Here is a 57671-nt window from a genome sequence, read left to right as displayed (position 1 = left end):
TAATAATGAGGAAGAACCATGTCTGTCGTGATTTATCATAATCCACGTTGCTCAAAGAGCCGTCAAACTCTCGAATTGCTTGAAACAAACGGTGTACAACCTGAAGTTATCAAGTACCTAGACACGCCTTTAACTGTCGAGCAGCTAAAAGTGCTTTTCACTCAACTGGGTTTTGACAGTGTTCGCGACATGATGCGTACCAAAGAAGCGGACTACAAAGAAGCAAACTTGGATGATGCATCAGTAACTGATGAAGATCTTTTCTCAGCAATGGCAACAAATCCAAAACTGTTCGAGCGCCCTGTGGTTGTTGCGAACAACAAAGCAAAGATTGGTCGTCCACCTGAGCAAATATTAGAGATTCTGTAATCCGATATGAGCATTAACATTCTTGTTCTTTATTATAGTCGCCATGGCAACACACAAGCTTTAGCAAGACAGATTGCACGAGGGGTGGAGTCCATCCCTGAGTGTGAAGCTATGCTGAGAACAGTGAACGACGTGTATACCGTAGAAGAGCAGCCTGATTCGCGTCATCAACCAACCGACCCTATTGCAACATTACAAGAGTTACGCTCTTGTGATGGTTTAGCGCTAGGCAGTCCGGTTTGGTTTGGTAACATGGCCGGGCCGATGAAGCACTTTTGGGATAGCACGACGTCACTGTGGATCAATGGCGATCTCATCGATAAGCCAGCTTGTGTATTCACTTCTTCTTCATCACTGCATGGTGGTCAAGAGACGACACAACAAAGCATGATGTTGCCTCTGCTGCATCATGGCATGTTAGTCGTGGGCATCCCCTACTCAGAACCTGCGCTGCACACCACTCAAACCGGTGGTACGCCTTATGGTGCAAGCAGCACAGGCGAAAGTGCTTCATTAAGCAAAGAAGAAATTGAGTTGGCGCAGAACCTAGGTAAACGCCTCGCGCGCATTGCTATGAATCAGAAAGGAATCTCTCAATGATATACATGTCAGAGAAGGCGATGTCTCCCAAAACCAAGCTATTTCGCTACCTTGCTTTAGCGGGCAACTTGTTGCTTTTATTCTGGGTGGTAGCTTGGCAAATGACACTTTCACCGCACCCTCACCTCAGTAACGTAACACTGGCAATTGCTTGGGCAATACCGCTGTTACTGCCATTACCAGGCATTTTAGCCGGTAAGCCTTATACGCACGCTTGGGCGAATTTCGTCCTGATGCTCTATTTCCTACACGCATTAACTATTTTGTATGTAGATGATGGTGAACGCTTGTTAGCGGCTGTAGAACTGCTTCTGACGACTCTTGGTTTCGCGGGCAATATCTTATTTACTCGCTTTAGGGCTAAAGAGTTAGGCATCAAGTTGAAGCGCCTTTCGGAAGTAGAAAAGAAAGAAAAAGCGAAATTCGAGCAATAATATTGATACGTTGCTCTTGAACACAGACACTAGATAAACAAAAAGCCCTGCAGGATTGCTCTTGCAGGGCTTTTTAATGTGTCATTTTAATCAGTCATGTCAGCAGACAATTATGAGCGAACCCACTCGTAGACCAAGCTTGGCTTAGCATGTACAGGCGCAGTATCAGCTGTGTTAGATTCCTCTAGCGTTGCGTCAGGCGTGTTCGTTAGCTCAGTATCCTCAGATACCTCGTTGCCATTAATCACTTGTACGCCTGAGTCAGTTTCGTCACCAACGACTTCAGCAGCGTCTGTTGAATCATCGCCTACAGACATGGTGTTGTCTTGAGTTTCAAATTCAGGGCTCACTTCAGGCTCAATGTAAGATTCTTCAACCTTCGCAACTTGGCGAATACTTGCAACTTCTTGCTCAAACTCTTGTTGAGTCGACAATAAGTGAATTCGGAAAGTTACTTCGTTGTTCTGAATCTTCAGAATATCTAGGCTTGCCACCGAGTTGAGACGCTTAAGTGCGTTTTCCAACTGAAAGAAGTCTTGAGCATTATTCAGGCTAATAAACTGCGTTAAAATCGATTCTGATGACTCACTCGCTACCGTCACAGCACTTTTTCCTGCGTAGTAGTTACTGATTTGGTCGACTAACTTCTTAGAAGTCGTGGCACTGTTACCTGATAAAGAACCACTTACAGGCGATGTTGGTGCGCTCGTCAATTGACTTGGCTTTTGATCGTATAGAGTCCAACGTAGACCTGAAGATTGAGCCTTGATCACCAATACAGCATCAACAGGGTAACGCTGACTCGCTTTACTGATTGGCGTAACAAAGCTGCCCCACAAATCAGAAGTTGCAATACCCGTAATATCGTCAAAGTCACCCACAGGCAGCGTTAGAGGCAAACCGCGCTCTTTTGCGTTTGCTTGCAAGCCCGCTGCTAACTGCGAGTTAGAGTGTTCCCAGACGATATTCTTGTCGTAGTTGTCCTCTTCTACCAGCCAAACAAGGATGTTTGAACGCGTGTCAGGCCAGTACGGTAACTGTGCTTGAGTCAATAGCGAACGGATTTGAGCACCGTTAAAACGCATACGCAATGTTGATTGGTCATTGCTTTCACCAAAACTCATTTGAGACATGTACTGCGAACTCTTGCGCATCGCCTTTTGAATCGTCTCATTCGAAGCGACATCAGTTTGGCCGGTCGCACGTATCAATACCTGCTCCATACCTGTATTTCTTGCCACTTGTTCTGGCTGTTTGTCTTCAGCGTTAATCGCAACTTCAGCACTAAAAATATCTACTTGAGTTAAGGCATAACTCGGAGAGGCTAATAGTCCCATCAACAACAATGCTATGTAGCGCATACTGATCCTAATATTCAAATCTTGTGCCTAGATGATAAGCAACTATGGATTGAGGGGCAAGGTCGATAGCGCCCACTGTGTTTAATAACCACAAAATATCACCTGGCCATGATAAATCGCTCACTTATAAACTGAATTTCTAGGGCTTAGATGGATATAAAACATCATTAAGATAAATAAATTTGATCTATTTGGTGTGGCAATCGATTGCTAAGTGATAGAATCCCGCGAATTTTATTTTTCGCTTTTCATATAACGACCATTTTAAGGACATAACATGAAAAATGCTCTGCAAGGTGCGCAAATGCTGTTTGTAGCATTTGGTGCGCTTGTACTCGTGCCGCTACTAACAGGACTTGACCCCAACGTTGCACTCTTTGGCGCAGGTATTGGTACCCTTTTATTCCAACTTATTACACGCCGTTCAGTGCCAATCTTCTTAGCATCTTCTTTTGCATTCATCGCGCCTATCATGTTTGGTATTCAAACTTGGGGTGTCGGTGCAACCATGGGCGGCCTAATGGCGGCAGGTGTTGTGTATGTACTAATGGGCGCGTTAATTAAAGTTCGTGGCGTTGGCTTTATCCATAAACTGCTCCCACCAGTCGTTGTTGGCCCAGTAATTATGGTTATTGGTTTAGGTCTTGCACCTGTTGCAGTTAACATGGCGCTAGGTAAGACAGGCGACGGCGCGGTTCAACTTGTTGATGCAGACGCTGCACTGTGGATCTCTTCGATTTCACTGTTAGTGACGATTGTCATCAGTGTGTTCTCAAAAGGCTTCCTTAAGCTGCTGCCAATCTTCGGTGGTATTGTTGCGGGTTACATCACTAGCTTGGTATACGGCGCGGTAGACTTCACACCAGTAGCGCAAGCGTCTTGGTTAGCACTACCAAACTTCACAGCGCCAGAGTTCAACATCAACGCTATCTTCTTTATGGTGTTTGTCGCGATTGCACCTGCTGTTGAGCACGTAGGCGACATGCTTGCTATTTCTAATGTAACAGGCAAAGACTACCTTAAGAAACCAGGTTTACACCGCACTATTACTGGCGACGGCGTGGCAACCATTGCCGCTTCAATGCTGGGCGCGCCACCAAACACTACGTACAGTGAAGTAACAGGTGCAGTTATGCTGACCAAAGCATTCAACCCAGTGATCATGACTTGGGCTGCTGTAACAGCCATCGTTCTTGCATTGGTCGGTAAGCTAGGTGCACTACTTCAAACGATTCCGGTTCCTGTAATGGGCGGCATCATGATTCTACTGTTTGGCTCTATCGCAACCGTAGGTTTGAATACTCTAATTCAAAACAAAGTTGACCTACACAAATCACGCAACCTTGTGATTGTCGGCATTACTTTAGTCTTTGGTATTGGCGGCATGGCCTTTGGTATCGGTGATTTCAGCCTACAGGGCGTAAGCTTGTGCGGTATCGTGGCGATTCTACTTAACCTAGTGCTTCCAGAAGAGTTAGGTGACAACACTGTGGTAGACAAAGCTCAAATCGATTAATGAATCGGTAAGGCTATATTCAAAAGAATCACAAACCAACAAGATCAAAAAAGGGAGAGCATTGAATGCTCTCCCTTTTTACTAATACGGCTAATTCAGCGAGTTAAGAAACGGTTTAGAGTCACTTAAGCTGAAACCGAATTACTTAGTACCGAAGATCTTATCACCAGCATCGCCAAGACCAGGAACAATGTAGCCCTTGTCGTTTAGCTTCTCATCGATTGCAGCGGTGTAAAGCTCAACGTCTGGGTGCGCTTTTTCTAGAGCAGCGATACCTTCAGGAGCAGCAACAAGCACAAGAATCTTAAAGTGCTTACAACCTTTCTCTTTCATTAGGTCGATAGTCGCGATCATAGAACCACCTGTCGCAAGCATTGGGTCTACCACTAGAGCAATACGCTCGTCGATGTTAGATGCAAGCTTGTTGAAGTATGGTACTGGCTCAAGTGTTTCTTCGTCACGGTAAATACCAACAACGCTGATACGTGCACTTGGGATGTGCTCAAGAACGCCGTCCATCATGCCTAGACCAGCACGTAGGATTGGCACTACCGTTACTTTTTTACCTTTAATTTGGTCAACTTCTACTGGACCGTTCCAACCGTTAATCGTCACACGCTCAGTTTCAAAGTCTGATGTCGCTTCGTATGTTAGAAGGCTACCCACTTCTGTCGCTAGCTCACGAAAACGCTTAGTGCTAATCTCACCTTCACGCATCAGGCCAATTTTATGTTTTACTAGCGGGTGTTTCACTTCAACAACTTTCATTTCCAACTCCGGCAATATTTAAACAAACCTGTAGATTATACACGAACTCTAAGGTTATTTCAGAATCTTTATTCTAATAAAAAAAACCGCGCAAACGTTTGCTCTTGGTAATCAAGCCCTGTTAGAATAGCGCCGTTTTCACATCCAACTTAAGTTCGAGGACTATCCCGTGAGTGGTAATACTTCTTCTCTAAGCTACAAAGACGCTGGTGTTGATATCGACGCAGGTAATGCACTAGTAGACCGTATTAAAGGTGCTGTTAAACGCACTCGTCGCCCTGAAGTAATGGGCGGTATTGGTGGCTTTGGCGCCCTATGTGAACTTCCAACGAAATACAAAGAGCCGGTACTTGTTTCAGGTACTGATGGTGTTGGTACTAAACTTCGCCTTGCTTTGGATCTGAAAAAACACGACACCATTGGTATCGACCTAGTGGCAATGTGTGTGAACGACCTAATCGTTCAAGGTGGTGAGCCGCTATTCTTCCTAGACTACTACGCAACAGGTAAGCTAGATGTAGATACAGCAGCAGACGTTGTTTCTGGTATCGCTGAAGGTTGTGTTCAAGCTGGTTGTGCACTAATCGGTGGTGAAACGGCTGAAATGCCAGGCATGTACGAAGGCGACGACTACGACGTAGCTGGTTTCTGTGTTGGTGTTGTAGAAAAAGCTGACATCATTGACGGCACTAAAGTAGCAGCAGGCGACGCACTTATCGCTGTTGGTTCAAGTGGTCCACACTCAAACGGTTACTCTTTAATTCGTAAAGTTCTAGAAGTTTCTGGTGCTGATAAGAGTGAAGAACTAGAAGGTCGCACTATCGGTGAGCACCTACTAGAACCTACTAAGATTTACATCAAATCGGCACTTAAGATGATTGCTGAGCATGACATTCATGCTATCTCGCACATCACAGGTGGTGGTTTCTGGGAAAATATCCCACGCGTACTTCCTGAAGGCACTAAAGCAGTCATTGATGGCAAGAGCTGGGAATGGCCAGCTATCTTCAACTGGCTACAAGAGAAAGGTAACGTGGAAACATTTGAAATGTACCGCACTTTCAACTGTGGTGTAGGCCTAGTTGTTGCTCTACCTAAAGATCAAGCAGACGCTGCTGTTGAACTACTGAAAGCAGAAGGCGAAAACGCTTGGGTTATCGGTGAGATCGCAAACGCTGAAGCTGGCGAAGAGCAAGTAGAAATCAAATAAGTGATACGCTCACTTACTTAGTTAATCAATGAGGACCTAATGGTCCTCATTTTGCTATTTAGCCCGCAGAAAACCTTAGTTTATGTAGGTACATTGTAAACAGTCCAGTTAACCAATCGCATGACCCACTCTATGAAGAACAGCCATTCTATGAATAACAGTCACTCTAAGAAAAACATCGTCGTTTTAGTCTCAGGAAGCGGAAGTAACTTGCAGGCAATTTTGGATGCCTGTGAGAGCCACACGATTGATGCCTCTGTTAAGGCCGTTTTCTCAAACAAAGCAGAGGCTTTTGGTCTAGAGAGAGCAAAGTCAGCAGGTGTTGACGCTCATTCGGTGAATCCAAAAGAATTTAATTCGCGTGAAGAATTTGATCATGAATTGATGGTTCAGATCGATGCTTACCAACCCGACCTGATTGTACTCGCTGGCTATATGCGCATTCTGAGTTCAGAGTTTGTTCGTCATTACGCGGGTAAAATGATCAATATCCACCCTTCTCTATTACCTAAGTATCCGGGGCTGCACACCCACCAGCGTGCTATTGATGCTCAGGACAAAGAGCATGGCACCAGCGTCCACTTTGTTACCGAAGAGCTCGATGGTGGTCCTGTAATCTTACAAGCTAAGGTGCCAGTATTTGAAGGGGATGATGCCGACATGCTAGCGAGCCGAGTACTCACCCAAGAACACTGCATTTATCCTCTGGTCTGCAAGTGGTTCGCGGAAGATCGTTTATCAATGGCAAACGGACAAGCTATCTTAGACAGCAAGGCATTGGGCAAACACGGTTACGCAGAAGAGTGATTCGTTAAAACTAAACCAAATAAAAAGGCCGCTTACTGATTCATTAGTTCAGTAAGCGGCCTTTCTTTTATGCGTTTCAAATTAATACTATTCGGAATACTTAGCTCAATGGCTCAGTTGGTGCTTGGCTTGCAACCTTTTTAGGTGCGTAAGCAACATCTTCCAACGCTTTATGGTTATTACCAATCAGCTCACCAAAATGAAACAGTGCGTATTCGCCTGGCTTCATTCTAAACCACTCTTCATTGCATGTTAGAGGCTGCGTTGCGACGACCGTAACCACATCATTTGGCGTGGTCTCTTCTTGAAAGTTTATCTCAACATCTTCATCAATCAGGCTCGCATTACCAAAAGGTGCACGTCTTGTTATCCAGTACAAGTGATTCGTACAATAGGTCATCACATACTCACCATCACTGAGTAGCATGTTAAAGACACCTTTCTCACGCAACTGGTCACAACATTCCGCGACAAAGCGAAACATACCTTCCATGTCTTGTGGTGGTTCAGGGAAACGATCTTCTAGCTGTTTCACTAACCAACAAAAAGAAAGTTCACTGTCCGTCTCGCCAACAGGTCTGAAACGACCACTAACCAGATCATCGTAATCCGTTAATTGGCCATTATGAGCGAAGGTCCAGTATCGTCCCCATAGCTCACGGGTAAATGGGTGAGTATTTTCTAGATTAACGCCACCACGATTGGCTTGACGGATATGACTGACAACAGCTTGGCTTTTAATTGGGTAGTTTTGAACTAACTCAGCAATCTTTGATTCACAGCTAGGGTTAGGATCTTTGAACGTTCGAAAGCCCTTCCCTTCATAAAAGGTGATTCCCCAACCATCACGATGTGGTCCGGTATTACCTCCACGCTGCATCAGGCCGGTGAAACTAAAACAAATATCAGTTGGCACATTCGCGCTCATACCGAGCAATTCACACATGGTTTAATCTACTCCCTTTTAAAACCAATGGAGCCACAAACCTGGGCTCCAAATGTCTGTAAAACTATTATTCCATTTCTTTTTCAACAAGCTGAATCACAATATGAATGATCTTAATGTGAATCTCTTGGATACGGTCTGCGTAACCAAAATGTGGCACTCGGATTTCGATATCAGCGCAACCCGCCATTTTACCGCCATCTTTACCCGTCAATGCAATCGTCTTCATGCCTTTAGCTTGAGCAGCTTCAATCGCTTTCAAAATGTTGGCAGAGTTACCTGAAGTCGACAGACCGAACAACACATCACCTTTACGACCTACCGCTTCTACATAACGAGAAAATACGTGGTCGTAGCCAAAATCATTACTCACGCAAGACAGGTGGCTTGGATCTGAAATCGCAATACCAGCGTAACCTGGACGGTTTTCACGGTATCGGCCAGTAAGCTCTTCTGCGAAGTGCATTGCATCACAGTGTGAACCACCGTTACCACAAGAAAGCACTTTGCCCTCTTGCTTGAATGAGTCAGCAATCAGTTTTGCCGCCGCTTCAATTTGAGCGATGTTATGGTCATCACTCAGGAACTTATTCAGAACGTCAGCAGCTTCGTTCAATTCACTTTTGATTAGGTCATGGTACATAAGGCTTATCTCTTATATTTTTTTACGCAACTTAAAGTACGTGAAATGAGAGCTGAGGGTTTTCCCCTCTTTTACCTGAGTTTACCCACAAACATGAAATAGTGTCGACACTTAAGCCCAAAGATTGCCACCTTAATTAGAGTCTCGCTGCCGATCCGTCCAAATATTCGCCACCAACCTCTCACAATTAGAACTTTAACTCTATTGAGATCACTTTTTATTCACTTTGGAGTTTTACAAATATTTAATATTTTGTTTACACTTGACTGGTTAGACCTCTTACCTAAAACTTAATAACAATAAGTGATCTCTGAAAAGGAAATCGATCATGAACATATTGCTCTCCCTACTCGGCATGACAGCCATCTTAGGCGTCTGTCTTTACCATAGAGTTAGTCTGGTACGTGCATTAGTTGTATTAACTGGCGCAATGGTAGCATTAACACTGTTCGGCGGCGTGGCAGTCACTGGTTGGCTTTGTTACTTGTTAGCCGTTGCGATCTTTGCTGTGCCAGCCATTCGTCAAACTCTCATCAGCCAAAAAGCGCTTTCTGTATTTAAGAAAGTACTACCGGCAATGTCTCAAACAGAAAAAGAAGCACTGGAAGCCGGCACCGTTTGGTGGGAAGCAGAGTTGTTCAAAGGCAAGCCTGAATGGAAAAAGCTACAAAACATCGCTGATCCAAAACTGTCTGGCGCAGAACAAGCGTTCCTAGACGGCCCGGTAAACACGGTGTGTGAAATGGTCAATGATTACCAAGTCACCCATGAGCTTGCAGATTTGCCACCAGAAGTATGGCAATACCTGAAAGACCATAAATTCTTCGCCATGATCATCAAGAAAAAATACGGCGGTTTAGAATTCTCGGCTTACGCTCAGTCTTTGGTTCTTCAGAAGCTAACCGGCGTTTCTAGCGTATTGTCATCAACGGTTGGCGTACCTAACTCATTAGGCCCTGGTGAGTTATTACAACACTACGGTACAGAAGAACAAAGAAATCATTACCTGCCGCGCCTAGCGGAAGGTAAAGAGATCCCTTGTTTTGCCCTGACGAGCCCAGAAGCTGGCTCTGATGCAGGTTCAATCCCAGATTACGGTGTGGTATGTAAAGGCGAATGGCAAGGTGAAGAAGTATTGGGCATGCGCCTAACTTGGAACAAGCGTTACATCACCCTAGCACCTGTCGCGACGGTATTAGGCTTGGCCTTTAAACTGCGTGACCCTGATGGTCTGCTTGGTGACCAAAAAGATCTAGGCATCACTTGTGCGCTTATCCCAACGGATTTAAAAGGCGTAGAAATTGGCAATCGCCACTTCCCGCTGAATGTGCCGTTCCAGAACGGTCCGACGCAAGGCGACGATATCTTTGTGCCTATCGACTTCATCATTGGTGGCCAGAAAATGGCAGGTCAAGGCTGGCGTATGCTGGTTGAGTGTCTGTCGGTTGGTCGTGGTATCACACTGCCTTCAAACTCAACGGGTGGTATTAAGTCTGCTGCATTAGCAACGGGCGCTTATGCTCGTATTCGTCGTCAATTCAAACAACCGATTGGCCGCATGGAAGGGGTTGAAGAGCCACTTGCACGCCTAGCGGGTAACGCTTATGTGATGGATGCGGCAAGTAATCTAACCGTTGCAGGTATCGATCTTGGCGAAAAACCTTCGGTTATCTCAGCAATCGTTAAGTACCACTGTACACACCGTGGTCAGCGCAGCATCATCGATGCTATGGATATTGTTGGCGGTAAAGGTATTTGCTTAGGTCCATCGAACTTCCTAGCTCGTGGCTACCAAGGTTCGCCTATCGCGATTACGGTTGAAGGCGCAAACATCCTGACTCGTTCAATGATCATCTATGGTCAAGGTGCGATTCGCTGTCACCCTTACGTACTTAACGAAATGGAAGCGGCTTATTCTGAAAGCAGTGATGCTCTAGATAAGTTTGATTCGGCATTAGCAGGACACGTTAGCTTTACTATGAGTAACCTAGTCCGCAGCTTGTGGTTTGGTTTAACCGATGGCCGTGGTTCAGATGCGCCAACACCTTCAAATAAAACCGATAAACAGACACAACGTTACTACCAACAGCTAAACCGCTACAGTGCAAACCTAGCGCTACTGTCTGATATCTCAATGGCAGTTCTAGGTGGCTCACTGAAGCGTAGAGAACGTTTATCAGCAAGATTGGGGGACATCCTGAGTCAACTTTACCTCGGCTCAGCAACGCTGAAACGCTTTGAAAGCGAAGGCAGCCACGCTGAAGATCTACCGTTAGTACATTGGGGTATGCAAGATAGCTTACGCCAAACTGAAGTGGCGATTGATGAGTTCTTAGCGAACTTCCCTAACCCTGTGATTGGTCGTCTGCTTCGTGTTGTGCTAATGCCATTTGGCCGTATCCGTCGTGCACCAAACGACAAGCTGGATAGCAAAGTCGCGCACATTCTACAAACACCAAGTGAAACACGCTCTCGTATCGGTCGTGGCCAATACCTAGAAGCAACGGAATACAACCCAGTAGGTAAGATTGAAAAAGCGCTAGAAGTGATTCTTCAAGCTGAACCTCTGTTCGATAAGGTTTGTAAAGAAACTCATCAAAAACGTGCTTTCTTACGACTCGACCTTGTCGCGCAGTTGGGACTTGAAAAAGGTATCTTAACGCAAGACGAAGCAAATCTTCTGATTAGCGCTGAGGAACACAGACTGTACACGATTAACGTTGATGACTTCTCACCAGAGGAGCTTGCAGCAAAGTCTCAGTACCCAGACCAATCGATTGATAACGTCGCTTAAGGTCAAAAATAGAAACAAAAACGGGACTCCTATGAGTCCCGTTTTTTTGTTCATGACATCGTTGTCAAAAATTCTAATGCTTTATCTCTGGCGGCTTATTCTCTCCAGACAACCTAATCATCTAAGCGAGTTACTTAGGCGCTTTAAGCTGCATCTCAGGTAACGCTTTTTTCTTCGCCTTGACCTTACGAACCACAAACCAAATCAATAAGCCCAATAGAATAGCGACCACATTACCCACCGCAATAATGATCATACTGCGCTGTCTGTCATCTTCACGTTTTTGAAGGATCATCAACTCTGTTGCGATACGCTTCTGTTCAGCAAGTGCTTCTTCTTGAAGGCGTCGTGACTCTGCTAAGTCGATATCTTCAACAACGCTGTACGACTGCTCAGTAATTGGAAAGATAAGCGGGCGCTGACTTGAAGCATCAGTGGCATAAACCATCCCTGACCAATTATAAATCCCTAAATCGCCATTATAAGGCAGCTCTAAAGCGACTTTCATTGCGTCGACTTCAGCTTGCCCCTGCTTGTAAATAACATATTCATCAGGAGCCTTGTGCTCAACATGAACCGCCAAAGAGCTCGGTGCGATCATCCCCTGTTCACCAGACACCACAATAGTATGAGGTAAACCCTCTTTTCGAGACTGAATAAAGGTGGTAGTGAGCGGTGTTGGGTAAACCAAGACTTCTTGCTCTTGCGCTCGCAGGAACACACCATTACCAGAGGTAATTCGCGCTCGGTATTTACCGGGCTCGATATCAATTGGTAAGGATACTGTGAATACGCCGTCTCCCGCTTTTTCATCAAGATCAACACCATCATCAGCAAACTCGCCCATCACAACCGGAACCGGGCGAGCTTCTCTCACTAAAGACTCTTCGTTTTCAACAAACTTAGTAAAGGTAACCTTAAGCTTCACGCGATCGAGAAAATCACGCAGCACAAGCGGCTTGCCATCAGAGGTGAGACGGGCGGTAAATTTAATGCGCTCAGTCTGATACAACTTGTCGGGAAACTCATTAGCATCCAAAACAAGATGAGACAGGAGCTTGATGTTGTTCTTAGGGGAAACTTTACCTATCGCTTGCCAAGGGCCAGGCATCGGATTGTCGATAGATATAATGTCCATGGACGACTCTTCGTACCAACGGACATTATCAGCATTGCGCCAAGAGTAGTATTTCTTGCCATCAGGACGAACCAAAACGACAGGTTTAGAGTTATCGGCTCGATAAATCACAAAGGTGACTTGTTCAATACTGGAATCAACTCGAAAACGGTTGTCCAATAAACTCATTACGGATTCTGTTGCCGCATGCAAGCTAAAGCTTAACAGCAATAAACAACCGGTAGCCAATACCCTTAACATACTCTCTCCCTACTGACGCCAGAGGCAGCTTCCGCTTTTCTCGACGAGATCTAAACGACTTTGATGCGCTTCTACTTCATCGGCCGTAGCTCGTAAAACCTTTAGGGATTTTCGACCACTTTCTACTCTTCGTATGCTTTCGGCTTCGCCTTCCTGTTGACCAGCGTTAAATTGCAGCGAAGTTTGGCCACCCGTCATCAATAAGTAGACGTCGGCTAGGATCTCCGCATCGAGTAATGCGCCGTGGAGAGTACGGTGCGAGTTATCAATACCATAACGGTCACATAAGATATCTAGGTTGTTTCTTTTACCTGGGAATATCTTCTTCGCCATCGCCAAGGTATCGGTAACTTTACAGTAGTCATCCGTTTTACCTATCGCTGGATTAAGCTTCTCAAACTCATAGTCCATAAAGCCGGTATCGAAGGGCGCGTTATGAGCCACCAGCTCTGCACCTTTTATAAAGTCGAGAAACTCTTTATGTATGTCTTGATATTCAGGCTTATCAATCAAGAACTCATCGGTAATACCGTGAACGCCAATCGCCTCTTCTTGAATCGCACGATCAGGTTTTATGTAGACGTGAAAATGACGCCCGGTCAACCTACGGTTGATGATCTCTACTGCACCAATTTCAACGATGCGGTGACCCATGTAATGAGGGCCACCTTCTGTATTCATACCGGTGGTTTCGGTATCGAGTACAACAATGCGCTTATTTTCGTTCGAACTGTTTTTTTCGTTCGTGCTTTGTTCTGGAGTGCTACTGGTATTCATAAGGATAACTGTGTCAGACTATGCCGATAATGTGCTTGAGGTAATAGTATCAAATCATGACGAAACAAGTTGAAATTTTCACTGATGGTTCTTGTTTAGGCAACCCTGGTCCTGGCGGCTATGGCATCGTACTTCGCTACAAAAAAGTCGAGAAGACGCTAGCAGAAGGTTTCACGCTAACAACCAATAACCGTATGGAAATGCTCGCCGCTGTCGTTGCTCTCCAAGCCCTCAAAGAGCCTTGTTCTGTGATTCTGACCACAGATAGCCAATACGTGCGTCAAGGCATCACACAGTGGATTCACAACTGGAAAAAGCGTGACTGGAAAACAGCCGACAAGAAACCGGTTAAAAATGCCGATCTGTGGCAAAGGCTTGATAAAGAAACCGCTCGCCATAGCGTTGATTGGCGCTGGGTAAAAGGACACGCAGGACACAGAGAAAACGAAATGTGTGATGATTTAGCAAGAAACGCAGCGGAAAATCCGACTAAAGAAGATACGGGCTATCAGCCAAGTTAATCGTCTTTTAGAATTAGACGTACATTTCAGAAAATGATTTATTGTTCCTGAAACTGATTGATAACGCCTTAAATTAATTGATAATTTCTTAACCGAACTAGTAGATAAAAAGCCGACAACTAGTCGGCTTTTTCTGTTTTTAGCGGATATGACGCTTTGGCGGAATCCATTGTACGACGCGTATTGGTTCTAAAACTGGCTCCAACAGGTGAGAAACGTCGCTTAAGGTGCCAATGTGGCTTGATAGGTTTAAGCGGGTAAGTACGTTTACGTGCAACAATAAAGTATTGGCTTCCGGCGAAGGATGCACATCCACCTAAGCTGTTCTCCAACCACGTCCACATCGCTTGATACTTACTCATCGGAAACAGCGCGTAGGTGTCACAATGAATCACTTCATAATTAAGTACCCCTAACCAGTCTTTTATTCGGTTAGGCGTGTACATGCGCCCACTCCAAGGCAAACTGTTCTTTCGCCAAGGCATCAAACTGGCAAGCCCAGTGACACTAATCGGGTTAAAGCCAGTGATAATGATATAGCCATCGTCCATCATGACTCGATCAACTTCTCTCAATAAGCGATGTGGGTCATTGCTATAATCTAACTGATGACTCAACACCACAACATCAAAGCTTTTCTCCAAAAAGGGCAAATTATAGCCATCCGCTATCACATTATGTAATGGGTTCTGGATATCTAGGTTTACTTGATGTTGAATGTTGCATGTGCAGCTAGAAATCTCACTACTGAGGCCGCCGAGCTTGAGCATATGGTAACCAAATAGCTTTGGGCACCACTCATCGAGTCGAGTTTGAATAGATTCTCTCAACCAGTCCCCATTGTGCAATTGCGCCCAAGTATAAGGACGTTCAAACTTCTTTCTGCTACGTGCTGGCTTCATCAATAATCTGTCTCACTTATTCTGTCGCACTAAAAGTGACTGGAGAACCAATAATGTTACATATCAAAAGCATACCTGCATTTAACGACAATTACATCTGGCTGATTGAAAATAGCGATCGCCGTTGTGCTGTCGTCGACCCCGGTGATGCGGCTCCAGTATTAGAGTACTTAGCACACCATGAGCTAACTTTAGATGCAATCTTGATTACGCACCACCACCACGATCACATTGGTGGCGTTCCAGAACTAGTTAGACAATTTCCCGGCGTTGATGTCGTGGGTCCAAGGAATGAACCAATCCCCACCTTAACTCACCCAGTCGATGATGGTGACCAATTAGAACTGTTTGACGAAGTATTCCTCGTCCTAGGGCTCAGTGGCCACACCGCGGGTCATATTGGTTATGTAGGTGATGCAAAACTGTTTTGTGGTGATGTGCTGTTCTCTGCGGGTTGCGGCCGAATCATGGAAGGCACACCACAACAGATGTTCGATGCACTGAATAAGATCACGGCGCTACCTCAAGAAACCGAAGTTTATTGTGCGCATGAATACACTGCCGCAAACATCGCTTTCGCATTAGCGGTTGAACCTGACAACCAACATTTGCAGCAATATCGCGACCAAGTGAACCGACTTCGCGCGCAAAATAAGTCGACCATCCCCACAAATTTGAGACAAGAGAAGTTTGTGAACCCCTTCTTGCGCTATACCGAGCCAAGTGTAGTGAAATCAGTGTCTAATCGCACCGAGCAGACCGACCCTTTATCGGTATTCACCGCTTTACGTGCGTGGAAGAACGAATTTTAACAAATACAGACTTGTCACTCATAGGGGGTGGCAAGTATTATCATCGGCCGTTAATTAAAAAGGCTGTAACATGCGAGTTAAGTACAGCTGGGCTTTGGTATTACTACTTTCTGGTTGCCAATTAACTCAGTCAGAGAATCCAGACCAAGCTTCCGAGCAAACCAACACATCTCCTACTAAAGAAGTTTCTCAAGCGAACGTTTCATCAGAAGCCACAGCCAAAGAAGATCAAAAAGTTGAAGCACCTGTCGTAACTCCACAAACACAACAAGATGTTTGGAAACGCATTGCGATGCAACTTGAAATGGAAGTACCAGACCAAAAGAAGGTCGACTACTACCGAACTTGGTACCTCAAGCACCCGAGTCATCTAAAAACCGTATCAAAGCGTGCTGAACCTTTCCTGTATCTGATCACCACTAAGATTGAAGAAAAAGGCTTACCACTAGAGCTGGCCCTATTGCCCGTTGTAGAAAGTTCTTTCGATGCGTTTGCCTATTCTCATGGCAGTGCTGCAGGTCTATGGCAATTCATTTCAGGCACAGGCAAAGACTACGGGCTTGAACAGAACTTTTGGTATGACGGCCGCCGTGATGTTGCCGCCTCTACCGACGCCGCATTGGATTTCTTATCAGACCTTAACCGACGTTTCGATGGCGACTGGAACCATGCGATTGCTGCCTATAACAGTGGCGGTGGTCGAGTAAACAGCGCAATCCGTAAGAACAAGAAGTTGGGTAAACCAATCGACTTCTTCTCTCTCGATTTACCAAAAGAGACCAGCAGCTATGTACCTAAACTGCTTGCTCTAGCTGATGTCATTGCCAATCAAGAAAAGTATGGCATCGATATCCCTGCGATCCCGAACAAGCCAGTGCTGACTCTGGTTAACCCTGAAGAACAGCTTGATCTAGCGATTGCTGCGAACTACGCAGGCATTCCAGTTAAAGAGCTGCAAGGCTACAACCCTGCTTACAACCAGTGGGCAACGGCACCAGAGAAACACCAACAGCTATTACTTCCTCTAGACTCAGTTGAAAAATTCAACAAAGAAGTCGCTGCCAATAAAGGCAAAGGCATGAAGTTGGTGCGTTACAAAGTTCAATCTGGTGACAGCATTAGCGTGCTAGCAAGCAAATACAACACCACCAGTAAAGTGATTCGCTCTGCAAACGGTTTGAGCAACAACAATATTCGTATTGGACAGCACCTGCTAATCCCAACATCAACTAAAGATGACAAGACATACGCACTAAGCGCTTCAAACCGCCTAGCAAGCACCCAGTCGAAGAGTCGTGGTCAATATAAGCTCAGCCATACAGTAAAAAGTGGTGACAGCCTATGGACGATTGCACGCGCAAATAAGGTATCTCACCAATCACTGGCTAAGTGGAACGGTATGGGACCACGCGACACGCTGAGAGTTGGTCAAGAACTGGTCATTTGGAAGAATGGTTCAGACGGCGCCGTCATCCGCACGATCTTCTATAACGTAAGATCTGGTGACACAGTCAGCGGTATTGCATCAAAGTTCAAAGTAAAAAGTACAGATGTTGTAAAATGGAACGCTTTGCAGAACAAGAAATACCTACAGCCAGGACAAAAACTCAAGCTGTATGTTGATGTAACTAAGGTAAGTGTATGAACCCGTCAAGTAACCCACTCGTCATGCTGTTGGATATATTCCGTTCACCAACAGCGTGTTTCTTAGCGCTTTATCAGCGAAGTGCTTGGGGATGGCAACCCTACGTCGTATTAATGCTCAGCCCATTTTTGTTTTGGGGTGCTTATTTTTCGAATGTCGATTTTGCATGGTTAAGTGCAGAGCTATCACAGCAATTGGCTCAAACTAACCCTGACCAATTGGCGTTACTTGACAGCAACACCCTACTCGCAAGTGAAATCATCAACGACGTATTTAGCCGAACGCTAACCATCGTTTTGTTGGCATTCTGGTTTAACCTAGCAACAAAGCCAAGCCAACATCAACATAGCTTTTGGCGATGGTTTGCAGCGGCATCCGTTATCATCTTCCCTGCAGTTTTAGGCGACATTGCGAGCTACGCAAGCCTGATACTCAAGCATGGGCATGTGATGAACTACGCCGCTGATTTGAATAGCTTAAACGGCTTAATCAAGTTACCGCTAACCAATGATTGGTCGCAGTTTGCTAGCTCATTACCACTGTTGTTGCCTTGGTACATTGTGTTGGGTTATGCCGCTGTATTGACGTGGACTGAGTTTGAGCGTGGTCAGGCACTGGTCATCTCTGGCTTACCATGGGTCGGCTACTACCTAATCTGGGCGCTCTACATTTTAATCTTTTAAGTTAAAGATATAAGGCTAGCGAAAACTCTCTAGCCTATTTAGCCTTAAAAGTCACTCGCATAGGGTTATGATCAGAAGCGTCCGTAATGGGCGCTTTTGCTTTTTCTACCTCTAGCCCTCGATAGAACACATGATCGAGCACCAGTCCTGTAATGAACTGAGTTCTGTTGTCTGGGTCAAAGGCTACTTCCGTCAAACCTACCTGTTCCAATGCACCTTTCAAGACAGCAAAGCGGGCTTCACTCCAACTATTAAAATCCCCAGCAAAAATAACAGGCCCACGATACTTTTGCAGATTGTCAGTTAAGCTCTTGAGCTGAGCTTTGTAATCTTCCGTACCAAACGTAAAGTTCACAGCATGGATGTTAATCACGGCCAGTTGTTCGCCGTTACTAAGTTGGTAACGCGACCAAAGCGCGGATTTTGGTAATTGAAGCCAAGGTTCTTCATGAGTATAAGCACAAGCTTCGATAGGCAAATGCGTCGCTAGGTTAAGTACACCAGCACTTTGCTCAAAGGCTTCAAACGCATTAACACGAGTGCTTCCCCACTGGCCACTCGTTACCCATTGGCGAAGTTCTTCTGTCATACTCGCTTCTTGCAACAAGACTAAATCGCTACCAGCCGACAGCTTATTTAATTCACTCTGCCAATTACTTCGGTTTTGCTTGTAGATATTCCACACCGTAATGTCTAAGCCATCAGACACATCAATTGCTCTCGGCTCAGAATTTTGATAGCAACTGTAGATATCATTGCTGGTATTTTGAGAAGAGGTGATCAGGTTGGGTTTATTCGGGATCACGAAGATTAAATGAAAACTAACGACAGCAAGCGTTATCAATAGCGTGATAACAATGATGGTTTTCTTAAACATGCAACACCCTACCAGAGATGAAAAAGGAGCGATAAACGCTCCTTTTAGGGTAATAGTTTTTTTATACGGCGTCTTCGTCTTCTTCACCAGTACGAATACGTACCACACGTTCAACGTCAGTAATGAAGATCTTACCGTCGCCAATTTTGCCTGTTTGCGCCGTTTCGATAATGGTATCAACACATTGGTCAGCCACTTCGTCGGTCACAACAATTTCCAATTTCACTTTAGGTAAAAAGTCGACCATGTACTCTGCGCCGCGGTATAGCTCAGTATGACCTTTCTGACGTCCAAAGCCTTTCACTTCAGATACTGTCATACCCGTAATACCCACTTCTGCAAGTGCTTCACGTACATCATCAAGTTTGAATGGCTTGATAATGGCTTCAATCTTTTTCATGTTCATCCCTTAAACTGTGCGAATGGCTCATTATCGGTTAGCTATAGTAAACATTCAATGAAAAAAGCCAGAGCTTTAAAGCTCTGGCTCGAAATTTATCATCTTGTTTAATCAGCGCTTTAAGAAGGTTTTACTTAAGGCTTGCGTAGTAAGCGGCTAGATTAGCAATATCTGCATCATTCAGCATTGAAGCTTGAGCCTGCATTACAGCGGCCAAACCGCCGGTACGCTGGCCGTTCTTATATGCGTTAATTGATGAAGCGATGTATTGCTCGTTTTGACCTTTAAGGTTTGGGTAACCTGGGATCACTGCGATACCGTCAGCACCATGACATGCTGCACAGATTGCTGCTTTAGCTTGACCCGCAGCAACATCACCCGCCAGAGCGTTACCACTCAATAGTCCAAATCCAAGAACTAATCCTAGTGTAATTTTCTTCATTGCATATTCCATTAATTATTTTTATTAAAGTGACGGTGAATTGTGACACAAACTTTTTCTACTTGCTCCAAAGCGCTTCACAATCTTGACCTTCGTAGTTTTTATCTACGAATAAGCCTAAAACAGCGATCACTCGATCGCCATCCATTAATATTGGCGTTCTGCGTCGTAACCAACTGGGTACTTGGTACTCTTGAAAGAGTTTTTTGAGCTTTCTGCTATGACCGCGTCCAACAGGATGCGCTGATAATCCTTCAGGGTTGAAGATCACTCGTAGCGCTCCGTTTAACCCCTTCAAGCTGAAGCTTTGCGAATTACGACCATTCGATACAGCACCACTCTGTGATGGCATGAATTGTAATCTCCCTAAACCATCGGGCAGTTGCAAGCTATCACCAAGCACAACATCGGCATGCCAACTCGACAAGTCCTTAGTCTCTTTCACTATGTAGAGCTGATGATTAAAACGCCTAACCTCAACCTCATTCAACACCAATTTAGGGTTGGCATCAACCTGAGCGCACGCCACTTCATTCCAGATAAGCTTGAGCTGCTTTTGACTCGGCATTGCTTGATTACAATGACTCAACCACATTCTTAACAGTCGTGCTCGTAACAAGTCTGAGTGTTGAGATAACGCCTCAATGCTTAAGCTCTGACTATCTCCCAAAGCTTGCTGAAAGTGTGACTCAAGTAACTCATCGAGCAATAACTCTTGCTCCGCACAAAGCTGAGCACTACGACTGACCGACTCACGAAAGCTCGGCCAACGCTCAGTCAGCACCGGAGTCACTTGATGACGAATAAAGTTTCGGTCAAAACGCACATCCTGATTACTCTCATCTTCTACCCAAGTTAAGCCCATGCCGTAAGCAGCTGCTTCAATCTCGGTTCGAGTTACCGATAGCATAGGGCGAACAATATGAGCATCAACAAACGGCATCACTTTCGCCATTGAAGAGAGGCCTTTAGGCCCACTGCCACGCTTCAACGCTAACAAGAAAGTCTCTACTTGATCATCGAGGTGTTGACCTGTAACAAGCACATCCCCATATCGAATATGTTGTTTGAAGGCGTGATACCTAGCATCTCTAGCGAGTTTTTCTATGCTTTCTCCACTGTTAACATCCAACGACACTCGCTCAATAGCTAATGGAATAGACAAACCATCACACCATGTTTGGCATTGTTCTACCCAGAGGTCTGCATTTGTACTTAAGCCATGGTGCACATGAACCGCATGGCACTCAATGTCGTGCGCTTGGGCATATTGAGCGGATAACTCCAACAACACTCGTGAATCGACACCACCACTGAAAGCGACGACCAACCTACTACGAGGCTTAAGCGCGCTTTGATCAAGTACAGATGTGAAAGTATCAATTAAGTGTGTCATGAGGCTACTAAACCAAGAGGTCGTGTGTGAAAGGATAATGTTTTAATAATAAAAAAGGGTTGGCACTGAGTCCAACCCTTTCATCAACTTGTTACGTTAAGCAGACCTTATTACTAAGGTAACTTATCAGCAGTAGCCGTAGCTCATTAGACGCTGGTAACGACGCTCAAGAAGCGTTTCGTTATCAAACTGCTCTAGCTCTTCTAGCTGTTTAACTAGCATGTCTTTCATGTTCTGAGCGGTTTGTGCAGGGTCGCGGTGCGCGCCACCTAGAGGCTCAGGAATGATTTCGTCGATAAGCTCAAGCTCTTTAAGACGAGGAGCAATCAGGCCCATCGCTTCAGCTGCTTGTGGGGCTTTATCTGAATCACGCCATAGGATTGAAGCACAACCTTCTGGAGAGATTACTGAATACGTAGAGTACTGAAGCATGTTCACGTAGTCACCAACACCAATCGCTAGTGCACCACCAGAACCGCCTTCACCCACAACGTTACAGATAACTGGAACAGAAAGACCAGCCATAACCTTTAGGTTTTTCGCGATAGCTTCAGATTGACCACGCTCTTCAGCACCAACACCTGGGTATGCGCCCGCTGTGTCGATGAAAGTAATAATAGGCATGTTGAAACGCTCAGCGGTTTCCATTAGACGTAGCGCTTTACGGTAACCTTCTGGCTTTGGCATACCAAAGTTACGGATCACTTTCTCTTTAGTCTCGCGACCTTTCTGGTGACCAATAACCATAACAGGACGGCCATTTAGACGAGCCATACCACCCACAATAGCTTTGTCGTCAGCGTAAGCGCGATCGCCCGCCATCTCTTCAAACTCTGTGAATGCATGCTCCAGGTAATCTTTTGTGTAAGGACGTTGAGGGTGACGAGCAAGTTGAGCAACCTGCCATGCACCTAAGTCACTAAAGATTTTCTGTTTAAGCTCTAAGCTTTTTTTCTCTAGTTGTTCGATTTCTTTGTCTAGATCTACCGCTGTGTCACCACCATGACGCGAAACGTCACGTAGCGCTTCGATTTTTGCTTCAAGTTCAGCGATAGGCTTTTCAAATTCTAGAAAGTTCAGGCTCATCTATGAATCCTTGTTGATTCAGCTCCGTATTCGCGAAGCTAAATTTTAGTTAAATTCGAGTTCTACTTGGCTATTTCCAAGCAGCTGTTTTAATTCGTCTAGTAATGTATCACTTGGCGTCACACGCCATTCTGTGCCCAATGTTAACCGCGCTCTAGCGTCGGCACGCTGGTAGTATACATTGACTGGGACCGTTCCGGCTCTATAAGGTTCTAAGATTTGACTAAAGCGTTCAAAAAATTGACCGTTAATTTGGGATTGGTCGATAGATATCGACACCCCACGAGCATATTTCTCACGGGCGCTTCCTAAGTCCATGACCTCGCGCGCGGACATTTTAAGCCCGCCATTGAAATCATCAAAGCTGACCTGTCCGGAAACGACCACAATTTTGTCTTTTTCGAGCAACTCTGCGTAACGATCGAGGGCATCCGAGAACAACATCACTTCCATTCGCCCAGATCGGTCATCAAGTGTCATCAAACCGATTCGTGTACCGCGCTTAGTGGTCATCACTCTCGCAGCAATCACCAAACCGGCAATCGTTAATGATTGGTCACGACGCGTTGGCGTGGCATCTTTCAAGCGACAGCTAGTGTATTTCGCTAACTCTTTGATGTAAGCGTTAACCGGGTGACCAGTTAGATACAAACCAAGCGTTTCGCGTTCGCCCTCAAGCCAAACCTTCTCAGGCCACTTAGGCACTTGGGTATACTTGTGTTCAACCTCTTCCGGAGCATCGGTCAACACGCCAAACATATCTGATTGTCCAAAGGACTCAGCGTGGTGATGTTGGCTTGCCGCTTTAACCGCATCCGGCAATGAAGCCATCATCGCTGCACGGTGAGGACCTAATCTATCTAAGGCACCGGATAGAATCAACTTTTCGATAACACGTTTGTTGACCTTCTTCAGATCAAGACGCGCACAGAAGTCGAATAAGTCTTTAAAGTAACCGCCCTTATTTCGTGCTTCGATGATCGCTTCAATAGGGCCTTCACCTACCCCTTTGATCGCGCCGATACCATAAACAATCGCGCCATCTTCATCCACGTTAAAGCGGTACAAGCCAGAGTTGATATCAGGTGGAAGCAGCTTGAGCTTCATACGGAAACACTCATCAACAAGGCCAATAACCTTCTCGGTGTTATCCATATCCGCCGTCATTACCGCAGCCATAAATTCCGCTGGGTAGTGCGTTTTCAACCACAGCGTTTGGTAAGAAACCAGTGCGTATGCCGCCGAGTGAGATTTGTTGAAGCCGTAGCCCGCAAATTTCTCTACCAAGTCAAAGATTTTCATGGCAAGTTCGCCATCAACACCGTTGGCTTCAGCACCCTCTTTAAAGGTACCACGCTGTTTCGCCATCTCTTCTGGCTTTTTCTTACCCATCGCACGACGCAACATATCCGCGCCGCCAAGCGTATAGCCTGCCAGAATCTGTGCGATCTGCATTACCTGTTCTTGATACAGGATGATGCCGTAGGTAGGTTCTAGTGTCTCTTTCAGTGATTCGTGTTGCCACGTTTCATCAGGGTAAGAAACCGCTTCACGGCCATGTTTACGGTCGATAAAGTTATCTACCATGCCGGATTGCAGAGGACCCGGACGGAACAGAGCTACCAATGCGATGATATCTTCAAAACAGTCGGGCTGTAGACGTTTGATCAGGTCTTTCATACCACGCGATTCCAGCTGGAATACCGCGGTGGTTTCAGAATTTTGTAATAGGTTAAACGACGCTTGGTCATCTAGAGGAATCGACTCGATACGAACCGGTTCTTTACCCTCTTTCTTCAAACGTGGATTCACTAGGCCTAACGCCCAGTCGATGATGGTCAAGGTACGCAGACCCAAGAAGTCGAACTTAACCAAGCCAGCAGTTTCAACGTCATTCTTATCGAATTGCGTTACTGGGAAGTTACCTTCAGCATCGGCATAAATTGGCGCAAAGTCAGTGATTGTGGTTGGTGAGATTACAACACCACCCGCGTGTTTACCGGCGTTTCGCGTACAACCTTCAAGGATGCGACATTTATCGATCAGTTCACGAACTTCTTCATCGCCATCGTAAAGCTCCGGTAATGCCGGTTCCGCAAGGAACGCTTTCTCAAGCGTCATACCCGGATCGGGCGGTACAAGCTTTGAAATTCGGTCGACGAAGCCAAATGGGTGACCCAGTACACGGCCTACGTCGCGAATTACCGCTTTCGCCGCCATGGTACCAAAAGTGATGATCTGAGATACCGCATCACGCCCGTACATCTCAGCAACGTGGTCGATAACTTGGTCACGCTTATCCATACAGAAGTCGATATCGAAATCGGGCATGGAGACACGTTCTGGGTTCAAGAAACGTTCGAAAAGGAGATCGTATTCAAGTGGATCGAGATCGGTGATATCCAAGGCGTAAGCTACTAGAGAGCCAGCACCAGAACCACGCCCTGGACCTACTGGCACATCGTTGTCTTTTGACCATTGGATGAACTCCATTACGATCAAGAAGTAGCCAGGGAAACCCATGTTATTGACAACTTCGAGCTCTATCTTAAGTCGCTCATCGTATTCAGGTCTGCGTTCAGCACGCACTTTTTCGTCAGGGAATAGGAACGCCAAACGTCGTTCAAGACCTTCTTCAGATTTCTTGATCAAGAAGTCTTCAATCGCCAAACCTTCCGTAGGGAAGTTAGGTAGGAAGTACTCACCTAGACGAACGGTCACGTTACAACGCTTGGCAATCTCAACACTGTTCTCTAGCGCTTCAGGGATATCTGAGAACAACTCACACATCTCTTCTTCACTGCGTAGATATTGCTGCGCGCTGTAGTTCTTAGGGCGACGAGGATCGACCATAGTGAAGCCGTCATGGATCGCCACACGGATTTCATGAGCATCAAACAGATCTTCAGTTAGAAAAACCACTTCGTTGGTTGCGACAACAGGCAAGTCTTCTTGCTCAGCCAGTTCCAACGCAAAGTGCAGGTAAGACTCTTCATCCGGTCGTCCGGTACGAATCAGTTCCAAGTAAAAACGATCGGCGAAGTACGTTTTGTAAAACTCGACGCTGCTTGCCACCAACTCACGGTTGCCTTTCAGTAACGCCTTACCAATCTCACCTTCTTTGGCACCCGATAGAATAATCAGGCCTTTGGCATTCTCAATCAACCACTCTTTATCGATAACAGGCTGATGCTGTACATGACCACGAAGGTAAGCTTTTGAGATAAGCAGCGTTAGGTTGTTATAACCTTTATTGTCCGTTGCAATGACGGTGAGCTTGGTTAGCTCGTCACCGAATTCCGGAGACTGCATCAAGAAGTCAGCACCAATAATTGGTTTAACCCCGCACCCATGAGCAGTACCGTAAAACTTCACCAAACCACACAGGTTGGTAAAGTCGGTAAGTGCTAGAGCAGGCATACCCATTTCAGCGACTTTTTTAACTAATGGCGGCACCTTAGAGAGGCCATCCACCATAGAAAAGTCACTGTGTACGCGTAGGTGAACAAATTTTGGATCTGACATTATTTTTCCTGAGTTCTAGACCGGAGCCTAGGATTACAACTGTGTGTATTCTATTTTTTTCTGACGCAAGTAAGCAACTTTATTCGATGCCCAGGTCTAGCTAACGTAAAGCTCTAGTCTAGATAGAGCTTAATCAATACGCTCTAATCTATGCCAAGGATACGTTTTACTGGCTTAAAGCTCTTACGGTAATGCTCGGTAACACCATGTTTTTCAATCGCTTCGAAATGCGCTTTGGTTGGGTAACCTTTGTGTTTCGCGAAACCAAACTCTGGATGCAACTTGTCGAGTTCTTCCATCTCTTGGTCACGAACCACTTTAGCGATAATAGACGCTGCACTTATCTCTGCTACTCGTAAATCGCCCTTTACAATAGCCAGACCGTCCATTGGCAGTTCAGGAACACGGTTACCATCGATCAGTGCCATGTCAGGCTGAACGCTCAACCCAGCGATAGCGCGCTGCATAGCGACCATAGTTGCCTGTAGAATATTCAGCTCATCAATTTCTTGTGGCGAACAGCGACCAACAGACCACGCCAAGGCTTTCTCCTTGATTTCAGGAAGCAGAGCAAGACGCTTTTTCTCAGACAGTTTTTTTGAATCGTTTAAGCCTTCGATTGGATTATTTGGATCTAGGATAACCGCAGCAGTCACCACATCGCCTACCAATGGCCCACGACCTACTTCATCCACACCAGCAAACAACTGGTAGCCTTGCGGATATTCAAATGGAGGAAGCTCTTTTTTCTCTTTTACTGCCATGACAATTCTCTTTGTAACTTATAAGTCAGTGCTTTCTGAAGCTGCACTTTATGATTCAACAAACTCTCGACCAATCAATTTCAGTACTGCGTTGGCGGCTTGCTTATCAGCATCTTTACGAATCCAGTGATGCATCTCGGTAAAACGTTCGATCAATGTACTGTTGTCGGCTGATAGCATTTTGTCGACAGATGGGAACAAGAAGTCTGGGTGGCATTCCTCAAGAATATGCTCTTTCACGATCTCTTCACCAGCCAAAATATTCGGCAGTGATACGAAATCAGTGATTGCTAGCTTCTTCACAATGTAGCCTGTCAGCTTATTTACTTTGTAGCCAACGACCATTGGACGCTTCAGTAACATACACTCAAGAGCCACTGTGCCGGAAGCCAGAAGCACAGAGTCAGCAGCGGTAATCACGTTGGTTGCCGTATCTTCGACTAACGTGAATTCAAGCTCAGGCGCTGTTGTTTGCCAGATTTCGGTAAACTGTTTTTTACGCTGTTCATTCACGAGCGCAACAACAAAATTGATGTCAGGGTATTTTTGCTTAATGCGCTGGCACGTTTCGATAAATGGTTGAGCGATCAACCCCATCTCACCACCTCGACTGCCCGGCAATACGGCTAACCACTGTTTGTCTTGGTCTAAGCCTAACAGCTCACGTGCATCTTGTTTGCTTGGTTCTAAAGGAATTGCGTCTGCCAGCGTGTGGCCAACAAATTCACAGGCAACGTTGTATTTATCGTAAAACGCTTTCTCGAATGGCAGGAAGGCCAAAACCAAGTCGGTTGCTTTGTCGATTTTAAAGATACGCTTGGGACGCCAAGCCCACACTGAAGGGCTCACGTAATGGACCGTTTTAATGCCTGCGTTCTTAAGATCAAGTTCAAGTCTTAGGTTGAAATCAGGAGCATCGATACCAACAAACACATCTGGTGGGTTTTGAGTGAAATACTTAACCAACTCTGCTTTTACTTTTAGCAGACGAGGTAAACGGCCAAGTACTTCAACTAAGCCCATGACAGCTAGCTCTTCCATCTCGAAAAGAGACTCACAACCAAGCGCCTTCATTTTGGGTCCGCCAATACCGACGAATTCAGCATTCGGGTACTGTGATTTGATTGCTGTGATAAAACCTTCACCAAGCGTGTCACCAGAGAGTTCTCCGACAACGATACCTACCCGCAGAGGCTCATTCGAAACAAAGTCCGTGCTGTTGGTTGCTGCTTCTTGCTGTGCCATAGTTTTCCAATTCCCTTCTTGCCTAAAACAAAAAAGATCGCCTAATGATTAGCGATCTTTTTGTTATACCAATCTGATTAAGTAATTATTGTCATACTTGCGCGGATTGGTACACAACCACATCCAGTATTAACGAATAATACCGCGCTCAGAATTCTCTAGCATTTCTAGCATAGGAGCCACCGAAGTAAACTCTTTCGCCATTTCAACTAAAGCCGCTTTCGCTTCTTCAAGTGTTTTACCTGAACGGTATAACTCTTTGTACGCTTTCTGTAGTGCACGAATTTCTGGTTTTTCAAAACCGTTACGCTTCAAGCCCACTAGGTTCAGACCGAATGGAGCAGCATGGTTACCCTGTGCAAGTACGTACGGAAGTACATCTTGAACAACAGCAGAACAGCCGCCAATGTATGCGTAAGCACCAATTGAGCAGAATGGGTGAATCGCAGACAGTGCCATAACACCAGCGTAGTCGCCAACCGTCACGTGTCCGCCAAGAATAGCGTTGTTACCAATGTGAGTATGGTTACCAACAATAACATCGTGCGCTACGTGAGCATTAACACAAAGTAGGTTGTCATCACCAATTACAGTGGTTGCTTTGTCTTGAACCGTACCACGGTGGATTTGAACCGCTTCACGGATCACGTTGCGATCACCGATCACAACTGTTGTCTCTTCACCACCGTATTTCTTGTCTTGGTTTTCTTCACCAATAACAGCATGAGGGAAGATACGGTTTTCTTTACCAATGGTTGTATGACCTTTGATCACAACATGCGACATCACTTCAGTGTCGTCACCAATTGTCACGTTACCAGCAATGTAAGTGAAAGGCCCAACTGTCACGTTAGCACCGATAGTTACATCACCTTCGATTACTGCTGCCGGGTGAATTTTCGCTGTTTCATGAATCATATTAAAACTCTCTACGAGCACATTTAAGTTCAGCTGAACATACAACGTCGCCGTCAACTTTCGCTACACCGTTAAACGATGCAATGCCACGACGCTCTTTTAAGAATTCAACTTCGATAACCAGTTGGTCACCAGGTACGACTGGCTTACGGAATTTTGCTTTATCAACACTTGCAAAGTAGTAAAGTTCGTTGCCAGAAGGCGCACCAAAAGATTTAAATGCTAGAAGGCCTGTTGCTTGTGCCATTGCTTCTAAGATCAACACGCCTGGGAATACAGGAAGCTGAGGGAAGTGGCCTGTGAACTGAGGTTCGTTAACAGAGACATTCTTAATTGCGGTCAGTGTTTTTTCTTTTTCAAAGCTAGTCACACGATCAACCATTAAGAATGGGTAGCGATGAGGTAATAGTTCCTGAATTTCAGTAATGTTCATCGTTGTCTGTTCAGTAGTCAAAGTCGTATTCCTATGTATATTCTTTATTTAATTAGAAGGATTATAAACGAAAAAGACTCGCTATACGCGAGCCTTTTATTAGAAATGCTGGAATTATGATTCCGCGCTCTTCTCGATAAGTTTTTCAACGGTTTTCAAACGCTTGTTCATTTCATCAATACGATGAACACGCGTTGCTGTTTTACGCCAATCTTTGTTTGGCTGTAAAGGAATACCCGAAGAGTACATGCCTTTCTCAGTGATGCTGCGCATTACCATCCCCATACCGGTGATTGTAACGCCGTCAATGATTTCAATGTGACCATTAATCACACAGCCACCACCAATAATACAGTACTTACCTATCGTCGTGCTGCCAGCTACAATAGTACCACCCGCAAGGGCTGAACCATATCCGATGTGAACATTGTGAGCAATTTGAAGTTGGTTATCTAAGATAACGTTATCTTCAATAATTGTGTCGTCTAATGCACCACGGTCGATGGTAGTACACGCGCCGATTTCTACGCGGTTACCGATACGAACTGAACCGACTTGTGGGATTTTAATCCACTCGCCTTTCTCGTTCGCATAACCAAAGCCATCAGAGCCGATAACCGTGCTTGATTGAATCAAACATGCTTCGCCAATCACAACTTCATGGTAAACACTTACGTTAGCCCATAGCTTAGTGCCAGAGCCAACTTTCGCGTTTTTACCAATAAAGCAACCAGCACCGATGATCACATCATCACCAAGTACCACACCAGACTCAATCACAGCATTTGCACCAATAGACACATTTTGTCCAATGGTCGCATCACTTGCAATCGAAGCTGAATCAGCAATAGCCGCAGCGGGTGCTGGAGTAGTATCAAGCGCTTGAGCAACTTTAGCAAAAGCAACGTAAGGGTCATTAACCACAATCACGTTCGTCTTACAAAGTTCACGCTCATTCTCTTTAACCATAATAGCGGATGCTTTACAGTCACCTAGGTGCTTGCTGTACTTTACGTTAGAAAGGAACGTAATGTTACCTTCTTGCGCTTTATCCATAGGAGCGACTGCTGAAACGGTAATAGTACCATCTCCGTGTAGCTCTCCCCCGGTAATCGTTGCCAATTCGGCTAAAGTTAGATTCTTCATAAAACTTATTTCAGTGCTTTAATTACTTTCTCAGAGATGTTGTATTCTGGCTTGCCGTATTGCAGAGCTTGAATATCAACGATCATATCGTAGCCTTCTTTCTCTGCAACTTTCGTTACAGCATCTTGAATCACTTTGAATAGCTTCTGCTTCTCTTGTGCTTCACGACGTTGGCTTGCTTTTTCTAGTGCTTGAGCTTTGATTTTGTACTTGCTGTCTAGTTGACCTACTTCGATACGTAGCTTTTCAACTTCGTCAGGACCTAGTAGCTCGCCATCACGCTTAAGCTTTTCAATCTTCGTTTTTGCTTCAGCTTGAATGCTCTGCAGCTCAGCTGCTTTGTCTTTGAACTCTTCCTGCATTTTTTGAAGAACAACTTCACGCTGAGGTAGAGCCTGGAATACTTGTGCAGTGTTTACATAACCCACTTTTTGCGCAGCTTCAGCAGCTGTTGCAAAGAAAGAAGAGCTAAGAACTACAAGGCCTAAACCTGCTGCTTTAATCATATTTTTCAAAATATTGTCCTTTAAATATTAGAAAGTTCTACCAATGGTAAATGTGAAGAATTCCTCATCATCACCTTCGTAAATTTTAACTGGTTTCGCTAGAGAGAAAACCAGTGGGCCCATCGGTGACATCCATTGAAGGGCTGCACCATAAGATGAACGGTAATTCGTTGGATCAGAGTAATCGTAGTAGTACTGGCCGCCACTATTAGGCGCGCCACGGTCTACAAATTCGGTATCCCATACACTAGCCATATCGAAGAAGACACTGGTACGAATCTGGCTGCGTGCTTCATCAGAAGCAAACGGCGTAGGTACAATTAACTCTAGACTTGCCAAAGCAACCGCGTTACCACCCACTGAATCATCAGTAGCAGTATCGTAGGTTGGGTTGTTACCTGTGCTGCTTCCGTAAACGGCTTTCGGGCCAGCCGAGTTAGAACCAAAACCACGTAGGGTTGTAAAACCACCTGCGTAGTAGTTCTCGTAGAATGGGAACAAGTTATCGTTACCATCCGTTTGACCATAACCATTACCATAGCCTAATCGGCCACGCATCAATAGTGTGAACTCATGCTTTTTGGTCAGCGGGATGTAATGTTTTACATCGTACTGCATTTTGAAGTACTGAGCATCAGAGCCTGGCACCGTCATTTTAGCGAAAGCACGCTGGTGGTTACCTTCTGTTGGGAAGAAACCACGGTTCAAGTTATTACGCGTCCAAGAGATATTGATATCGAAATCATCGGTTAAGATGTGCTCGTCACCATATTGGTCAATACTTCTCGCAAACTGTTCAACTTGGATATAAGTCGGAACGTTACCGATTTTGTTGTGTGTATAGCCAACACCAAACTCGATACGGTTCAGCTCATCCATAGGGAAACCCCATGTAAGGCTCGTACCGTAACTTTGGTTGGTATAGTCGACAATACCCGCTTCAGAGGCTTCGAATTCGTTGTAGAAGATCTTACCGCCTAGACTCACACCATCAAGGTTCCAGTATGGGTCACGGTAGTCTAAGCTCACGTTCTTTTGGTAATCGTTCATCATGGCACTTACGCCAACACGGTTACCAGAACCCGCAAAGTTGTCTTGTTGTAGGCCAACTTGGAAACTAACACCTGATTCCGTACCGTAGCCGACACCAAAGTTGATGCTGCCGGAGTTCGCTTCCTTAACGTTGTAAACCAAATCAACTTGGTCTTCACTGCCAGGAACACGAACTGTTTGTACATCAACCGTTTCAAAGAAACCTAAACGGTTAAGACGGCTCTTACCAGTATCAATTGACTTAGAGTTAAGCCAGCTGCCTTCCATTTGACGCATTTCACGACGAAGAACTTCATCTTTCGTTGAATTGTTACCCGTAAATCGAATGTCACGAACATAGATACGGCTGCCCGCTTCTACATTGATAACCAACGACACTTCTTTGGTCTCATCATTGAACTCTGGAATAGTACGAACTTGTGGGTACGCATAGCCAGATTCGCCAAGAATTCGTTTTACGTTCTCTTCTAAAGACGTTACCGATGAACCGTTATAAGTATCACCGTCTTCAAATGGCACTAACGCCTCAAAGTCAGCCTCACGGCCGATGAGCTCACCACGAAATGCGACATCTTTAACGGTATAAGCTTCGCCTTCATCAATACCAAGCGTGATATACACGCCTTTCTTATCTGGAGAGATCGCAACTTGAGTAGAATCTACCTTAAACTTAAGGTAACCACGGTCAAGGTAGTAAGATTTCAGCGCTTCGATATCACCAGCTAATACTTGCTTCTGGTATTTTTCATCCGCAAGGAAATTCCACCATGCAACATCAACGTTCAAGTTGAAACGACTGAGGAGTTCAGCGTCAGAGAAAACTTCGTTACCGATAAAGTTGATTTGCTGAATCTTAGCGGATACGCCTTCAGTAAACACAAACTTAAGGTCAGAACGGTTACGTGGCAAAGGCGTCACAACCGCTTTTACTGTCGCGTTGTACTTACCAACACTGTAGTAAAAATCTTCAAGGCCTTTCTCAATGTTACTCAGCGTCGTACGGTCAAGAGCCTCTCCTTCACGAACACCAGACGCATCTAGGTTCTGCTGAAGTTGCTCTTCTTTGATCGCTTTGTTACCCGAGAATGAAATGCTCGCGATGGTCGGTCGTTCTTTGACTTGAACAACTAAAACACCTTCATCGCGAAGGACTTTAACATCCTCAAAGTTACCCGAAGCATACAATGCACGAATGATCTCAGATACATCGCTTTCATCCACTTCATCGCCAATACGTACTGGCATTTTCAGTAGAGCTGCACCAAGTGCAACACGCTGTAAACCTTCGATCTTGATATCTTGAACTACAAAGTTTTGTGCTCCGTTCGCAGCCACACTAGTGGCCAATAGACTTGCGAACAGAATTTGCTTAATCGCCATACTTATTCTAATTATTCCTTGCTACTACCAATGCCTGTGAGAAACCATTCACAGACGAGTAAAATCGTTAAATATTGCCAGAGCCATCAATGAGAAGAGGATTGCCCCTCCCAATCTGTATCCCATTTCCTGAACTTTCTCAGGTACCGGTTTACGAGTAACGGCCTCAATAGCGAAAAACAGCAAATGTCCGCCATCAAGCATAGGCAGCGGAACCAAATTAATAATCCCTAAGTTAACACTAATCAGAGCCAAAAAGCCTAAGAAGTAAACCAAACCATAATCGGCGGTTGTACCTGCACCTTTCGCGATTGAAATAGGGCCACTCAAGTTGTTTAAGCCAACATCACCAACGATAAGCTTCTTAAGCATTGTCAGTGTCAAACCAATGATTTGACCTGTTTTATCAAATGCTTTTCCTACAGACTCAATTACACCAAATTGTAACTCAAAGCGATAATCTTCTGGCCATTCTGCGACTTCCGGAGCAATACCTGCATAGCCGATTGTCGAACCATCAGAAAGCTCTAGACTTTTTGGTGTCATAACCAATGACTGCTCAGCACCATTTCGCAATACGACCAAGTCCAAGGGTGTCATTGGATTTGCACGAATTAACTCAACAACCGACTGCCACTGTTCAATAGGTTGCCCGTTAATCTCAACAATTTTATCACCGGCTTCAAGACCTGCATCGTATGCAGCGCCATCATCAATGATTTGAGCCAGTACAGTCGATACCTCTGGAGAGTACGGTCTAAAACCCAGCGTTGTCATTGCAGATTCAGTTTCTGGGTTGAACGACCAGTCTGAAATATCCAATGTCATTTGTTGCTCAAAGCCGATGTCGTCTTGAGAAGCAACCGTCACTGTCATGGATTGATCACCAATGTGTGATATCAAACCCATATTGACTGATTCCCAATCTGCGGTTTTGATTCCTGAAATAGATTTAAGTTCCATCCCAGTTTCAATTCCGGCTTGTGCAGCAATAGATTGCGGAGTGACTTCACCGATTACAGGTTTAACCGCCGGCACGCCAATCAAAAATACTAGCCAATATGCAAAGACGGCAAAGATAAAGTTAAACGCAGGACCTGCACCCACAATCGCCGTTCTTTTCCACAATGGCTTCTTATCAAAAGCGTATTGTTGTTCGTCTTCAGAAAGGTCGTCAACACGACCATCAAGCATCTTAACGTAGCCGCCCAATGGAATGACTGACAAGCTGTATTCCGTACCATCACGGCCAACTTTGCTCCAGATTGATTTACCAAAACCAATCGAGAATTTCTCAACTTTTACACCACAGCGACGAGCAACCCAGAAATGTCCAAACTCATGAACAGCGACCAGAATGCCAAGCGCTACAATAAAGGATGCGAAGTTCCACAGAATTCCACTCATGCTAGCTGCTCTTTAATAAATTGATTGGCTAATTGACGAGACATATTATCTAGCTCGAGAAGGCTTTCCAAGCTGTCTAAGCCCTCAGAGTTATGTTGTTCACATACTTTGCTCATAACATGTTCGTTAATGACAGCAATATCGGTAAACTTCACTCGATTGTTCAAGAAAGCATCGACTGCAATTTCGTTTGCTGCATTAATGGCTGTTGTCGCATGCTGACCTAAATAGCACGCTTCAATCGCCAATCTCAAACACGGGTAACGACTAAAGTCTGGTTCTAAGAAGGTAAGCTCGCCCACTTTCGTAAAGTCTAAAGGCTTAACACCCGCCTCGGTGCGATTAGGGTAAGACATCGTCAAAGCAATTGGTGTTGCCATGTCCGGTTCGCCCATTTGAGCCAGCACAGAGCCATCCTTGTACTGGACCATAGAGTGAATCACAGACTGCGGATGAATGATGACTTTTAACTGCTCCTGAGAAGCATTAAATAGCCATTTCGCTTCAATGTACTCTAGCCCTTTATTCATCATAGTCGCAGAATCGACAGAGATCTTAGGACCCATAGACCAGTTAGGGTGTGCAATTGCGCGTTCAGGAGTCACTGATTCGAGCTCAGCCACATCGGTATAACGGAAAGGACCACCAGAACCAGTCAGAAGAATATGGTTAATGCCGTTTTCTTCAAGGTCACAGCGGCCTAGTTTGGTTTGTACGTTCTGCGGAAGGCATTGGAAAATGGCATTATGCTCACTGTCGACAGGAAGTAGTTCTGCACCGTACTTTTCTACGGCGTCTATAAACAGCTGCCCAGACATCACCAAAGCTTCTTTGTTAGCAAGCAAGATACGCTTGCCCGCTTTAACCGCAGCCATCGTAGGAAGTAGACCTGCCGCACCAACAATCGCAGCCATTACTGTATCCACATCTTCTAAAGAAGCAACCTGACACATGCCTTCAGTGTCTGAAAGCACTTGAATGCTTGGGTAATCCGCAGACAATATTTCAGTCAGCTGAGATGCAGCTTCAGGGCAAGCCATAGCAACATAGCTTGGTTGCCACTTTTCAACTAACGCCAGCATCTTTTCAACATTCGAGCCAGCAGCCAGTGCAATGACTGAATAAAGGTCTGGGTTTTGCTCAACGACTTTTAGTGTACTTGCACCAATAGAGCCGGTAGCGCCAAGGATAGTTAGATTTCGCATCACATATGACCGTAGAAATGTAATAAAGGGCAGAATCACTGCCCTTTTTTATTAGAATGCTAAATAAAGCAGAGCAAAGACAGGGAATGCAGCCGTTAAGCTATCTATTCTATCTAGTATACCACCATGACCAGGAATCAGATTACTGCTGTCTTTCACCCCAGACACACGTTTAAACATGCTTTCAACAAGGTCACCAAGAACAGAAATAACGACGGTCACAAGAGTAATAACAATCATGTGAAGAGGACTTGTGAATTGAATATCAAACAAGTCAGCAAAGATCCAAGCCACGATCACTGCAGTAATGATGCCACCAATAAGACCTTCAATCGTTTTATTCGGGCTTACCGCTGGGGCCATTTTACGCTTACCAAAGCTCTTTCCTGAAAAGTAAGCACCGCTGTCTGCAGCCCAAACGAGCAAGCAAACAAACATCACCAATTTTGCACCGTGGTAAGGATCAACATCGATACCGTTAGCACGCAGGATAACCACACTCCAGAAGAATGGCAGCAGAGTCAGCACACCAAAGGCGTGACGAAGAAGAGAAGAATCTTTCCATGCAGGCATAGACTTAGGATAAGTCACCGCCATACCACTCGCTATTACCCACCAAATTGAGCCAATCGTTAGAATGGCGTAGTGAGCAGTAGACAAGTTATTAAGGCTAAATGCATCAAAAGGGATAAAAGCAAAACTTGCGGCACTGACCACAACCGTTGGAATCAACGCTAAATAACGCGATTTGCTTTCAACAAACTGAGTCCACTCCCAAAAACCTAATAGCGAGATTACCGCTAATGAAAGAATAAATGTAGGAAGTGATAACTCGAAAATGCCTAGAATAACTAGGGGAGCTAAAATCAACGCCGTAATAATTCGTTGTTTCAAACCAAAAAATCCTTATTAACTGTCCATCAGAGCTTTAATTTGCTCACCAGTGCATCCAAAACGACGTTCACGGTTCACAAACCAAGTCACAGCTTCTACTAAGCTGTCTTCATTAAAGTCTGGCCAGAATTGTTCAGTGAAATACATTTCGGCGTAAGCCAACTGCCAAAGCATAAAATTACTAATGCGGCATTCACCACTGGTACGGATAAGTAGATCGACTTCAGGAATATCTGCCATCGTCAGGTGCTGTGTAATCATAGCTTCATCAATGTCATCTACATTAATATCACCAGACTTTACCTGTTGAGCAATAGAGGTCATTGCTTGCTGAATATCCCACTTACCGCCGTAGTTAGCCGCAATATTAATAACCATACCGGTATTGGTGCTAGTCAAAGCTTCCGCTTCTTCTATCTTCTTTTGTAGTCGATCATTGAAACGACTTTTATCACCAATAACACGAAGTTGTAGATTATTTTTATGAAGCTTTTTTACTTCACTCGACAGCACTGAAATAAACAGTTCCATCAAAATACCGACTTCTTCTTCAGGACGACGCCAGTTCTCGCTACTAAACGCAAAAAGAGTAACGGCTTTAATGCCAAGTCTGGCTGCAGAAGAGATAGTTTTACGAACGGCTTGAACACCGTTTTTATGGCCAAAGACGCGAGGCTTGCCCTGAGCTTTTGCCCAGCGACCATTACCATCCATAATGATAGCAATGTGTTTAGGAAGAGAGTCTGTGAACGCTTGAGAATTATGCATAAAAGAGTGAATCAAATTCTAATAGTCGAACAGAGTAGCATAAAAAAACGCTGCACCGTGAGTACAGCGTTTTTCCGGAAAGAAAAGAATATGGAAAATTAAACTTCCATCAACTCTTTTTCTTTAACAGCTAGAACTTCATCTACGTTCTTAACCGCAGCGTCAGTTAGCTTTTGAATTTCGTCTTGTGCTTTACGATCTTCATCTTCAGAGATTTCTTTATCTTTAAGAAGTGCTTTTAGATCGCCATTCGCGTCACGACGGATGTTACGGATAGCAACACGGCCACCTTCAGCTTCGCCACGAACGATTTTAACTAGGTCTTTACGACGCTCTTCCGTTAGCGGAGGAAGTGGAACACGGATAACTGTGCCAGCAGACATAGGGTTTAGGCCTAGGTCAGATGTCAGAATTGCTTTTTCAACTAGAGGAGTCAGTGTTTTATCAAACACTGTAATAGCTAGTGTACGTGCATCTTCAGCGATAACGTTAGCTACTTGAGTCAAAGGCGTTGGAGCACCGTAGTACTCAACAGTAAGACCAGAAAGTAGGCTTGGGTGCGCACGACCTGTACGAATCTTTTGCAGGCTGTTTTTTAGTGCATCAACACTTTTTACCATGCGCTCTTGAGCGTCTTTTTTGATTTCGTTAATCACAATTTCACCTTGATTATGTTCTTTCTTCAAGAAAGCTTTTTATTTGAGTGATAAGGATAAGCTTACCAAAGTCTAACACCTCAGTAAGCCCGAAAAATTAGTCAGCGTCGCTGATTAATGTACCTTCAGTTTCACCCATAACCACGCGACGTAGTGCGCCTGGTTTATTCATATTAAATACGCGGATTGGCATTTTGTGATCACGAGCTAGCGTAAATGCAGCCAAGTCCATTACTTTAAGTTCTTTATCAAGAACTGTGTTGTAAGACAACGTATCATACAGCTCTGCGTCTGGGTTTGCTACAGGGTCAGAAGTAAATACACCATCTACTTTTGTCGCTTTTAGAACTACGTCAGCTTCGATTTCGATACCACGTAGACATGCAGCAGAATCCGTAGTGAAGAATGGGTTACCAGTACCAGCAGAGAAGATCACAACGCGACCTTGACGTAGTTGGCTGATTGCGTCTGCCCAGTTGTAGTCGTCACACACACCTTTAAGAGGGATTGCAGACATTACACGTGCGTTTACGTAAGCACGGTGAAGAGCGTCACGCATTGCAAGGCCGTTCATTACCGTTGCAAGCATACCCATGTGGTCACCAACAACGCGGTTCATACCTGCTTCAGCAAGGCCTGCACCACGGAAAAGGTTACCACCACCGATAACAACGCCTACTTGAACACCTAGTTCAACCAATTCTTTCACTTCTTGAGCCATACGATCAAGGATCGTCGGGTCAATACCAAAACCTTCTTCGCCTTGTAGTGCTTCACCGCTAAGTTTTAACAGAATACGTTGATACGCCGGTTTAGGGTTCGTAGTCATGGAGTTTACCTTCCAAAGAGTTGATGATTAACAGTCATGGATAAAAACTGAATAGCTCAGTTTGCATTCATAACAGCTAAAAAATAATTCACTATTCATAAAAAGACCGCAGCATTTGCCACGGTCTCTTTTCAAACAATACGCTAAGGATTAACCTTTTTGTACCGCTGCAACTTCGTCAGCAAAGCTCATTTCAGCTGCTTTCTCGATGCCTTCACCAACTTCTAGACGTACGAAGTTAGATACTGAAGCGCCTTTCTCTTTAAGGATAGCGCCAACAGTTTGCTTAGGCTCCATGATGAAAGCTTGACCAGTTAGAGAGATTTCGCCCGTGAATTTCTTCATACGGCCAACAACCATTTTCTCTGCGATTTCAGCTGGTTTGCCTTCGTTCATAGCGATTTCAACTTGAACTGCTTTTTCTTTAGCAACTACGTCTGCAGGTACGTCTTCTGGGTTTAGGAACTCAGGACGTGATGCAGCAACGTGCATTGCAACGTGCTTAAGAGTTTCAGCTTCGCCTTCACCAGCAACAACAACACCGATTTTCTCACCGTGACGGTAAGAAGCTAGTGCAACACCTGAAACGTACTGTACGCGACGGATGTTGATGTTTTCGCCGATTTTTGCAACTAGAGCAACACGAGTCTCTTCGAACTGTGCTTGTAGCTCTTCAACAGTTGCTTGAGAAGCTACTGCAGCAGCTGCAACTTCTTCTGCGAATGCTGTGAAGTTAGCATCTTTTGCTACGAAGTCAGTTTGGCAGTTAACTTCAAGAAGAGCAGCTACGCCGTTCTCTTCTTTGATGATGATTGCGCCTTCAGCAGCAACGTTACCAGCTTTCTTAGCTGCTTTCGCTGCGCCAGACTTACGCATGTTTTCAATTGCTAGTTCGATGTCAGCGTTTGCTTCTACAAGCGCTTTCTTACATTCCATCATGCCAGCGCCAGTGCGCTCGCGAAGTTCTTTAACTAGAGCTGCAGTTACAGTTGCCATTCTCTATTCCTCAGTAAATTCTAAAAAAGATAAAAAACAGGGGCCTAATTAATTGGCCCCTGATATTGACTGTATTCAGTCCGTTAAGCCACCGATTATGACCGCTTAATATGAACTAAACATGGCTCAGAGCCGCTATTATTCAGCTTCTACAAAACCGTCTTTTTCAGCAGCTACAGCAGCAACATCTTTGTTGCGACCTTCTTTAACCGCGTCTGCAGCAGCGTTTAGGTAAAGCTGTACTGCACGGATTGCATCATCGTTACCTGGGATAACGAAGTCAACGCCGTCTGGGTTAGAGTTAGTATCAACTACAGCGTAAACTGGGATACCTAGGTTGTTTGCTTCTTTAACTGCGATGTGTTCGTGATCAGCATCGATTACGAATAGAGCGTCTGGAAGGCCGCCCATGTTCTTGATACCACCAAGAGATTTCTCTAGCTTCTCCATTTCGCGAGTACGCATTAGAGCTTCTTTCTTAGTAAGCTTGTCGAAAGTACCGTCTTGAGCTTGCGCTTCAAGTTCTTTCAGACGCTTGATAGACTGACGAACAGTTTTGTAGTTCGTTAGCATACCGCCTAACCAGCGGTTGTTAACGTAGAACTGGTTGCTGTTGATAGCAGCTTCTTTAACAGCTTCAGATGCAGCGCGCTTAGTACCAACAAAAAGAACTTTACCTTTCTTCTCGCCAACTTTAGCGATTTCAGCTAGAGCGTCGTTGAACATTGGTACAGTTTTTTCTAGGTTGATGATATGTACTTTGTTACGAGCACCAAAGATGAATGGCTTCATTTTTGGGTTCCAGTAACGAGTTTGGTGACCGAAGTGAACACCAGCTTTAAGCATATCGCGCATTGATACAGTTGCCATTTTAAAATCCTCTATGGGGTTAGGCCTCCACATCCCCCATGAATCCGACCCCTAACAACTAACCACTTTTCAGCCGTTATCTGTGTTGTTGAGGCACCCCGGAACATGTGTCGGAATGTGTGTGATTTAAAGAAATAAGTTAGTGGACACAAAGCTTGTTTCGCCTATTGGAGAAAACAGTCCTGATGTCCGGCGCGCTTTATACCATATTTTGTCTATCTATGGCTAGAAAAAAATCTAAAAATAGCGACTGCTATACTGATCCCTATCGGCGAAATTTACCTATAAATAGTGTCGCTATTCATTCACTTCTATCTCAATAGACCGGACGTAAACCACTCAGGTTGAGTAGTATCCACCAGCATTGTATGGATATGGGAATGTTGCGCTAAAATGCTGCACTGATAGAATAGCCCCAATATGCACACTTAGGTGCTACCAAATTAAGAGATATGCAATGGCTGTAAAAATTAAAACTGCTGAAGAAATTGAAAAAATGCGCGTCGCCGGCAAGCTGGCGTCGGAGATTCTAGAGATGATTGAACCTCACATCCAAGTAGGTACAACGACAGAAGAGCTAAACCAAATCTGTCATGAGTACGCTACGGAAAGAGGCGCATACTCAGCACCACTTGATTATCACGGTTTCCCTAAGTCAATCTGTACCTCTATCAACCACATTGTGTGCCACGGTATTCCAGCATCACAAGATGAGACTGGCAGCACAGGTCAATTCAAACCTGCGGTACTAAAAGATGGTGACATTCTTAACGTTGATATCACAGTAATCATCCCTGATGACGAAAACGCAGACTTAAGCGTTCGTCCACAAGGCTACCACGGTGACACATCTAAGATGTTTCTTGTGGGTGAAGTTTCACCAGCAAACAAGCGTCTATGCATGGTTGCTCAAGAAGCACTTTACGAAGGCATGCGCCAAGTGAAACCTGGTGTTCAACTTGGCCAAATCGGCACCGCTATCGAGAAGTACATCAAAACAAACAACAAGAATAACCCACGCGCTAAGTTCTCTATTGTCAAAGATTACTGTGGTCACGGTATTGGTTCTGAGTTCCACGAAGATCCACAAGTGGTTCACTACAAGAACAGCGACCGTACAGTGCTGAAAGCAGGCATGTGTTTCACTATCGAGCCAATGATCAACGCGGGTAAGTTTGGCTGCCGTCTTGATGACCAAGATAGCTGGACAGTGTACACAGCAGACAGCAAAAACTCGGCGCAGTGGGAACACACACTGGTAGTGACAGATACAGGTTGTGAAGTACTAACACTACGCAGCGACGATACGATTCCACGTATCATGAAAAACGCTTAGTTCATCAAACTGAACACATCAGCCTTTTAAAAATATCCTCGCCTTGTCGAGGATATTTTTTTATCCACTCAATTTCGACTTTCCACCAGCTTCTGTTAAATTGTTTACTATTCTCATTTGCTTGCACGGATAGCAGACCATATGCCTTATCAATGCCCTCTTACGTTCAATGACGAACAAATTGAAATCTGCGAATTAAAAAATCAGCTCGAGATCTTCACGCAGTATCAAAAAAATGAATTCCTGAATCATCATCCAGTTACCGACTTAGTGTTGCTACGCTCCGAATACATGGATTTACTTCTCAATCGTTTATGGGAGCATTTCGGATTCAATAAACTGCCTCATATTTCACTCGTCGCTGTAGGCGGTTATGGCCGTGGTGAACTCCACCCCTTGTCCGACATTGATATCCTTATCGTCTCGCAAAAAACATTGCCACCAGCACTTGGCGAAAAAGTCAGCCAGTTCATCACCCTACTCTGGGATTTGAGACTCGAAGTTGGTCACGCGGTACGTACCATTGCCGAATGTCTTGATATCGGTATTGATGATTTAACCGTTGCAACCAACCTGCAAGAGTCTCGATTGCTGTGTGGTAGTGAAGACACTTTTCAAGAACTAAAGCTGAAAATTCATTCCGATTCATTTTGGCCAAGTGAAACCTTCTACAAGGCTAAGATTCAAGAACAAAGAGAACGTCATGCTCGCTACCACGACACCACTTACAATCTAGAGCCGGACATTAAATCGACTCCAGGTGGACTCAGAGACATCCATACCCTGAGCTGGGTAGCGCGTCGCCACTTCGGTGCGACCTCTTTGTTAGAGATGAGCAAGTACGGTTTTCTAACCGATGCTGAGTATCGTGAGTTAGTTGAGTGCCAAGATTTCTTATGGCGTGTTCGTTTTGCACTGCACATAGAGCTGCGCCGTTACGACAACCGCCTCACCTTTGCCCACCAAGCTCAAGTCGCTGAACATTTGGGTTATACTGGTGAAGGTAACCGTGGCGTTGAGATGATGATGAAAGAGTTCTACCGAACACTTCGTCGCGTTGCCGAGCTCAACAAAATGCTGCTTAAATTGTTCGATCAAGCAATCATCAATGGTGGCCAGACTCAAGACGCTGAGATTCTCGACAACGACTTCCAGCGCCGTGGCTCACTGATCGAAGCGCGCAAGCCAGCTCTATTCCAAGCTAGACCAGAAACGATTCTCGATATGTTTATCCATATCGCTAATGACTCGACTATCGAAGGGGTAAGCCCACCAACATTGCGACAACTGCGAACGGCACGTCGCCGATTAAACCGCTTCCTGCATACTATTCCTGAAGCTCGTGACAAGTTCATGGATCTAGTTCGCCACCCAAATGCACTACACAAAGCCTTTAGCTTAATGCATAAGCTAGGCGTGCTCTCAGCGTACTTACCACAGTGGAGCCAGATCGTTGGCCAGATGCAGTTTGACCTATTCCACGTATACACTGTGGATGAGCACAGTATTCGCCTGCTCAAGCACATTAACCGTTTTGGCCAAATTGAGAACCACGACAAGCACCCTATCTGTTGTGAAGTTTACCCACGCGTACAGAAGAAAGAGCTGCTGATTCTGGCGGCTATCTTCCACGACATCGGCAAAGGCCGCGGTGGAGACCACTCAGAGATTGGTGCTGTTGAAGCATACTCTTTCTGTATTGAACACGGGTTATCAAAACCTGAAGCCAAGCAAGTCGCGTGGTTGGTACAGAATCACCTGTTGATGTCTGTAACCGCTCAACGCCGTGACATCTACGACCCAGATGTAATCACTGAATTCGCAAAGAAGGTCCGTGATGAAGAATCACTAGAGCTACTGGTTTGTTTAACCGTTGCCGATATCTGTGCAACTAACCCAGAGCTATGGAACAGCTGGAAGCGAACGCTGTTAGCGGAGCTATTCCACTCTACTCAGCGAGCACTACGCCGCGGATTAGAAAACCCTGTCGATGTCAGAGATCGTATTCGTCATAACCAACAAATGGCGTCAGCTTTGCTGCGTAAAGAGGGATTCACCGCTCGTGAAATTGAAGTGTTATGGCAACGCTTCAAAGCCGACTACTTCTTACGCCACACACACAAACAAATCGCTTGGCACTGTGAGCACCTACTTCGCCTAGAAGACCCAAGCCAACCACTCGTACTGATCAGCAAAAAAGCGACACGTGGTGGTACAGAAGTATTCGTTTACTGTAGAGACCAAGCGGCACTGTTTGCGACCGTGGTTGCAGAGCTCGACAGGCGCAACTTTAACGTTCATGACGCGCAGGTCATGGTCAGCAAAGATGGCCATGTTTTAGATACCTTTATCGTACTAGACCAACATGGTGAAGCGATCGATGAAGCCAGACACAAAGCCGTTGCCAAGCATCTGACTCATGTACTGGCTGATGGTCGTCCAACTAAGATTAAGACTCGTCGCACGCCACGCAACTTGCAACACTTCAAGGTAAAAACCTTAGTTGAGTTTCTACCAACCAAGAGCAAGAAACGCACCTTAATGGAGTTAAGAGCTCTTGATACTCCAGGACTATTGGCTCAAGTCGGTGCAACCTTTGCGGAGCTAAGCATCAACTTGCACGGTGCAAAAATTACCACCATAGGTGAGCGAGCTGAGGATTTGTTTATTCTGACCAGTGAAGCTGGAGGAAGGCTTTCTGAAGAGCAAGAACAAGCGCTAAGAGAAAGGCTAACCGAGCATGTTTCGGAACTCGCTCCTTAGAAGTCGAATTAAGTCTGAGGGCAGCTTTAATAGCCAAATAAGTGTGGGTAAAGATAGAGAGCGATCTTGCCCACAACTTACAATCAATTCACAGATATCAACTATCTAGCTCGTCGTTAGGCTGCTACATTGATCAAGTCAATTACATAAAAGTATTACATTCATAACCTAGAGGTCGCTTATGTATCCAAACCTCACTGGCTTAGGTATCCACGAACCTAAACAGATTGAACGTTATTCCCTTCGCCAAGAAGCTCATAAAGATATCCTGAAAATTTACTTTCGTAAGCAGAAAGGTGAACTGTTCGCAAAAAGCGTTAAGTTTAAATACCCACGACAAGTGAAAAGTGTGCTTGTTAGCGGTGGCAATAATCAATACAAAGAAGTGACCGAGATTAACCGAAACCTCACTCTTGTAATTGATGAACTCAACAAGATAACCAAACCGACGCCAACGGCTGAGGTGGATGTGAAGCAGAAGATCCTTACCGACTTACGCCATCTAGAGAAAGTGGTATCAAGTAAGATCGCCGAGATCGAAGCCGATCTAGAAAAGCTAAAATGATCCCACGATTAACGACGAACTAATCAACAATAGTGATGCCGTTAAGAACGCAAAGACATCAAAAAGGGCTGATATCGCTATCAGCCCTTTGTTTTTTTATTCTATTTTCTTTATTCACTTAGACTCGTAATTACTAAAACGCGTGTGACTTACTTAGACAAGCACGTTTGAGCATCGATTAAGTTGGTATCCCACTTAAAGGTTTCAAACAACCTTAACCACGTTTCATCTAGGTTGGCCTTCATCACCAACTCTTTTTTAGTGAAAGGGTGGACGAAGCGTAATTCAGAGGCATGCAGCAACAAACGGTGCGAATCTAAATCATCACGAAACAGTCGATTGTGTTTACCGTCACCATGCGAAGTATCGCCAACGATTGGGTGTCTTAGGTGAGCCATATGACGACGCAGCTGATGTTTACGCCCTGTTTTTGGCATCATCTCAACCAAGCAGTAGCGGCTCGTTGGGAAACGTCCCGTTGAATAGGGTACTTCGACTTTTGCTATCGGTTCATAAACCGTCACAGCCTCTTGCGCTTCTTTGTCTTCTTTCGCGAACTTATCTGCGATCTTATCCAGCTCAACCTTAAGTGCGTAATCTAGCGTATCGCCCTCTTCTATCCAACCACGAACAATTGCATGGTAAGTCTTTTGCATCTCATGGTTAGCGAACATTGGCATCACCTCAGAGGCGACCTCACTCGATAGCGCAAACACCAATACGCCAGACGTTGGGCGATCTAAGCGATGCAGAGGAAATACGTGCTGACCAATTTGATCACGCAGTGTTTGCATCACAAATTGCGTTTCGTGTTTATCCAACCATGAGCGATGCACCAGCATGCCAGCGGGCTTATTCACCGCGACAAAATACTCATCTTGATAAATGATCTCTAACATTACGCGCATACCTCATCAATGCTCTGAATCGTCACTAGCAGTTCAGCCTTGTCTGCCTCATTTTTCCAAACTTCACCAAAATAAGGATGGATAGCAAAGCCCTTCGGTAGGAGCATTTTCGCATCCATCATTGCGTTGATCTTAACGATAAAGATCCACTGCAACCACTCTTCCGGTTGTAACGAATCAATCGCGAAAGGTTCAACACTGGCCAGAGCTTCGTCCGAAGGTGGAACATCACTCCACAGCGAACATTGGCGCATTTGTTGTTCTAATTGTTGAAGTAAAGGAGGTAACTTTGTGGCAGCTGTCATTTTTCACCAAGTTATTTATCTAGTGACCTTGAAATTGGGGCATAGAGTACCATCTATTTAGGAAAGAAAGTTAGGAGCTTTATTACTATGGAAACGATTCACACGCTCACTCAGTTACTCAAGAATAGCGGTTGCCAATACGATATCTACGACCTAGGTCGTCGCATTCAGAAGATCGACAACACCTTATTCTCTGATGTTGAGCAAGGGAAACAGCCGTACCCATTTCCACTTCAGAAACAAGCTCACTTAGCCATTAGTTACTGGAACGAACACAAGCAGCCTTGGATTTGGTTTCTAAAGTTCAAGCTGGACGAAAGGGGCCTGTTGCATCAAGGCGATGTAGGTAACTTCCTTAAGTTTGTCATAGAAGCAATGGGCACACGTCTAAACGGCGAGATCAGCGAAGAGCAACAACAAAAGCTGTCTAACAACCCATACACGTTTAAGCCTTCAGAGGACAAGATGGCCGTGTTCCATAGCCAAGTAAGATCAGGTTTAGATCTGGCGACTAGCCAATACTACGAACACGCTCAACACTACTTCACGGGCGAACTAACCTGGGATAACTGGAAAACTGTTGGTCTTCAAGGTATCACCGATATGTGTGCTCGCCTAGGCAGCCAACAAAACGGTGTCGCGATTCGTAAAGCATTGAACAAACTACCATCAGAACCTCTATACGCAACACTAGGGGCGCTTGAGCACACGCAAATCAATGACAAGCTGGCTCAACGCTTACAAGAGATGGCCGAAAATGAGATCAATAGCCAAGAACCGGATCTGTTCTTGCTGTCTGCGTTGGTTCGTGCCCTTTCTGGTGCAGAACCAAGCACAACGAATGCCGTAATTAACCAAGTTCTGGCGAGCCCACGCTTAAGTCACCAAGAAGTGTTAATTGGTTTGGCTGGTCGAAGCTGGCACGCACTGCAAGATCCTGCGATTGCTGAGCAATTCTTGCTGCGCCTCGCACAAACAGGTAACCAAAACTTGTTCAATCAGTTATTTGCAGATTTAGTGATGATTCCAACTCTGAGAATGGTATTTTTACCGCTACTGAACTCAAATCCATCACCAGAACTTGCAAACGCACTGGTCGAACTGCAGCAAGCGGCTAAAGCTAATTAAGTTCACAGAGAGACTCACTCTGTAGTTCATCAAAATGCGCAACTATCACAATTGGAATGAAGAGATAAAAAAGGAAGTATGGATTAAATGATAGATAACTTATTGGCTATTTTGTTTCTGTGCTTCTTTTGCTTTTTATTTTGGCAGCAGCGCAGGCAATCAGAGCTTGCGAAGGCTGCCATTGCGAGAAAGTGTAAAGAGCTGGACTTACAATTGTTGAGTGTCGCTTTTAGTGGTCATAAGCTTAAGATGCGCCATGAGTTAACCACGATTTGGCGCTGGCATACTGTGTACCAATTTGAATTTTCAGCGTTAGGTGATGACCTATACCAAGGTAAACTGACCATGGTCGGTTTCCGCTCTATGCGGTTTGAGCTACAGCCTCATAGAATGTAACGTCGCAATACTCGGTATAACGATATTCATGATAAGGGCCAAACTGATCTTGTTTGGTCTCTTTAAATGCAAAGCCTAATTTTTCTAATAGCTTAATGGATGGGTTGTGTCCGACATTCACAGTCGCAACAACATTCGTTAAACGCTCTTCAAAGCGCACCAAACTAAAGAAAGGTTTTAGTACCTCACTAGCAATACCTTGATTCCAGTATTCTTTATCCAAAATAAAGCCAAGTTCATGCTTACCCTTTTCCGATGAAACAAAGACATGTCCAAGATATTCACGGGTTTGGTTGTGGATGATCGCGCGGCAGAAGCCGACGTTATCTTGCAGTATTTCTTGAAAAAGGTGCTTCGCAGAGGCGACAGAGTGAGGTCCATTCATTTCGGCACGATTAATGGGGCAGCAATTTAACTTGATAAAGTCGAGTTCTAGCTGTTCAGTATAAGGTACCAACAGCGTTCTTGAGGTTGCTATCGTCATAAAACACTCCTTGTGTTGACCATTAGCAGAAAAGCAGATGTTGCGCTCTTAAATGAAGAAGCTCTTAGATAAAGACGCTCTAGATTTAAAAGAGTCTCCTAGATAGAGAAAAGCCTCAGGAAAAGAAAAGCCCCGACACCGAAGTGTCAGGGCTAGGGTCTTACTCGCAGCAGTCCGGCTACTAATTAATGCTCCATGCATCATCCATAATAGTGGCTGTAATCCTTCAGCTCTTTCCTTTACTTCGCCGTCCTAGCGGTGTCCAATCATCCTGAAAGCTAACAATCCTAGTTAGCGCACATCACTTGTTCCGTGAGCGGTGTCCTTTACATCGTCCTGATGCTAATCCAACCCTTTAATCCTAAAGGTGTCCATTGTCATTCCGTTGCAGCTAACTTCCTGTTAACTGACTGTATCCCTACAATGTCCTTACGCTCCATGCTTGATCACTCAATCCTAAGTAACCAAATCTTCATCCTGAAGATAACCAAATCCTTGGTGCTTTCCTGTTCCGTGTCAGAATCCTTCCGACAAGGTTTAATTTACGCGATTTAGGATTTCGGACAATAGATTTGCATCACACTTTGAATTCACCCGAGTTGTTAATTATATAAAACAATTAAAATTCAACAAGTTAACTATATGCATATCAATCTCTCTAGACAACTATTCGTGTTATCTCACAGCCTTTGTAAGAGATCTCTCACACGCCATTGGATGTTTTATGATTCGCTATCATCCACCGGAGCGAGTAAAATGATTGAAGACTAAAAATGGAGGTCAACATGCTGACAAAAGATGTTTCTGAAGAGTTGAAATCAGTGCTTGAAGGACTGCAAGCACAAGGTAAAGAGCCGACCGTTGCGTTAGTGAAAGCTCGCATGAGTACATCGGTTCCAATGCCTGCTTTAATCACAACCATCAAGAGCTGGAAAAGTGCGAATCGCGTTCCTAAAGTTGAAGTCGCGACACAAGAAGAGCCGGCACTAGACCGTGTTGGCCAACTGGAAAAGCAAATCCTTGAACTTACCGCTCGCGTTGCCACGCTTGAAGCCAAATTAACTGAGTAATAAGTTAACCGAGCAATAAGTTGACAGATAAATAAGCGAATAGAGAAATAGAACACTATGAAGATATGGGTTGATGCGGACGCTTGTCCAAAGGTTATCCGAGAAACAATCGTACGCGCAGCTGAGCGCACAGGGGTTGAATGTACCTTTGTGGCAAACCATCTGGTTCCCGTTCCTAAACGCAATAACATTCACTCGATTCAAGTACCAAGCGGATTTGATATTGCTGATGATGAAATCGTAAAGCGCACTGAACCTGGCGATCTTGTGATTACATCCGATATCCCTCTGGCTGACGAAGTGATCACCAAAGGTGGCCAAGCTCTCAGCTCTCGTGGTGAGCTTTACACCAAAGAGACCATCAAAGCACGTCTGAACATTCGTGACTTTATGGATACCATGCGCTCAAGTGGCATCCAAACGGGTGGCCCAAGTGCCCTATCACAGACCGATCGCCGTGAGTTCGCCAACCACCTCGATCGCCTGCTAGCAAAACGCTAACAATCTAATTCTAGATTAACTTAGTTCTATCTCTTCATGACAAGAACAAAAAAACCTGCAATCAATGCAGGTTTTTTATTGTCGATTAAAAGGGGGCTCCCCTACTCGACCACTAAGGCGTGTAGTAAGTTGCAGCGCCCGGACCTACTGGTAGGCCAAATACGAATACCCAAACGTAGAACATTAAGCTCCAACCAACCAAGAATACGATTGAGTATGGAAGCATAGTTGCAATCAGAGTACCGATACCTAAGTTCTTCATGTAACGCGTCGCTACAGCAAGGATAAGACCGAAGTAGCTCATCATTGGAGTAATGATGTTCGTTGTTGAGTCACCGATACGGTAAGCCGCTTGAATCGTTTCTGGTGCGTAGCCTACTAGCATTAGCATTGGAACGAAGATAGGTGCTGTAACGGCCCACTGAGCAGAAGCCGAACCGATCATCAGGTTAATGAAGCCACACATTAGGATGAATGCGAAAAACAACATTGGACCCGTTAGGCCGATATCCTGTAGGAACGTAGCACCTGCAACTGCGAATACTTGACCGAAGTTAGTCCACTTGAAGAAAGCAACAAACTGAGCAGCAAAGAACACAAGTACTATGTACATACCCATTGAAGACATAGATTTAGACATTGCATCGATTACATCACGGTCGGTTTTCATTGTGCCGGTAACTTTACCGTAAACGAAACCAGGAACTGCGAAGAATACGAAGATGAACGCTACGATACTTTTCAGGAATGGAGAACCTGAAACCGTACCTGCGGCTGAACGTAGAACGCCGTCAGCTGGAACAATCGTCCAAGCAAGAAGTGCAGATACCGCTAGCACTGCGATACCCGCAAGCTTAAGGCCTTTCTTCTCAACGTCTGTTAGTTTACCCATCGAATCATTTGATAGGTCTTCAGACGCTTCTTCATCGTTGTATTTACCCAGTTTTGGCTCAACAATCTTCTCAGTTACAAATGCACCTGTAATCGCAATGAAGAAAGTCGAAACAAACATGAAGTACCAGTTTGATTCAGGACCGACGCTGTAAGTCGGGTCGATCATTTGTGCTGCTGTTTCTGTAATACCAGAAAGCAGTGGATCAACCGTACCGATTAGAAGGTTTGCAGAGTAACCACCAGATACACCAGCAAATGCTGCCGCTAGACCCGCTAATGGGTGGCGACCCAAAGAGTGGAAAAGCATTGCTGCAAGAGGGATAAGTACTACGTAACCAAGCTCTGAAGCCGTGTTAGAGATAATACCGGCAAAAACTACGGTTACCGTAACCATACGCTTAGATGCGCCCATTACCATGCCACGCATCGCCGCAGATAATAGACCTGAGTGTTCAGCAATCGCTACACCTAGCATTGCAACAAGCACGGTACCTAATGGCGCAAAGCCAACAAAGTTTTTAACTAGATTAGTAACAATGAGCTGTAAGCCTTCAGCGTTAAGTAAGCTTACAACGTAGATCATGCCGTCAGCAGCACGACCTGGAGCACCTTCTGGGCGAGGGTCCATAACAGACACTTCAAAATATCCAGCGATACCTGAAGTAACTAGAATAGCGACGCAGAAGATTGCGAAAAGAGTGATTGGGTGGGGTAATAGGTTCCCCAAATATTCAACACCATCGAGAAAACGGGTAAAAATAGGTTTCTTTGGCGAGTTGTTTTTTATTGAAGCTGATGAACTCATCAGTTCCCTCCTTGTAGTGATTCCTATGCAATTGTGACAAAAATGTTCAAATTGCCAGCGAAGGGTACGCGACAAAATTATCAATTAGAAATTCAAAATGTTACAAAATGTGTAACAAGAGACGATATTTAACTCTATTCGAACAATTAATTAGCAAATAAATCTACATTAAATACAAAATCTAGATTTATAATTCACAACTACGCATTCACTACAAATATACCTAACGATATAACCTATTGATTCACTTAAAAATAAAACACATCGTACGCTAAATAAACACTCTATCTTTAATCAGGTTCCTCTTGAGGGAAAAGAAAAGCAGGCAAATGAATGAAGTTTGACTTTCCCCTCGTTTTTTACACACGTGTCACATCAAATTGACGGCTTATTTCTGAACCGCTTTGAATCTCGGATTAGTTTTACAGATAACATAGTGTCGGCCTCTGCGTTTTACTATCTGACAATCCGGGTGACGGCTCTTTGCACTTTTCAGTGATTTCACGACTTTCATTTATTTCGCTCCCTTACCTAGTTGACCAAAACGACGAGTGAAGTTCGCAACACGTCCCTCTTTATGTAGCACTCTCTGTTTACCGGTATAGAAAGGGTGCGACTTTGACGACACCTCAATCGTGAAGTAAGGATAAATATTACCGTCTTCCCATTCGATAGTACGGTCTGTTTTTAGCGTTGAGCCGATTAAGAAGTACTCATCGACACTGGTGTCATGAAAGACCACGGGACGGTAATCTGGATGGATATTCGGTTTCATTGTATTTCCCTCAATAACTAACTTGATATGTTATAACATTTCAAATGATAATTATTATCAAAGGAAAAACAAGCAATTTTATGATATTTTTCCGTCTTAATCGTAATCAGAGAACACCCAACTATGTACACCATTGAACCTGTTGGCTTTATTGACTCTCCTTATAAAGAGAAGTTCGCTGTGCCAAGGCAGCCTAGGTTGGTACCCACATCCACCTCAAGAGTCAGGTTAGTTGATGCAGCAAACTGCCTTGAGTCTGTTCGTGGTATTGAGCAATTTAGCCATGTTTGGTTACTATTTCTGTTCGACAAGAACCTTGAAGCAGGCTGGAAACCAACCGTGAGGCCACCTCGCCTTGGCGGGAATGAACGTATTGGTGTATTCGCGTCTCGTGCCACATTCAGACCGAATGGAATTGGCATGTCTGCGGTTGAACTAAAAGGTGTGTCTCAAGAGAAAGGACAAACTTGGTTGGATCTCGGCAGCGTCGACTTAGTAGATGGCACACCGATCATCGACATCAAGCCTTATATCCCCTACTCAGATTCGATTCCGGACGCATTGGGAGGGTTTGCTGCCGATGAACCAGAAGTGCTCGAAGTTAACTTTTCGCAGCAAGCGCAAAGTAAGCTAGCCAGTCATCCACAAGCGCGCCATATCGTTCAGGTGATCAAAGAAGTATTAGGTCAAGATCCTCGTCCTGCCTATAAGAAAGGTAAACCTGACAACAAGGAATATGCGGTAAATTTGTTCGATCTTAACGTGAAATTCGTAGTTGAAACACTTTTCATCAATGTAACTGACATTGAACGCTTTTGAGATCCCAAATAGGCTGATATTATATGCGGCTATATCAGATTTGCTGTGGTCACGAACGACAGCAAGTTTTCTTTTATCAATGATGAAACGGATACCATAGAATGCGTACCAGTAACTACCTTCTTTCTACTCTGAAAGAGACTCCAAACGACGCAGAAGTTATCAGCCACCAGCTGATGCTACGTGCAGGTATGATCCGTAAGCTAGCTTCAGGTTTATATACTTGGCTACCTACTGGTCTACGTGTACTGCGTAAAGTCGAAAATATCGTTCGCCAAGAGATCGATAATGCAGGTGCCGTTGAAATCTTGATGCCCGTAGTTCAACCGTTTGAGCTTTGGGAAGAGACTGGCCGTTCTGAAAAGATGGGTCCTGAGCTACTTCGTTTCACAGACCGTCACTCTCGTCCGTTTGTTCTTAGCCCAACAGCTGAAGAAGTAGTGACGAGCCTAGTACGTAACGAGATCAGCTCTTACAAACAGCTACCTTTAAACCTGTACCAAATCCAGACTAAATTCCGTGATGAGCGCCGCCCTCGTTTTGGCGTAATGCGTGCACGTGAATTCTCTATGATGGATGCGTACAGCTTTGATATCGATAAAGAAGGCTTAGAAAAGTCTTACCAAGCGATGCACGATGCTTACTGTAAAGCATTCGACCGTATGGGCCTTGAGTACCGTCCAGTATTGGCAGACTCTGGCGCAATCGGCGGCAGCGGCTCTCAAGAGTTCCACGTTCTTGCTGAAAGCGGCGAAGACCTAATCGCATTCTCAACTGAGTCAGATTACGCAGCAAACATCGAAAAAGCAGAAGCACTTGCTCCTACTGAAGATGCAGCAGCACCAACTCAAGAGATGGAACTGGTTGATACACCAAACGCGAAAACTATCGCAGAATTGGTAGAGCAACACGGTCTAGCAATCGAGAAGACAGTTAAGACTCTATTCGTTAAAGCTTCTGATGAAGTAGAAGCAGATATTATTGCTCTGATCATCCGTGGTGACCACGAGCTTAACGAAGTGAAAGCAGAGAACCTTCCACAAGTTGCTGCTCCGCTAGAGATGGCTTCTGAAGAAGAAATCCGCGCACTTGTTGGTGCAGGTCCAGGTTCACTTGGCCCTGTTGGCCTAGAGCTACCATTCATCGTTGACCGCTCTGTTGCTGTAATGAGCGACTTTGGCGCTGGCGCAAACGTAGACGGTAAGCACTACTTCGGTATTAACTGGGGTCGTGATGTTGAGCTTGCTCAAATTGAAGATCTACGTAACGTAGTTGAAGGCGACCTAAGCCCATGTGGTCAAGGTACTATCCAACTTAAGCGTGGTATCGAAGTTGGTCACATCTTCCAGCTGGGTAATACTTACTCTAAAGCAATGAACTGTAACGTGCTTGGTCCTGACGGCAAGAGCGTAATCCTAGAAATGGGTTGTTACGGTATCGGTGTTTCACGTGTTGTTGCATCTGCTATCGAGCAAAATCACGATAAATTCGGTATCACTTGGCCAGACGCACTAGCGCCGTTCCAAGTTGCTATCGTACCAATGAACATGCACAAATCTGAGCGCGTTAAAGAAGCAGCTGAGAAGCTATACGCTGAATTAACAGCTATGGGTATCGAAGTTCTATTCGATGACCGTAAAGAGCGCCCAGGTGTTATGTTTAAAGATATCGAGCTAGTGGGTATTCCTCACACTATCGTTATCGGTGATCGCAGCATGGACGAAGGTAACTTCGAATACAAAAACCGTCGTACTGGTGATAAAGAAGCTATCGCAATGGACACGGTTATCGAGCACCTTAAAGCTCAACTAGCTTAGTAATCAGATTACTCACTAGATAAACATTGAAAGGCTACCATCAGGTGGCCTTTTTTATACCTATTTTTTCCCTTCAAACTCCCTTCTATTTATCAGTAGAGTAAATAACGTAAGTTAATCCCCTGTTCATCTTCAAATCCGTATATTGGTGTCATCAACTTTTTGGACATGCTCACCATTGGAGGTATCGATGGATATCAAAAGCTTACTGAACCAAGCACTTAAGTCAGATCTCGTTAAACAAGGCACTCAGAAACTTTCACAAGGGTCTTCAAGTTTAAGTGGCCTTTCTCAAGGCAACAATGGCAAGAGTAGCAGTAAAAGTACACTCGGAGCCTTCGGTGCAGGCGCTGTTGGTGGCGGGCTATTAGGTGCATTAATGGGTTCTAAGAAAACCAAGAAAATGGGTAAGAAAGCCGCAGGTATTGGTGGCGCAGCAGCTCTGGGCGCTCTCGCTTACAAGGTCTACAACGACTACCAATCTAAACAAGGCCAAACACCGAATGCCGAGCAAGCTAAATTTGATGAGAACGACTCAAACCATAGCGTACTGATTCTCAGATCAATGATTGCCGCATCCAAAGCCGATGGCCATGTCGATGAAGAAGAGATGGCTAAGATTGAACAAGCCGTCGAGAACATGGGTGCCGATTATCAACTGACTAAATTGGTCTCTGAAGAACTGCACAAACCACTCGACCCAAGCGAAATCGCTCAATTAGCAACGTCACCTCAACAGGCGAGTGAGATCTACTTAGCCTCTTTGATTGTGGCCGACGAACAGAACTTCATGGAAAAGGCGTACCTGAAAGAGCTCGCGAAACAGCTCAATCTTGCTGATGAAGTCACCTATCAACTTGAACAACAAGTCTCTGGCTAATCGTTAAATACCAAATGAATAGGTAAATAGTAACCTAAGCCGCGAACTAACTAAGTGAGATATTGAGCAAGAACAAACTAACTCTGAACTTGATCAGATCCACTTTGTTTTTGCTTATCTCTATGTGTATATTGAGATAAGTTATCATTTGGTTAGGTATAAAAATGAAAGTATACGATTGTTGTGATTTGGTCCGTGAACTGTATTCTCAAATTGGCAGTGGCGACCAAGGCTATATCCCTAAAGCGATCACCTGCGCGGTAAAAACATTGAATGACCTTGCTGCAGACGAATCTCTTCCTAAAGAAGCGCGTGAGCGTGCAGCCTTTGCCGCTGCAAACCTGCTGATCTCAGATTTCGAGGACTAATATGAACCTCGCTAATTTTGAAAAAATGGATCCTGTAATGTTGATGAGCATCGTCAACATGAAGCTACGTGACGACTTCGGTGGTGATTTGGATCGAGTGGTCAACTTCTACGAGATCGACAAAGCAGCATTGATCGCTAAACTTGCGTCTGCTGGTTTTGAGTTCCTTCCAGAAGCCAAACAGTTTCGATAGTCATTTAGAACACGCTTGATTTTGAAAGGCCAACCTCAGTGTTGGTCTTTTTTATTGGTGATACGTATTGGATAAACATGCAGTTAGCCAATTATAAATTGTCTGTCTACATCTATACTTTTATATCTTAGAGTCAACGAACGCTCCTTGAACCAAAGCGTGTTGTTGTATAGTCTACCTGAAATAACATATAAAACTCATCAATCAATCTGATGATAGCGAAGGATTAACAATGAAAAGACTCGGACTTTTGGCAGTTTTCGCAGCAACACTGACTGCAGGTTGCGCTTCAAATACACAGCAAGACAACTTTCGTGAAGCCTCTTTTGAGCTGTGTAACACCGAAGTCGATATTTACTCAGTAAGCCATGATGAAAGAGTGCGTATTGTCTGCTCTGATGGCTCTAAATTCGCTCTGAAAAGCGAAGACACACTAGAAGTGATGCGTGACATCAATATCGACTACTGTGACGGCGAAGGCTTAGGAAAATTCAACGAGAGCCGCCATTATTACTCATTCAAGTGTAAGTCTGGCACCCTGCTTAGCATCAGAAAGTAGAACCAACATAAGAAAACCACAAAGGGTTGATGTGCAGACATCAGCCCTTTTTAGTACCCGCCTTTCTGCATTCTCATATAACCCAACTCTCATACCTACAAATACAAAAAAGGCTCCCAATAGGAGTAATGCCGATCAGTTAA

General features: G+C 44.8%; 58 protein-coding genes. 24 read left to right on the top strand and 34 right to left on the bottom strand.

Annotation, left to right across the window (positions count from 1 at the left end):
* Positions 1-18: 18 nt before the first annotated feature.
* From arsC to BCV39_RS13350, 3 genes are read left to right on the top strand one after another with little or no spacing between them, the layout of a single operon-like run.
* Positions 19-369 (top strand): arsenate reductase (glutaredoxin), encoded by a 351-nt coding sequence (arsC, locus tag BCV39_RS13360; protein WP_102432041.1) that lies wholly within the window; start codon positions 19-21, stop codon positions 367-369.
* Between the two features lie 6 nt (positions 370-375).
* Complete coding sequence (wrbA, locus tag BCV39_RS13355) at positions 376-969, top strand: NAD(P)H:quinone oxidoreductase (RefSeq protein ID WP_048661240.1); 594 nt, start codon at positions 376-378, stop codon at positions 967-969.
* Positions 966-1403, top strand: a complete 438-nt coding sequence (locus BCV39_RS13350) for a DUF2069 domain-containing protein (RefSeq protein ID WP_057622309.1) — start codon at positions 966-968, stop codon at positions 1401-1403. The genes wrbA and BCV39_RS13350 overlap by 4 nt, the downstream gene beginning before the upstream one ends.
* 110 nt (positions 1404-1513) lie before the next feature.
* On the opposite strand, the gene BCV39_RS13345 is transcribed toward BCV39_RS13350, so the two are convergent.
* A complete protein-coding gene (locus tag BCV39_RS13345; protein ID WP_048661238.1) occupies positions 1514-2764 on the bottom strand; it encodes a DUF2066 domain-containing protein in 1251 nt (416 codons plus the stop codon).
* A 277-nt stretch (positions 2765-3041) separates the two neighbouring features.
* On the opposite strand from BCV39_RS13345, the gene BCV39_RS13340 reads away from it, so the two are divergent.
* Positions 3042-4280: a uracil-xanthine permease family protein gene (locus BCV39_RS13340; RefSeq protein ID WP_048661237.1), complete on the top strand. Its 1239-nt coding sequence runs from the start codon at positions 3042-3044 to the stop codon at positions 4278-4280.
* A gap of 141 nt (positions 4281-4421) precedes the next feature.
* On the opposite strand, the gene upp is transcribed toward BCV39_RS13340, so the two are convergent.
* Complete coding sequence (upp, locus tag BCV39_RS13335) at positions 4422-5048, bottom strand: uracil phosphoribosyltransferase (protein WP_017060716.1); 627 nt, start codon at positions 5046-5048, stop codon at positions 4422-4424.
* 169 nt (positions 5049-5217) lie between these two features.
* On the opposite strand from upp, the gene purM reads away from it, so the two are divergent.
* Positions 5218-6258: a phosphoribosylformylglycinamidine cyclo-ligase gene (gene purM, locus BCV39_RS13330; RefSeq protein ID WP_008222945.1), complete on the top strand. Its 1041-nt coding sequence runs from the start codon at positions 5218-5220 to the stop codon at positions 6256-6258.
* Positions 6259-6378: 120 nt separating this feature from the next.
* Complete coding sequence (gene purN, locus BCV39_RS13325; protein WP_102432042.1) at positions 6379-7065, top strand: phosphoribosylglycinamide formyltransferase; 687 nt, start codon at positions 6379-6381, stop codon at positions 7063-7065.
* 100 nt (positions 7066-7165) lie between these two features.
* Here purN and BCV39_RS13320 read toward each other — a convergent pair whose 3' ends face one another.
* Together BCV39_RS13320 and lpcA are read right to left on the bottom strand one after the other, a co-directional pair.
* Positions 7166-8011, bottom strand: a complete 846-nt coding sequence (locus BCV39_RS13320; protein WP_017079424.1) for a class II glutamine amidotransferase — start codon at positions 8009-8011, stop codon at positions 7166-7168.
* Positions 8012-8078: 67 nt separating this feature from the next.
* Complete coding sequence (gene lpcA / locus BCV39_RS13315) at positions 8079-8654, bottom strand: D-sedoheptulose 7-phosphate isomerase (RefSeq protein ID WP_004734322.1); 576 nt, start codon at positions 8652-8654, stop codon at positions 8079-8081.
* Between the two features lie 328 nt (positions 8655-8982).
* Here lpcA and fadE point away from each other — a divergent pair, with 328 nt between their 5' ends.
* Positions 8983-11448 carry an acyl-CoA dehydrogenase FadE gene (gene fadE / locus BCV39_RS13305; RefSeq protein WP_102432043.1) on the top strand — a complete coding sequence of 822 codons (2466 nt, stop codon included), beginning with the start codon at positions 8983-8985 and terminating at the stop codon, positions 11446-11448.
* A gap of 130 nt (positions 11449-11578) precedes the next feature.
* On the opposite strand, the gene BCV39_RS13300 is transcribed toward fadE, so the two are convergent.
* Together BCV39_RS13300 and dnaQ are read right to left on the bottom strand one after the other, a co-directional pair.
* A complete protein-coding gene (locus BCV39_RS13300) occupies positions 11579-12826 on the bottom strand; it encodes a TIGR03503 family protein (RefSeq protein ID WP_102432044.1) in 1248 nt (415 codons plus the stop codon).
* A gap of 9 nt (positions 12827-12835) precedes the next feature.
* Complete coding sequence (gene dnaQ / locus BCV39_RS13295; RefSeq protein WP_017060722.1) at positions 12836-13603, bottom strand: DNA polymerase III subunit epsilon; 768 nt, start codon at positions 13601-13603, stop codon at positions 12836-12838.
* Between the two features lie 56 nt (positions 13604-13659).
* Between dnaQ and rnhA the strand changes: the two genes are divergently transcribed.
* On the top strand, positions 13660-14124 hold the full coding sequence (gene rnhA / locus BCV39_RS13290; RefSeq protein ID WP_048661234.1) for a ribonuclease HI: 465 nt from the start codon (positions 13660-13662) through the stop codon (positions 14122-14124).
* Positions 14125-14243: 119 nt separating this feature from the next.
* On the opposite strand, the gene BCV39_RS13285 is transcribed toward rnhA, so the two are convergent.
* The gene (locus BCV39_RS13285) at positions 14244-15026 is read right to left on the bottom strand and encodes a class I SAM-dependent methyltransferase (protein WP_048661233.1); all 783 of its coding nucleotides are present in this window, start codon (positions 15024-15026) and stop codon (positions 14244-14246) included.
* 53 nt (positions 15027-15079) lie between these two features.
* Here BCV39_RS13285 and gloB point away from each other — a divergent pair, with 53 nt between their 5' ends.
* The 3 genes from gloB (at position 15080) to BCV39_RS13270 (ending at position 18166) form a co-directional block, all read left to right on the top strand.
* Entirely contained in the window at positions 15080-15838 is a 759-nt protein-coding gene (gene gloB / locus BCV39_RS13280; protein WP_048664593.1) for a hydroxyacylglutathione hydrolase, read from the top strand.
* A 70-nt stretch (positions 15839-15908) separates the two neighbouring features.
* Entirely contained in the window at positions 15909-17483 is a 1575-nt protein-coding gene (locus BCV39_RS13275; protein WP_102432045.1) for a LysM peptidoglycan-binding domain-containing protein, read from the top strand.
* Positions 17480-18166 (top strand): YIP1 family protein, encoded by a 687-nt coding sequence (locus BCV39_RS13270; protein ID WP_048661230.1) that lies wholly within the window; start codon positions 17480-17482, stop codon positions 18164-18166. Before BCV39_RS13275 ends, BCV39_RS13270 begins: the two co-directional genes overlap by 4 nt.
* 34 nt (positions 18167-18200) lie before the next feature.
* Here the strand turns inward: BCV39_RS13270 and BCV39_RS13265 are convergent, their stop codons facing one another.
* From BCV39_RS13265 to rpsB, 21 genes are all read right to left on the bottom strand, one after another.
* Entirely contained in the window at positions 18201-19043 is an 843-nt protein-coding gene (locus BCV39_RS13265; RefSeq protein ID WP_102432046.1) for an endonuclease/exonuclease/phosphatase family protein, read from the bottom strand.
* Between the two features lie 61 nt (positions 19044-19104).
* On the bottom strand, positions 19105-19443 hold the full coding sequence (gene glnB, locus BCV39_RS13260) for a nitrogen regulatory protein P-II (protein ID WP_004738609.1): 339 nt from the start codon (positions 19441-19443) through the stop codon (positions 19105-19107).
* Positions 19444-19573: 130 nt separating this feature from the next.
* Positions 19574-19885 (bottom strand): cytochrome c, encoded by a 312-nt coding sequence (locus BCV39_RS13255; protein WP_048661228.1) that lies wholly within the window; start codon positions 19883-19885, stop codon positions 19574-19576.
* Positions 19886-19943: 58 nt separating this feature from the next.
* The gene (gene tilS / locus BCV39_RS13250) at positions 19944-21281 is read right to left on the bottom strand and encodes a tRNA lysidine(34) synthetase TilS (RefSeq protein WP_102432047.1); all 1338 of its coding nucleotides are present in this window, start codon (positions 21279-21281) and stop codon (positions 19944-19946) included.
* 126 nt (positions 21282-21407) lie between these two features.
* The gene (accA, locus tag BCV39_RS13245; protein ID WP_017060731.1) at positions 21408-22367 is read right to left on the bottom strand and encodes an acetyl-CoA carboxylase carboxyl transferase subunit alpha; all 960 of its coding nucleotides are present in this window, start codon (positions 22365-22367) and stop codon (positions 21408-21410) included.
* Positions 22368-22412: 45 nt separating this feature from the next.
* Entirely contained in the window at positions 22413-25892 is a 3480-nt protein-coding gene (gene dnaE / locus BCV39_RS13240) for a DNA polymerase III subunit alpha (protein WP_102432048.1), read from the bottom strand.
* Between the two features lie 143 nt (positions 25893-26035).
* Positions 26036-26656 carry a ribonuclease HII gene (rnhB, locus tag BCV39_RS13235; protein WP_048606660.1) on the bottom strand — a complete coding sequence of 207 codons (621 nt, stop codon included), beginning with the start codon at positions 26654-26656 and terminating at the stop codon, positions 26036-26038.
* Between the two features lie 48 nt (positions 26657-26704).
* The gene (gene lpxB / locus BCV39_RS13230; protein ID WP_102432049.1) at positions 26705-27901 is read right to left on the bottom strand and encodes a lipid-A-disaccharide synthase; all 1197 of its coding nucleotides are present in this window, start codon (positions 27899-27901) and stop codon (positions 26705-26707) included.
* A gap of 129 nt (positions 27902-28030) precedes the next feature.
* Positions 28031-28819, bottom strand: a complete 789-nt coding sequence (lpxA, locus tag BCV39_RS13225) for an acyl-ACP--UDP-N-acetylglucosamine O-acyltransferase (RefSeq protein ID WP_048606664.1) — start codon at positions 28817-28819, stop codon at positions 28031-28033.
* 1 nt (position 28820) lies between these two features.
* Entirely contained in the window at positions 28821-29273 is a 453-nt protein-coding gene (fabZ, locus tag BCV39_RS13220; protein WP_048661224.1) for a 3-hydroxyacyl-ACP dehydratase FabZ, read from the bottom strand.
* 93 nt (positions 29274-29366) lie between these two features.
* Positions 29367-30398, bottom strand: a complete 1032-nt coding sequence (gene lpxD, locus BCV39_RS13215) for a UDP-3-O-(3-hydroxymyristoyl)glucosamine N-acyltransferase (protein WP_102432050.1) — start codon at positions 30396-30398, stop codon at positions 29367-29369.
* 5 nt (positions 30399-30403) lie between these two features.
* The gene (locus BCV39_RS13210; protein WP_017056311.1) at positions 30404-30904 is read right to left on the bottom strand and encodes an OmpH family outer membrane protein; all 501 of its coding nucleotides are present in this window, start codon (positions 30902-30904) and stop codon (positions 30404-30406) included.
* A gap of 27 nt (positions 30905-30931) precedes the next feature.
* Positions 30932-33337: an outer membrane protein assembly factor BamA gene (gene bamA, locus BCV39_RS13205; RefSeq protein WP_048661222.1), complete on the bottom strand. Its 2406-nt coding sequence runs from the start codon at positions 33335-33337 to the stop codon at positions 30932-30934.
* Positions 33338-33385: 48 nt separating this feature from the next.
* Positions 33386-34744 carry a sigma E protease regulator RseP gene (gene rseP / locus BCV39_RS13200; RefSeq protein WP_102432051.1) on the bottom strand — a complete coding sequence of 453 codons (1359 nt, stop codon included), beginning with the start codon at positions 34742-34744 and terminating at the stop codon, positions 33386-33388.
* On the bottom strand, positions 34741-35949 hold the full coding sequence (gene ispC, locus BCV39_RS13195; RefSeq protein ID WP_102432052.1) for a 1-deoxy-D-xylulose-5-phosphate reductoisomerase: 1209 nt from the start codon (positions 35947-35949) through the stop codon (positions 34741-34743). Before ispC ends, rseP begins: the two co-directional genes overlap by 4 nt.
* Before the next feature lie 51 nt (positions 35950-36000).
* Positions 36001-36843: a phosphatidate cytidylyltransferase gene (locus BCV39_RS13190; protein WP_048606675.1), complete on the bottom strand. Its 843-nt coding sequence runs from the start codon at positions 36841-36843 to the stop codon at positions 36001-36003.
* 15 nt (positions 36844-36858) lie between these two features.
* Positions 36859-37611, bottom strand: coding sequence for an isoprenyl transferase (locus tag BCV39_RS13185; RefSeq protein ID WP_017063364.1), 753 nt, complete (start codon positions 37609-37611; stop codon positions 36859-36861).
* A gap of 98 nt (positions 37612-37709) precedes the next feature.
* On the bottom strand, positions 37710-38267 hold the full coding sequence (gene frr / locus BCV39_RS13175; RefSeq protein ID WP_017060741.1) for a ribosome recycling factor: 558 nt from the start codon (positions 38265-38267) through the stop codon (positions 37710-37712).
* A 97-nt stretch (positions 38268-38364) separates the two neighbouring features.
* Positions 38365-39096, bottom strand: a complete 732-nt coding sequence (gene pyrH, locus BCV39_RS13170; RefSeq protein ID WP_017630771.1) for a UMP kinase — start codon at positions 39094-39096, stop codon at positions 38365-38367.
* Positions 39097-39246: 150 nt separating this feature from the next.
* The gene (tsf, locus tag BCV39_RS13165) at positions 39247-40092 is read right to left on the bottom strand and encodes a translation elongation factor Ts (RefSeq protein WP_017630772.1); all 846 of its coding nucleotides are present in this window, start codon (positions 40090-40092) and stop codon (positions 39247-39249) included.
* 138 nt (positions 40093-40230) lie between these two features.
* Positions 40231-40962, bottom strand: coding sequence for a 30S ribosomal protein S2 (gene rpsB / locus BCV39_RS13160; RefSeq protein ID WP_009847420.1), 732 nt, complete (start codon positions 40960-40962; stop codon positions 40231-40233).
* A 457-nt stretch (positions 40963-41419) separates the two neighbouring features.
* Between rpsB and map the strand changes: the two genes are divergently transcribed.
* The 3 genes from map to BCV39_RS13145 all read left to right on the top strand — a co-directional run bounded on the left by map (position 41420) and on the right by BCV39_RS13145 (position 45626).
* On the top strand, positions 41420-42298 hold the full coding sequence (gene map, locus BCV39_RS13155; protein ID WP_048661217.1) for a type I methionyl aminopeptidase: 879 nt from the start codon (positions 41420-41422) through the stop codon (positions 42296-42298).
* A 141-nt stretch (positions 42299-42439) separates the two neighbouring features.
* A complete protein-coding gene (gene glnD, locus BCV39_RS13150; RefSeq protein ID WP_102432053.1) occupies positions 42440-45061 on the top strand; it encodes a bifunctional uridylyltransferase/uridylyl-removing protein GlnD in 2622 nt (873 codons plus the stop codon).
* Positions 45062-45242: 181 nt separating this feature from the next.
* Positions 45243-45626 carry a DUF3461 family protein gene (locus BCV39_RS13145; protein ID WP_004734354.1) on the top strand — a complete coding sequence of 128 codons (384 nt, stop codon included), beginning with the start codon at positions 45243-45245 and terminating at the stop codon, positions 45624-45626.
* A 149-nt stretch (positions 45627-45775) separates the two neighbouring features.
* Here BCV39_RS13145 and truC read toward each other — a convergent pair whose 3' ends face one another.
* Both truC and BCV39_RS13135 read right to left on the bottom strand, forming a co-directional pair.
* Positions 45776-46525, bottom strand: coding sequence for a tRNA pseudouridine(65) synthase TruC (gene truC, locus BCV39_RS13140; RefSeq protein WP_102432054.1), 750 nt, complete (start codon positions 46523-46525; stop codon positions 45776-45778).
* Positions 46525-46839: a YqcC family protein gene (locus BCV39_RS13135; RefSeq protein ID WP_048661214.1), complete on the bottom strand. Its 315-nt coding sequence runs from the start codon at positions 46837-46839 to the stop codon at positions 46525-46527. The genes truC and BCV39_RS13135 overlap by 1 nt, the downstream gene beginning before the upstream one ends.
* An 87-nt stretch (positions 46840-46926) precedes the next feature.
* Between BCV39_RS13135 and BCV39_RS13130 the strand changes: the two genes are divergently transcribed.
* Together BCV39_RS13130 and BCV39_RS13125 are read left to right on the top strand one after the other, a co-directional pair.
* Complete coding sequence (locus tag BCV39_RS13130; RefSeq protein ID WP_102432055.1) at positions 46927-47967, top strand: DUF3549 family protein; 1041 nt, start codon at positions 46927-46929, stop codon at positions 47965-47967.
* 87 nt (positions 47968-48054) lie between these two features.
* On the top strand, positions 48055-48363 hold the full coding sequence (locus BCV39_RS13125) for a DUF3301 domain-containing protein (protein ID WP_019821602.1): 309 nt from the start codon (positions 48055-48057) through the stop codon (positions 48361-48363).
* Here the strand turns inward: BCV39_RS13125 and BCV39_RS13120 are convergent.
* Positions 48329-48847, bottom strand: coding sequence for a GNAT family N-acetyltransferase (locus BCV39_RS13120; protein ID WP_048664574.1), 519 nt, complete (start codon positions 48845-48847; stop codon positions 48329-48331). The two genes, BCV39_RS13125 and BCV39_RS13120, sit on opposite strands and share 35 nt — an antisense overlap.
* A gap of 785 nt (positions 48848-49632) precedes the next feature.
* Between BCV39_RS13120 and BCV39_RS13115 the strand changes: the two genes are divergently transcribed.
* Both BCV39_RS13115 and BCV39_RS13110 read left to right on the top strand, forming a co-directional pair.
* Positions 49633-49917 carry a hypothetical protein gene (locus tag BCV39_RS13115; RefSeq protein ID WP_055319552.1) on the top strand — a complete coding sequence of 95 codons (285 nt, stop codon included), beginning with the start codon at positions 49633-49635 and terminating at the stop codon, positions 49915-49917.
* A gap of 57 nt (positions 49918-49974) precedes the next feature.
* The gene (locus BCV39_RS13110) at positions 49975-50418 is read left to right on the top strand and encodes a YaiI/YqxD family protein (protein ID WP_009847429.1); all 444 of its coding nucleotides are present in this window, start codon (positions 49975-49977) and stop codon (positions 50416-50418) included.
* Between the two features lie 112 nt (positions 50419-50530).
* Here the strand turns inward: BCV39_RS13110 and BCV39_RS13105 are convergent, their stop codons facing one another.
* The 3 genes from BCV39_RS13105 to BCV39_RS13095 all read right to left on the bottom strand — a co-directional run bounded on the left by BCV39_RS13105 (position 50531) and on the right by BCV39_RS13095 (position 52892).
* Entirely contained in the window at positions 50531-52117 is a 1587-nt protein-coding gene (locus tag BCV39_RS13105; protein WP_048661211.1) for an AbgT family transporter, read from the bottom strand.
* Positions 52118-52505: 388 nt separating this feature from the next.
* Positions 52506-52631: a type B 50S ribosomal protein L36 gene (ykgO, locus tag BCV39_RS13100; RefSeq protein ID WP_004734365.1), complete on the bottom strand. Its 126-nt coding sequence runs from the start codon at positions 52629-52631 to the stop codon at positions 52506-52508.
* A complete protein-coding gene (locus BCV39_RS13095) occupies positions 52632-52892 on the bottom strand; it encodes a type B 50S ribosomal protein L31 (RefSeq protein ID WP_048661210.1) in 261 nt (86 codons plus the stop codon).
* Positions 52893-53015: 123 nt separating this feature from the next.
* On the opposite strand from BCV39_RS13095, the gene tsaA reads away from it, so the two are divergent.
* The 6 genes from tsaA to BCV39_RS13065 all read left to right on the top strand — a co-directional run bounded on the left by tsaA (position 53016) and on the right by BCV39_RS13065 (position 57528).
* Positions 53016-53711: a tRNA (N6-threonylcarbamoyladenosine(37)-N6)-methyltransferase TrmO gene (gene tsaA / locus BCV39_RS13090; protein ID WP_102432056.1), complete on the top strand. Its 696-nt coding sequence runs from the start codon at positions 53016-53018 to the stop codon at positions 53709-53711.
* 101 nt (positions 53712-53812) lie between these two features.
* Positions 53813-55528, top strand: a complete 1716-nt coding sequence (locus BCV39_RS13085; RefSeq protein ID WP_102333426.1) for a proline--tRNA ligase — start codon at positions 53813-53815, stop codon at positions 55526-55528.
* Positions 55529-55718: 190 nt separating this feature from the next.
* Complete coding sequence (locus BCV39_RS13080) at positions 55719-56408, top strand: tellurite resistance TerB family protein (protein ID WP_102432057.1); 690 nt, start codon at positions 55719-55721, stop codon at positions 56406-56408.
* Between the two features lie 164 nt (positions 56409-56572).
* Positions 56573-56776: a YaeP family protein gene (locus tag BCV39_RS13075; protein ID WP_008222923.1), complete on the top strand. Its 204-nt coding sequence runs from the start codon at positions 56573-56575 to the stop codon at positions 56774-56776.
* A 1-nt stretch (position 56777) separates the two neighbouring features.
* Positions 56778-56969, top strand: coding sequence for a DUF4250 domain-containing protein (locus BCV39_RS13070; RefSeq protein WP_010436438.1), 192 nt, complete (start codon positions 56778-56780; stop codon positions 56967-56969).
* 232 nt (positions 56970-57201) lie between these two features.
* On the top strand, positions 57202-57528 hold the full coding sequence (locus tag BCV39_RS13065; protein WP_017063350.1) for a hypothetical protein: 327 nt from the start codon (positions 57202-57204) through the stop codon (positions 57526-57528).
* Positions 57529-57671: the final 143 nt, after the last annotated feature.

This window comes from Vibrio sp. 10N.286.55.E10 (assembly GCF_002872555.1).
Classification (GTDB): domain Bacteria; phylum Pseudomonadota; class Gammaproteobacteria; order Enterobacterales; family Vibrionaceae; genus Vibrio; species Vibrio crassostreae.
Note: the sequence above shows the minus strand (reverse complement) of the source record. Positions and strands in the feature narration are given on the sequence as shown.

Coding starts and splice junctions, on each gene's coding strand:
- arsC (WP_102432041.1), top strand. CDS start 19: ATGTCTGTCGTGATTTATCATAATCCACGTTGCTCAAAGAGCCGTCAA.
- wrbA (WP_048661240.1), top strand. CDS start 376: ATGAGCATTAACATTCTTGTTCTTTATTATAGTCGCCATGGCAACACA.
- BCV39_RS13350 (WP_057622309.1), top strand. CDS start 966: ATGATATACATGTCAGAGAAGGCGATGTCTCCCAAAACCAAGCTATTT.
- BCV39_RS13345 (WP_048661238.1), bottom strand. CDS start 2,764: ATGCGCTACATAGCATTGTTGTTGATGGGACTATTAGCCTCTCCGAGT.
- BCV39_RS13340 (WP_048661237.1), top strand. CDS start 3,042: ATGAAAAATGCTCTGCAAGGTGCGCAAATGCTGTTTGTAGCATTTGGT.
- upp (WP_017060716.1), bottom strand. CDS start 5,048: ATGAAAGTTGTTGAAGTGAAACACCCGCTAGTAAAACATAAAATTGGC.
- purN (WP_102432042.1), top strand. CDS start 6,379: ATGACCCACTCTATGAAGAACAGCCATTCTATGAATAACAGTCACTCT.
- BCV39_RS13320 (WP_017079424.1), bottom strand. CDS start 8,011: ATGTGTGAATTGCTCGGTATGAGCGCGAATGTGCCAACTGATATTTGT.
- lpcA (WP_004734322.1), bottom strand. CDS start 8,654: ATGTACCATGACCTAATCAAAAGTGAATTGAACGAAGCTGCTGACGTT.
- fadE (WP_102432043.1), top strand. CDS start 8,983: ATGAACATATTGCTCTCCCTACTCGGCATGACAGCCATCTTAGGCGTC.
- BCV39_RS13300 (WP_102432044.1), bottom strand. CDS start 12,826: ATGTTAAGGGTATTGGCTACCGGTTGTTTATTGCTGTTAAGCTTTAGC.
- dnaQ (WP_017060722.1), bottom strand. CDS start 13,603: ATGAATACCAGTAGCACTCCAGAACAAAGCACGAACGAAAAAAACAGT.
- rnhA (WP_048661234.1), top strand. CDS start 13,660: ATGACGAAACAAGTTGAAATTTTCACTGATGGTTCTTGTTTAGGCAAC.
- BCV39_RS13285 (WP_048661233.1), bottom strand. CDS start 15,026: ATGAAGCCAGCACGTAGCAGAAAGAAGTTTGAACGTCCTTATACTTGG.
- gloB (WP_048664593.1), top strand. CDS start 15,080: ATGTTACATATCAAAAGCATACCTGCATTTAACGACAATTACATCTGG.
- BCV39_RS13275 (WP_102432045.1), top strand. CDS start 15,909: ATGCGAGTTAAGTACAGCTGGGCTTTGGTATTACTACTTTCTGGTTGC.
- BCV39_RS13270 (WP_048661230.1), top strand. CDS start 17,480: ATGAACCCGTCAAGTAACCCACTCGTCATGCTGTTGGATATATTCCGT.
- BCV39_RS13265 (WP_102432046.1), bottom strand. CDS start 19,043: ATGTTTAAGAAAACCATCATTGTTATCACGCTATTGATAACGCTTGCT.
- glnB (WP_004738609.1), bottom strand. CDS start 19,443: ATGAAAAAGATTGAAGCCATTATCAAGCCATTCAAACTTGATGATGTA.
- BCV39_RS13255 (WP_048661228.1), bottom strand. CDS start 19,885: ATGAAGAAAATTACACTAGGATTAGTTCTTGGATTTGGACTATTGAGT.
- tilS (WP_102432047.1), bottom strand. CDS start 21,281: ATGACACACTTAATTGATACTTTCACATCTGTACTTGATCAAAGCGCG.
- accA (WP_017060731.1), bottom strand. CDS start 22,367: ATGAGCCTGAACTTTCTAGAATTTGAAAAGCCTATCGCTGAACTTGAA.
- dnaE (WP_102432048.1), bottom strand. CDS start 25,892: ATGTCAGATCCAAAATTTGTTCACCTACGCGTACACAGTGACTTTTCT.
- rnhB (WP_048606660.1), bottom strand. CDS start 26,656: ATGGCAGTAAAAGAGAAAAAAGAGCTTCCTCCATTTGAATATCCGCAA.
- lpxB (WP_102432049.1), bottom strand. CDS start 27,901: ATGGCACAGCAAGAAGCAGCAACCAACAGCACGGACTTTGTTTCGAAT.
- lpxA (WP_048606664.1), bottom strand. CDS start 28,819: ATGATTCATGAAACAGCGAAAATTCACCCGGCAGCAGTAATCGAAGGT.
- lpxD (WP_102432050.1), bottom strand. CDS start 30,398: ATGAAGAATCTAACTTTAGCCGAATTGGCAACGATTACCGGGGGAGAG.
- BCV39_RS13210 (WP_017056311.1), bottom strand. CDS start 30,904: ATGATTAAAGCAGCAGGTTTAGGCCTTGTAGTTCTTAGCTCTTCTTTC.
- bamA (WP_048661222.1), bottom strand. CDS start 33,337: ATGGCGATTAAGCAAATTCTGTTCGCAAGTCTATTGGCCACTAGTGTG.
- rseP (WP_102432051.1), bottom strand. CDS start 34,744: ATGAGTGGAATTCTGTGGAACTTCGCATCCTTTATTGTAGCGCTTGGC.
- ispC (WP_102432052.1), bottom strand. CDS start 35,949: ATGCGAAATCTAACTATCCTTGGCGCTACCGGCTCTATTGGTGCAAGT.
- BCV39_RS13185 (WP_017063364.1), bottom strand. CDS start 37,611: ATGCATAATTCTCAAGCGTTCACAGACTCTCTTCCTAAACACATTGCT.
- pyrH (WP_017630771.1), bottom strand. CDS start 39,096: ATGACTACGAACCCTAAACCGGCGTATCAACGTATTCTGTTAAAACTT.
- tsf (WP_017630772.1), bottom strand. CDS start 40,092: ATGGCAACTGTAACTGCAGCTCTAGTTAAAGAACTTCGCGAGCGCACT.
- rpsB (WP_009847420.1), bottom strand. CDS start 40,962: ATGGCAACTGTATCAATGCGCGATATGCTTAAAGCTGGTGTTCACTTC.
- map (WP_048661217.1), top strand. CDS start 41,420: ATGGCTGTAAAAATTAAAACTGCTGAAGAAATTGAAAAAATGCGCGTC.
- glnD (WP_102432053.1), top strand. CDS start 42,440: ATGCCTTATCAATGCCCTCTTACGTTCAATGACGAACAAATTGAAATC.
- BCV39_RS13145 (WP_004734354.1), top strand. CDS start 45,243: ATGTATCCAAACCTCACTGGCTTAGGTATCCACGAACCTAAACAGATT.
- truC (WP_102432054.1), bottom strand. CDS start 46,525: ATGTTAGAGATCATTTATCAAGATGAGTATTTTGTCGCGGTGAATAAG.
- BCV39_RS13135 (WP_048661214.1), bottom strand. CDS start 46,839: ATGACAGCTGCCACAAAGTTACCTCCTTTACTTCAACAATTAGAACAA.
- BCV39_RS13130 (WP_102432055.1), top strand. CDS start 46,927: ATGGAAACGATTCACACGCTCACTCAGTTACTCAAGAATAGCGGTTGC.
- BCV39_RS13125 (WP_019821602.1), top strand. CDS start 48,055: ATGATAGATAACTTATTGGCTATTTTGTTTCTGTGCTTCTTTTGCTTT.
- BCV39_RS13120 (WP_048664574.1), bottom strand. CDS start 48,847: ATGACGATAGCAACCTCAAGAACGCTGTTGGTACCTTATACTGAACAG.
- BCV39_RS13115 (WP_055319552.1), top strand. CDS start 49,633: ATGCTGACAAAAGATGTTTCTGAAGAGTTGAAATCAGTGCTTGAAGGA.
- BCV39_RS13110 (WP_009847429.1), top strand. CDS start 49,975: ATGAAGATATGGGTTGATGCGGACGCTTGTCCAAAGGTTATCCGAGAA.
- BCV39_RS13105 (WP_048661211.1), bottom strand. CDS start 52,117: ATGAGTTCATCAGCTTCAATAAAAAACAACTCGCCAAAGAAACCTATT.
- ykgO (WP_004734365.1), bottom strand. CDS start 52,631: ATGAAAGTCGTGAAATCACTGAAAAGTGCAAAGAGCCGTCACCCGGAT.
- BCV39_RS13095 (WP_048661210.1), bottom strand. CDS start 52,892: ATGAAACCGAATATCCATCCAGATTACCGTCCCGTGGTCTTTCATGAC.
- tsaA (WP_102432056.1), top strand. CDS start 53,016: ATGTACACCATTGAACCTGTTGGCTTTATTGACTCTCCTTATAAAGAG.
- BCV39_RS13085 (WP_102333426.1), top strand. CDS start 53,813: ATGCGTACCAGTAACTACCTTCTTTCTACTCTGAAAGAGACTCCAAAC.
- BCV39_RS13080 (WP_102432057.1), top strand. CDS start 55,719: ATGGATATCAAAAGCTTACTGAACCAAGCACTTAAGTCAGATCTCGTT.
- BCV39_RS13075 (WP_008222923.1), top strand. CDS start 56,573: ATGAAAGTATACGATTGTTGTGATTTGGTCCGTGAACTGTATTCTCAA.
- BCV39_RS13070 (WP_010436438.1), top strand. CDS start 56,778: ATGAACCTCGCTAATTTTGAAAAAATGGATCCTGTAATGTTGATGAGC.
- BCV39_RS13065 (WP_017063350.1), top strand. CDS start 57,202: ATGAAAAGACTCGGACTTTTGGCAGTTTTCGCAGCAACACTGACTGCA.